Origin of the sequence: Rhodococcus kronopolitis, from assembly GCF_042654025.1 — a bacterium.
Lineage (GTDB): Bacteria > Actinomycetota > Actinomycetes > Mycobacteriales > Mycobacteriaceae > Rhodococcus_G > Rhodococcus_G kronopolitis.
Map to the genome: position 1 here is coordinate 225,099 of NZ_JBHSFO010000009.1, position 55,163 is coordinate 280,261.

58 protein-coding genes (1 of these 58 only partly in view) are annotated in these 55,163 nt (G+C 71.4%); 24 read left to right on the plus strand and 34 right to left on the minus strand.

The genetic code is table 11. The annotated features are described in order from the left end of the window. Positions 1–193 precede the first annotated feature (193 nt). The 4 genes from ACFO6S_RS15715 (at position 194) to ACFO6S_RS15730 (ending at position 3,517) form a co-directional block, all read left to right on the plus strand. Positions 194–547: a carboxymuconolactone decarboxylase family protein gene (locus ACFO6S_RS15715; RefSeq protein WP_378418716.1), complete on the plus strand. Its 354-nt coding sequence runs from the start codon at positions 194–196 to the stop codon at positions 545–547. A gap of 116 nt (positions 548–663) precedes the next feature. Further along, positions 664–2,097, plus strand: a complete 1,434-nt coding sequence (locus ACFO6S_RS15720) for an MFS transporter (RefSeq protein WP_378418510.1) — start codon at positions 664–666, stop codon at positions 2,095–2,097. Then, positions 2,094–2,870 (plus strand): CoA transferase subunit A, encoded by a 777-nt coding sequence (locus ACFO6S_RS15725; protein WP_378418512.1) that lies wholly within the window; start codon positions 2,094–2,096, stop codon positions 2,868–2,870. Before ACFO6S_RS15720 ends, ACFO6S_RS15725 begins: the two co-directional genes overlap by 4 nt. Beyond that, positions 2,867–3,517, plus strand: coding sequence for a CoA transferase subunit B (locus ACFO6S_RS15730; RefSeq protein WP_378418513.1), 651 nt, complete (start codon positions 2,867–2,869; stop codon positions 3,515–3,517). The genes ACFO6S_RS15725 and ACFO6S_RS15730 overlap by 4 nt, the downstream gene beginning before the upstream one ends. 92 nt (positions 3,518–3,609) lie before the next feature. Here the strand turns inward: ACFO6S_RS15730 and ACFO6S_RS15735 are convergent, their stop codons facing one another. Further along, the gene (locus ACFO6S_RS15735) at positions 3,610–4,524 is read right to left on the minus strand and encodes a LysR family transcriptional regulator (protein WP_378418515.1); all 915 of its coding nucleotides are present in this window, start codon (positions 4,522–4,524) and stop codon (positions 3,610–3,612) included. A gap of 101 nt (positions 4,525–4,625) precedes the next feature. Here ACFO6S_RS15735 and ACFO6S_RS15740 point away from each other — a divergent pair, with 101 nt between their 5' ends. After that, on the plus strand, positions 4,626–5,705 hold the full coding sequence (locus ACFO6S_RS15740; RefSeq protein ID WP_378418516.1) for a YeiH family protein: 1,080 nt from the start codon (positions 4,626–4,628) through the stop codon (positions 5,703–5,705). Between the two features lie 52 nt (positions 5,706–5,757). Here the strand turns inward: ACFO6S_RS15740 and ACFO6S_RS15745 are convergent, their stop codons facing one another. The 11 genes from ACFO6S_RS15745 to ACFO6S_RS15795 all read right to left on the minus strand — a co-directional run bounded on the left by ACFO6S_RS15745 (position 5,758) and on the right by ACFO6S_RS15795 (position 14,130). After that, positions 5,758–5,961, minus strand: coding sequence for a heavy-metal-associated domain-containing protein (locus ACFO6S_RS15745; RefSeq protein ID WP_378418518.1), 204 nt, complete (start codon positions 5,959–5,961; stop codon positions 5,758–5,760). A 40-nt stretch (positions 5,962–6,001) separates the two neighbouring features. Next, complete coding sequence (locus ACFO6S_RS15750) at positions 6,002–6,283, minus strand: metal-sensitive transcriptional regulator (RefSeq protein WP_072842629.1); 282 nt, start codon at positions 6,281–6,283, stop codon at positions 6,002–6,004. Positions 6,284–6,334: 51 nt separating this feature from the next. Further along, entirely contained in the window at positions 6,335–6,562 is a 228-nt protein-coding gene (locus tag ACFO6S_RS15755) for a hypothetical protein (protein WP_378418520.1), read from the minus strand. Then, a complete protein-coding gene (locus ACFO6S_RS15760) occupies positions 6,559–7,071 on the minus strand; it encodes a hypothetical protein (protein ID WP_378418521.1) in 513 nt (170 codons plus the stop codon). Before ACFO6S_RS15760 ends, ACFO6S_RS15755 begins: the two co-directional genes overlap by 4 nt. Before the next feature lie 55 nt (positions 7,072–7,126). Further along, a complete protein-coding gene (locus ACFO6S_RS15765; protein WP_378418523.1) occupies positions 7,127–7,792 on the minus strand; it encodes a hypothetical protein in 666 nt (221 codons plus the stop codon). After that, a complete protein-coding gene (hemB, locus tag ACFO6S_RS15770) occupies positions 7,789–8,763 on the minus strand; it encodes a porphobilinogen synthase (RefSeq protein WP_378418525.1) in 975 nt (324 codons plus the stop codon). Before hemB ends, ACFO6S_RS15765 begins: the two co-directional genes overlap by 4 nt. 79 nt (positions 8,764–8,842) lie before the next feature. After that, positions 8,843–10,414 carry a bifunctional uroporphyrinogen-III C-methyltransferase/uroporphyrinogen-III synthase gene (locus tag ACFO6S_RS15775; protein ID WP_378418527.1) on the minus strand — a complete coding sequence of 524 codons (1,572 nt, stop codon included), beginning with the start codon at positions 10,412–10,414 and terminating at the stop codon, positions 8,843–8,845. A gap of 120 nt (positions 10,415–10,534) precedes the next feature. Further along, complete coding sequence (gene hemC / locus ACFO6S_RS15780) at positions 10,535–11,506, minus strand: hydroxymethylbilane synthase (RefSeq protein ID WP_378418529.1); 972 nt, start codon at positions 11,504–11,506, stop codon at positions 10,535–10,537. Further along, complete coding sequence (locus ACFO6S_RS15785) at positions 11,503–12,933, minus strand: glutamyl-tRNA reductase (RefSeq protein ID WP_378418531.1); 1,431 nt, start codon at positions 12,931–12,933, stop codon at positions 11,503–11,505. The genes hemC and ACFO6S_RS15785 overlap by 4 nt, the downstream gene beginning before the upstream one ends. Beyond that, positions 12,930–13,724, minus strand: coding sequence for a redox-sensing transcriptional repressor Rex (locus tag ACFO6S_RS15790; RefSeq protein ID WP_378418533.1), 795 nt, complete (start codon positions 13,722–13,724; stop codon positions 12,930–12,932). Before ACFO6S_RS15790 ends, ACFO6S_RS15785 begins: the two co-directional genes overlap by 4 nt. A 145-nt stretch (positions 13,725–13,869) precedes the next feature. Next, a complete protein-coding gene (locus ACFO6S_RS15795) occupies positions 13,870–14,130 on the minus strand; it encodes a glutaredoxin family protein (protein WP_378418535.1) in 261 nt (86 codons plus the stop codon). 149 nt (positions 14,131–14,279) lie between these two features. Between ACFO6S_RS15795 and ACFO6S_RS15800 the strand changes: the two genes are divergently transcribed. Then, positions 14,280–15,281 carry an HAD family hydrolase gene (locus ACFO6S_RS15800; protein WP_378418537.1) on the plus strand — a complete coding sequence of 334 codons (1,002 nt, stop codon included), beginning with the start codon at positions 14,280–14,282 and terminating at the stop codon, positions 15,279–15,281. 66 nt (positions 15,282–15,347) lie between these two features. Here the strand turns inward: ACFO6S_RS15800 and ACFO6S_RS15805 are convergent, their stop codons facing one another. The 7 genes from ACFO6S_RS15805 to ACFO6S_RS15835 all read right to left on the minus strand — a co-directional run bounded on the left by ACFO6S_RS15805 (position 15,348) and on the right by ACFO6S_RS15835 (position 21,065). Then, on the minus strand, positions 15,348–16,409 hold the full coding sequence (locus ACFO6S_RS15805) for a lysophospholipid acyltransferase family protein (RefSeq protein WP_378418538.1): 1,062 nt from the start codon (positions 16,407–16,409) through the stop codon (positions 15,348–15,350). Beyond that, positions 16,406–17,437, minus strand: coding sequence for an NAD-dependent epimerase/dehydratase family protein (locus ACFO6S_RS15810; protein WP_378418718.1), 1,032 nt, complete (start codon positions 17,435–17,437; stop codon positions 16,406–16,408). Before ACFO6S_RS15810 ends, ACFO6S_RS15805 begins: the two co-directional genes overlap by 4 nt. Positions 17,438–17,852: 415 nt before the next feature. Beyond that, a complete protein-coding gene (locus ACFO6S_RS15815; RefSeq protein ID WP_003402602.1) occupies positions 17,853–17,954 on the minus strand; it encodes a 30S ribosomal protein bS22 in 102 nt (33 codons plus the stop codon). Between the two features lie 185 nt (positions 17,955–18,139). Beyond that, entirely contained in the window at positions 18,140–18,373 is a 234-nt protein-coding gene (locus ACFO6S_RS15820) for a helix-turn-helix domain-containing protein (protein ID WP_378418720.1), read from the minus strand. 215 nt (positions 18,374–18,588) lie between these two features. Next, positions 18,589–19,428: a pyrroline-5-carboxylate reductase gene (gene proC / locus ACFO6S_RS15825; RefSeq protein ID WP_378418540.1), complete on the minus strand. Its 840-nt coding sequence runs from the start codon at positions 19,426–19,428 to the stop codon at positions 18,589–18,591. A 52-nt stretch (positions 19,429–19,480) separates the two neighbouring features. After that, the gene (locus ACFO6S_RS15830) at positions 19,481–20,341 is read right to left on the minus strand and encodes a thioesterase family protein (protein WP_378418541.1); all 861 of its coding nucleotides are present in this window, start codon (positions 20,339–20,341) and stop codon (positions 19,481–19,483) included. 79 nt (positions 20,342–20,420) lie between these two features. Next, positions 20,421–21,065, minus strand: a complete 645-nt coding sequence (locus ACFO6S_RS15835) for a MerR family transcriptional regulator (protein ID WP_378418543.1) — start codon at positions 21,063–21,065, stop codon at positions 20,421–20,423. 141 nt (positions 21,066–21,206) lie between these two features. Between ACFO6S_RS15835 and ACFO6S_RS15840 the strand changes: the two genes are divergently transcribed. After that, the gene (locus ACFO6S_RS15840; RefSeq protein ID WP_378418545.1) at positions 21,207–21,623 is read left to right on the plus strand and encodes a hypothetical protein; all 417 of its coding nucleotides are present in this window, start codon (positions 21,207–21,209) and stop codon (positions 21,621–21,623) included. A gap of 29 nt (positions 21,624–21,652) precedes the next feature. Here ACFO6S_RS15840 and ACFO6S_RS15845 read toward each other — a convergent pair whose 3' ends face one another. From ACFO6S_RS15845 to ACFO6S_RS15855, 3 genes are read right to left on the minus strand one after another with little or no spacing between them, the layout of a single operon-like run. After that, the gene (locus ACFO6S_RS15845) at positions 21,653–22,531 is read right to left on the minus strand and encodes a sugar phosphate isomerase/epimerase family protein (protein ID WP_378418547.1); all 879 of its coding nucleotides are present in this window, start codon (positions 22,529–22,531) and stop codon (positions 21,653–21,655) included. 12 nt (positions 22,532–22,543) lie between these two features. After that, a complete protein-coding gene (locus ACFO6S_RS15850) occupies positions 22,544–23,782 on the minus strand; it encodes a hypothetical protein (RefSeq protein WP_378418549.1) in 1,239 nt (412 codons plus the stop codon). After that, complete coding sequence (locus ACFO6S_RS15855; protein ID WP_378418551.1) at positions 23,779–24,729, minus strand: Ppx/GppA family phosphatase; 951 nt, start codon at positions 24,727–24,729, stop codon at positions 23,779–23,781. Before ACFO6S_RS15855 ends, ACFO6S_RS15850 begins: the two co-directional genes overlap by 4 nt. 66 nt (positions 24,730–24,795) lie before the next feature. Between ACFO6S_RS15855 and ACFO6S_RS15860 the strand changes: the two genes are divergently transcribed. After that, positions 24,796–25,581 carry a DUF3109 family protein gene (locus ACFO6S_RS15860; RefSeq protein WP_378418722.1) on the plus strand — a complete coding sequence of 262 codons (786 nt, stop codon included), beginning with the start codon at positions 24,796–24,798 and terminating at the stop codon, positions 25,579–25,581. An 81-nt stretch (positions 25,582–25,662) separates the two neighbouring features. Here the strand turns inward: ACFO6S_RS15860 and ACFO6S_RS15865 are convergent, their stop codons facing one another. From ACFO6S_RS15865 to ACFO6S_RS15875, 3 genes are all read right to left on the minus strand, one after another. Next, a complete protein-coding gene (locus ACFO6S_RS15865) occupies positions 25,663–26,352 on the minus strand; it encodes a response regulator (RefSeq protein ID WP_378418553.1) in 690 nt (229 codons plus the stop codon). Continuing rightward, positions 26,349–27,626 (minus strand): sensor histidine kinase, encoded by a 1,278-nt coding sequence (locus ACFO6S_RS15870; RefSeq protein WP_378418555.1) that lies wholly within the window; start codon positions 27,624–27,626, stop codon positions 26,349–26,351. The genes ACFO6S_RS15865 and ACFO6S_RS15870 overlap by 4 nt, the downstream gene beginning before the upstream one ends. Positions 27,627–27,785: 159 nt before the next feature. After that, positions 27,786–28,541, minus strand: coding sequence for a phosphoglyceromutase (locus ACFO6S_RS15875; RefSeq protein WP_378418724.1), 756 nt, complete (start codon positions 28,539–28,541; stop codon positions 27,786–27,788). Between the two features lie 212 nt (positions 28,542–28,753). Here ACFO6S_RS15875 and ACFO6S_RS15880 point away from each other — a divergent pair, with 212 nt between their 5' ends. The 3 genes from ACFO6S_RS15880 (at position 28,754) to ACFO6S_RS15890 (ending at position 32,243) form a co-directional block, all read left to right on the plus strand. Next, positions 28,754–29,368, plus strand: coding sequence for a TetR/AcrR family transcriptional regulator (locus ACFO6S_RS15880; protein ID WP_378418557.1), 615 nt, complete (start codon positions 28,754–28,756; stop codon positions 29,366–29,368). A 51-nt stretch (positions 29,369–29,419) separates the two neighbouring features. Then, the gene (gene kstD / locus ACFO6S_RS15885) at positions 29,420–31,102 is read left to right on the plus strand and encodes a 3-oxosteroid 1-dehydrogenase (protein ID WP_378418559.1); all 1,683 of its coding nucleotides are present in this window, start codon (positions 29,420–29,422) and stop codon (positions 31,100–31,102) included. 76 nt (positions 31,103–31,178) lie between these two features. Next, the gene (locus ACFO6S_RS15890; RefSeq protein ID WP_378418561.1) at positions 31,179–32,243 is read left to right on the plus strand and encodes a DNA polymerase IV; all 1,065 of its coding nucleotides are present in this window, start codon (positions 31,179–31,181) and stop codon (positions 32,241–32,243) included. 35 nt (positions 32,244–32,278) lie between these two features. Here the strand turns inward: ACFO6S_RS15890 and ACFO6S_RS15895 are convergent, their stop codons facing one another. Beyond that, complete coding sequence (locus ACFO6S_RS15895) at positions 32,279–32,848, minus strand: type III secretion system chaperone family protein (RefSeq protein WP_378418562.1); 570 nt, start codon at positions 32,846–32,848, stop codon at positions 32,279–32,281. Beyond that, a complete protein-coding gene (gene mshA, locus ACFO6S_RS15900; RefSeq protein WP_378418565.1) occupies positions 32,845–34,170 on the minus strand; it encodes a D-inositol-3-phosphate glycosyltransferase in 1,326 nt (441 codons plus the stop codon). The genes ACFO6S_RS15895 and mshA overlap by 4 nt, the downstream gene beginning before the upstream one ends. A gap of 176 nt (positions 34,171–34,346) precedes the next feature. On the opposite strand from mshA, the gene ACFO6S_RS15905 reads away from it, so the two are divergent. Next, the gene (locus ACFO6S_RS15905; protein ID WP_378418566.1) at positions 34,347–35,558 is read left to right on the plus strand and encodes an NAD(P)/FAD-dependent oxidoreductase; all 1,212 of its coding nucleotides are present in this window, start codon (positions 34,347–34,349) and stop codon (positions 35,556–35,558) included. Continuing rightward, positions 35,555–36,430 (plus strand): RNA polymerase sigma-70 factor, encoded by an 876-nt coding sequence (locus ACFO6S_RS15910; RefSeq protein ID WP_378418567.1) that lies wholly within the window; start codon positions 35,555–35,557, stop codon positions 36,428–36,430. The genes ACFO6S_RS15905 and ACFO6S_RS15910 overlap by 4 nt, the downstream gene beginning before the upstream one ends. A gap of 73 nt (positions 36,431–36,503) precedes the next feature. Here the strand turns inward: ACFO6S_RS15910 and ACFO6S_RS15915 are convergent, their stop codons facing one another. From ACFO6S_RS15915 to ACFO6S_RS15925, 3 genes are all read right to left on the minus strand, one after another. After that, entirely contained in the window at positions 36,504–37,331 is an 828-nt protein-coding gene (locus ACFO6S_RS15915; protein WP_378418569.1) for an alpha/beta fold hydrolase, read from the minus strand. Between the two features lie 140 nt (positions 37,332–37,471). Continuing rightward, positions 37,472–37,846, minus strand: a complete 375-nt coding sequence (locus ACFO6S_RS15920; RefSeq protein ID WP_378418570.1) for a VOC family protein — start codon at positions 37,844–37,846, stop codon at positions 37,472–37,474. Between the two features lie 226 nt (positions 37,847–38,072). Beyond that, the gene (locus tag ACFO6S_RS15925; RefSeq protein WP_378418725.1) at positions 38,073–38,705 is read right to left on the minus strand and encodes a cysteine hydrolase family protein; all 633 of its coding nucleotides are present in this window, start codon (positions 38,703–38,705) and stop codon (positions 38,073–38,075) included. A 61-nt stretch (positions 38,706–38,766) separates the two neighbouring features. Between ACFO6S_RS15925 and ACFO6S_RS15930 the strand changes: the two genes are divergently transcribed. From ACFO6S_RS15930 to ACFO6S_RS15955, 6 genes are all read left to right on the plus strand, one after another. Next, entirely contained in the window at positions 38,767–39,168 is a 402-nt protein-coding gene (locus ACFO6S_RS15930) for a PaaI family thioesterase (RefSeq protein WP_378418571.1), read from the plus strand. 69 nt (positions 39,169–39,237) lie between these two features. After that, positions 39,238–39,639 (plus strand): PaaI family thioesterase, encoded by a 402-nt coding sequence (locus tag ACFO6S_RS15935; RefSeq protein ID WP_378418573.1) that lies wholly within the window; start codon positions 39,238–39,240, stop codon positions 39,637–39,639. A gap of 133 nt (positions 39,640–39,772) precedes the next feature. Next, entirely contained in the window at positions 39,773–40,807 is a 1,035-nt protein-coding gene (locus ACFO6S_RS15940; RefSeq protein WP_378418574.1) for a tocopherol cyclase family protein, read from the plus strand. An 84-nt stretch (positions 40,808–40,891) separates the two neighbouring features. Continuing rightward, a complete protein-coding gene (locus tag ACFO6S_RS15945) occupies positions 40,892–41,851 on the plus strand; it encodes a LysR family transcriptional regulator (protein WP_378418576.1) in 960 nt (319 codons plus the stop codon). A 973-nt stretch (positions 41,852–42,824) separates the two neighbouring features. Then, entirely contained in the window at positions 42,825–43,547 is a 723-nt protein-coding gene (locus ACFO6S_RS15950) for a hypothetical protein (RefSeq protein ID WP_378418578.1), read from the plus strand. A gap of 109 nt (positions 43,548–43,656) precedes the next feature. Continuing rightward, the gene (locus ACFO6S_RS15955; protein WP_378418580.1) at positions 43,657–45,108 is read left to right on the plus strand and encodes an Ig-like domain-containing protein; all 1,452 of its coding nucleotides are present in this window, start codon (positions 43,657–43,659) and stop codon (positions 45,106–45,108) included. A gap of 167 nt (positions 45,109–45,275) precedes the next feature. On the opposite strand, the gene ACFO6S_RS15960 is transcribed toward ACFO6S_RS15955, so the two are convergent. Continuing rightward, positions 45,276–46,499, minus strand: a complete 1,224-nt coding sequence (locus tag ACFO6S_RS15960) for an ROK family transcriptional regulator (protein WP_378418727.1) — start codon at positions 46,497–46,499, stop codon at positions 45,276–45,278. Positions 46,500–47,028: 529 nt separating this feature from the next. Between ACFO6S_RS15960 and ACFO6S_RS15965 the strand changes: the two genes are divergently transcribed. The 5 genes from ACFO6S_RS15965 to ACFO6S_RS15985 all read left to right on the plus strand — a co-directional run bounded on the left by ACFO6S_RS15965 (position 47,029) and on the right by ACFO6S_RS15985 (position 52,162). Then, positions 47,029–47,997: a TauD/TfdA dioxygenase family protein gene (locus ACFO6S_RS15965; protein WP_378418582.1), complete on the plus strand. Its 969-nt coding sequence runs from the start codon at positions 47,029–47,031 to the stop codon at positions 47,995–47,997. A 650-nt stretch (positions 47,998–48,647) separates the two neighbouring features. Then, positions 48,648–49,808: an Ig-like domain-containing protein gene (locus ACFO6S_RS15970; protein ID WP_378418583.1), complete on the plus strand. Its 1,161-nt coding sequence runs from the start codon at positions 48,648–48,650 to the stop codon at positions 49,806–49,808. A 110-nt stretch (positions 49,809–49,918) separates the two neighbouring features. Then, a complete protein-coding gene (locus ACFO6S_RS15975) occupies positions 49,919–50,668 on the plus strand; it encodes an SDR family NAD(P)-dependent oxidoreductase (RefSeq protein WP_378418585.1) in 750 nt (249 codons plus the stop codon). Continuing rightward, positions 50,668–51,711: a DUF2804 domain-containing protein gene (locus tag ACFO6S_RS15980; RefSeq protein WP_378418586.1), complete on the plus strand. Its 1,044-nt coding sequence runs from the start codon at positions 50,668–50,670 to the stop codon at positions 51,709–51,711. The genes ACFO6S_RS15975 and ACFO6S_RS15980 overlap by 1 nt, the downstream gene beginning before the upstream one ends. A gap of 58 nt (positions 51,712–51,769) precedes the next feature. Continuing rightward, complete coding sequence (locus ACFO6S_RS15985; RefSeq protein WP_378418588.1) at positions 51,770–52,162, plus strand: VOC family protein; 393 nt, start codon at positions 51,770–51,772, stop codon at positions 52,160–52,162. 27 nt (positions 52,163–52,189) lie between these two features. Here ACFO6S_RS15985 and ACFO6S_RS15990 read toward each other — a convergent pair whose 3' ends face one another. The 3 genes in view from ACFO6S_RS15990 to ACFO6S_RS16000 are tightly spaced (at most 5 nt apart) and all read right to left on the minus strand, a layout consistent with a single transcriptional unit that may run on beyond the window. After that, entirely contained in the window at positions 52,190–52,870 is a 681-nt protein-coding gene (locus tag ACFO6S_RS15990) for a helix-turn-helix domain-containing protein (RefSeq protein ID WP_378418590.1), read from the minus strand. Positions 52,871–52,875: 5 nt separating this feature from the next. Continuing rightward, on the minus strand, positions 52,876–53,634 hold the full coding sequence (locus tag ACFO6S_RS15995; RefSeq protein WP_378418591.1) for an ESX secretion-associated protein EspG: 759 nt from the start codon (positions 53,632–53,634) through the stop codon (positions 52,876–52,878). Further along, positions 53,631–55,163: the 3' portion of a WXG100 family type VII secretion target gene (locus tag ACFO6S_RS16000; protein WP_378418593.1), read on the minus strand. The gene runs 60 nt beyond the window's last position; 1,533 of the gene's 1,593 nt are visible here — the last part of the coding sequence; its start codon lies off the right edge, out of view; the stop codon is at positions 53,631–53,633. The genes ACFO6S_RS15995 and ACFO6S_RS16000 overlap by 4 nt, the downstream gene beginning before the upstream one ends.

Consider the following 55,163-nt stretch of genomic DNA (forward strand, 5'->3'; position numbering starts at 1 on the left):
AAATGCTAATAATTCGGTCCCCTGGGGGTAACTACTGGCCCAAATTTCGGTCTAGCGTGATCCAGGACACAGCACCGGAAACCGGGTGCGTGTGCCACACCCATCGCCTGGACTTCCCGAAATGAGGGCCGCCGTGGACACGGGATTCAACCCTGCCGACGCCACCACCAGTCAGACCCCGACGATCGATCGCATGCGCCAACTCGGAACATGGAACCCACTGTGGGACAAGCTGTCTCATTGGGATCCCGAATGGACCGAGCAGTTCATGGAGATGGCCGCCCTCCCCATCCGCCGCGAGGTCTTCCCGCCCGCCTTCGTCGAACTCCTCAGCATTGCCATCGACGCCTCGGCAACCCACATGTACGCACCCGGCGTGCGCAGGCACATCCGGCTGGCGCTCGACCTCGGCGTCACCCGGGACGAGATCCTGACCGTGCTCGAAATGGTGAGCGTGCTGGGCATCCATGCCTGCAACCTCGGGGTACCGATCCTCGAGGAAGAGCTCGACGCGCACGCCGCACGCACCGCAGCCGCCGCGCCCTAGTCGACCGGCAGCGCTACCCGCGACGCCCCGGCCGGGCGTCGCGGGTCCTCCACCCCGCGAGAGACGGCTCATCGGCGCCGCTCCGCCTCCCCACCGAGCCACCCACAGGAGCACTGATGGGACTTCCCTCCCCGTCCACCGATGTCCTGGCGGACACCACGGACCTCGACGCGCACCCGGCCGCCGTCGACCACCCGGCCCCCACCCGCCGGCGGTCGAAGCTCTACCCCTGGGCCGTCTTCGCCGTCACCTTCGGCCTGCTGCTCTCGGACTACATGTCCCGCCAGGTGCTCAGCGCCGTCTTCCCGTACCTGAAGTCCGAGTGGGTGGTGTCCGACTCGCAGCTCGCCTCGCTCACCAGCGTGGTCGCGCTGATGGTCGGTCTGCTCACCTTCCCGCTCTCGCTGCTGGCCGACCGGTGGGGCCGGGTCAAGAGCCTGATCCTGATGGCGATCCTGTGGAGCGTCGCGACGCTGCTGTGCGCGGTGGCCGGCACCTTCGAGCACATGCTCGGCGCCCGGTTCCTCGTCGGCGTCGGCGAGGCGGCCTACGGCAGCGTCGGCATCGCCGTGGTCCTGACCGTCTTCGCGCCCCGCGTGCACGCCTCGTTGAGCGGCGCATTCATGGCCGGGGGGTCGTTCGGCTCCGTGATCGGCGTCTCGCTCGGCGGCTACATCGCGGTGCACCTGAGTTGGCGCTGGTCGTTCGCCGCCATGGCGGTGTTCGGCCTGATCCTGGTGGCCCTGTTCTGGGTGCTGGTGACCGAACGCAGGCTTGCCGAGTACGCCGTGGAGGACCGGCCCGGCGACGAGACCGCACTCAACCCCGTTCTGCGCGTGCCGATTTCGACCTTGTTCACCAATCCAGCGGTACTGTGCGCCTACGTGGGCGGCGGACTGCAGCTGTTCACCGCGGCCGTACTGCTGGCCTGGCTGCCGAGCTTCTTCAACCGGTACTACGACATGGCTCCGGACCGGGCCGGCGCCACGGCATCGGCATTCGTGCTGCTGGTCGCCATCGGGATGGTCGTGTGTGGCGTCATCACCGACCGAGTGGGACTGGCCGACGCCAGCCGGCGATGGATCACCGCGGTCGTCTACTGCGCCATCTCCCTGGTGACACTCGCCGCCGGATTCCGGTTGGAGAACGGCGTCGCGCAGTTGGTGCTGATCGCGATCGGCTCCTTCTTCGCCGGTGGTTCGTCCGGCCCCACCGCGGCCATGGTCGCCAGCCTGACCCACCCGTCTGTTCGGGCGACAGCGCTGGGCACCCTCACCGTCGCCAACAACCTGCTCGGCCTCGCCCTGGGCCCCTTCGTGGTCGGGATGCTCGCCGACCGCCTCGGCCTGGTCGAGGCCATGGCACTGGCCCCGCTCGCCTACGTCGGCGCCGTCGCGGCACTGCTGCTCGGGCGGCGCCTCTACCCGTCGAGCCTGCGCAAGCTGGCGACGCTGACCCAGACCGCCCCGAACTCCCCCAGCCGAGAATTCCGGCCCGACCGGACGGACGACGCGCCCGGTGCGCGCACGAGCACGGAGAACAACCGATGAGCAAACTCTTCCCGTCGGCGGCCGCGGCCGTTGCCGACATCGAGTCCGGGGCCTCGCTGGCGGTCGGCGGATTCGGATTGTGCGGCATCCCGGACGCCCTGATCGCCGCGCTCGCCGCCGGCACTGCCACCGACCTCGAGGTGTACACCAACAACTGCGGCACCGACGGTCACGGACTCGGAATCCTGCTCGAGGACAAGCGAATCCGTCGGGTGACCGCGTCGTACGTGGGCGAGAACAAGGAGTTCGCCCGGCAGTACCTCGCCGGCGAACTCGAGGTGGAACTGACCCCGCAGGGAACGCTCGCCGAGAAGCTGCGGGCCGGCGGTTCGGGCATTCCGGCCTTCTTCACCCCAGCCGGGGTGGGCACGAGTGTCTCGGAGGGCGGGCTGCCGTGGCGGTACGCGCCGGACGGGTCCGTCGCGCTGGCCTCGCCGCCGAAGGAGGTCCGGGAGTTCGGCGGCGCCTGGGGAGCCCGTCGGTACGTCCTCGAGGAGTCCATCGTGGCGGACTATGCCCTGGTGCACGCCCTGGTCGCCGACACCGAGGGCAACCTGGTGTTCAACAAGGCCGCGATGAACTTCAACCCGCTGGCCGCGATGGCCGGACGGGTCTGCGTCGTCCAGGCCGAACGCGTCGTCGCAGCGGGCGAACTCGACCCGGGACAGGTGCACCTGCCGGGGATCTTCGTCGACCGGATCGTGCAGACCGGCATGCAGGACAAGCGGATCGAGAAGCGGACAGTCTCCGCGACGAAGGAGTGCGCACGATGACCACCACGACTGTCGAGACCCTCGGCTGGACGCGGGAGCAGATGGCCGCGCGGGCGGCGCAGGAGTTGTCGCCGGGCGAGTACGTCAACCTCGGCATCGGGCTGCCCACGTTGATCCCGAACTTCCTGCCCGACGGCGTCGACGTCACGCTGCACAGCGAGAACGGCATCCTCGGAACCGGCCCCTACCCCACCGAGGACGCGGTGGACGCGGACCTGATCAATGCGGGCAAGGAGACCGTCACGGTGAGTCCCGGTGCGGCATTCTTCGATTCGGCCCTCTCGTTCGGAATGATCCGCGGCGGCCACATCGACACCGCGGTGCTCGGCGGCATGCAGGTCTCGGCAACCGGCGACCTGGCCAACTGGATGGTGCCCGGGAAGATGGTCAAGGGCATGGGCGGCGCCATGGACCTCGTCCACGGGGCCCGCAGGGTCATCGTCGTCATGGAGCACACCGACAGGAACGGCTGCGCCAAGATCGTCGAGCGGTGCTCGCTGCCGCTGACCGGGCAGGCTGTGGTGCACCGGATCATCACCGACCTCGCCGTGATCGACGTGACCGAGACCGGCCTGGTGCTGCGCGAGTGCGCACCCGGGGTGACCGAGGAGCACGTCCGGGCCGCGACCGACGCGGCGCTGGCCTGAATCGCCTGCCGGTGCCGCGGGACCGGACCGGGGCCGGGTGCCCCGAGCGGGGACCGGCCCCGGTCCTGCTCGGGTACCGCTCGCGTGGTCCGCTACCGGTCGGCCCGTTCGAGGCCCTCCCGCCGGACCAGCCGAACCAGTTCGCCCGCGGGACCGTCGAGTTGGCGGGGCGGGCGCCACACCGCGCGAAGCACGCGCTCGAGTGAGAGTCCGTCCACGTCGATCACCTTGAGCTCGCCGGCCGCCACCTGATCCCTGACCGCGAGGGTGCTGAGCACCGCCGGGCCGACGCCGCTCATCACGCTGGTGCGGATGGCCGCGGCGCTGCCCAGCTCCAGCAGCGGGGCGGCCCGGTCGTACTCCTGCAGGGCGAGGTCCAGGGTGGTGCGGGTGCCCGAACCCGGCTCCCGGACCAGCAGCTGGGTGCCTGCCAGTTCGGCGACGGTCAGCGCCCGGCGGCGGCGAGCCCAGGGGTGGGTGGGCGCCACCACCACGACCAGGCGGTCGTGCGCCACCTTCACGCTGTTCAGCGTCCGCGGCACCGTGGGCGACTCGACGAAGCCGACGTCACACGTACCGTCCTGAACCCGGGCGAACACCGCGGCCGAGTTGTGGACCTGGAGGTGAATCGACACGTCGGCATGCAGCCCACGGAATCGCCCCAGCCACGCGGGCATCAGGTGTTCTGCGACCGTCATGCTGGCACCCACCGTCAGCTCGGCGGACCGCTCGGCGCGCAGACCCTCCGCCACGTCGAGCAGCAGGTTCGCATCCTCGAGCACCCGACGCGCCCAGTGCGCGATGACGGTGCCCTCCGCGGTCAGGGTGGAGCCGGTCGGACTGCGATGGATTAGCGCCATGCCGAACTGACGCTCCACCTGCTTGACTGCGCGACTCGCGTTCGGTTGCGCGATTCCCACGTGCCTGCTTGCCGCGCTGAGGCTTCCGTGGTCGTCCACGCCGACCAGCAACTCGAGAACCGTGAGGTCGGGCCATCTCCGCGCCATGCACTGATCATATGACCATCCACCCAGATATATCAGAATCATATGCAGTGATGCCCAGATGACGGCTAGCGCCGGGACGCCGAGTCACGGACCGTAGAAGGATGAGTAGTCAGCTGGGCACAACGCAGGTCCACGGACCGCAGACCGGGTCCGCAGCCGGTGCCGAATCCGCCGGGACGTGGTCGCGGCTGCGACCGGCCACCGGCGCCGTCCTGCCCGGCCTTGCACTGTGCGCCGTGGCCACGGCGGTCGCACTGGGCATCGGGAGCCTCTTCCCCACGGTGAGCCCACTGCTGATCGCCATCGTCCTCGGCGCACTCGCCGCAAACCTCGTCCACCTCCCCGAACGGGTACGGCCGGGGCTGACCTTCTCGGCCAAGAAGCTGCTGCGGGTCGGCATTGCACTGCTCGGGCTGCAGCTGATGTTCAGCGACATCCTCGGCCTCGGCGGGGGCGTCATCGTGATGGTCGTCGCCATCGTCGGTCTGGGCATCGCCGGCACGATGTTCGTCGGCAGACTGCTGGGACTGTCGTGGACACAGCGGGTGCTCATCGCGTGCGGGTTCTCGATCTGCGGGGCCGCGGCGGTCGCGGCGGTCGACGGGGTCGTCGACGCCGAGGAGGAAGAGGTGCTCACGGCCGTCGCCTTGGTCGTCGTCTTCGGCACGCTGATGATCCCCGCGATCCCGCTGCTCGCGACCCTGCTCGGGCTGGACGAGTCGGCCGCAGGCATGTGGGCGGGCGGCTCGATCCACGAGGTCGCACAGGTGATTGCGGCCGGCGGCGCGATCGGCGGCGGCGCGCTGGCGGTCGCGGCGACCGTGAAGCTGGCGCGGGTGCTGATGCTCGCCCCGGTGATGGCCGTCCTGAGCATGCGCCAGCGCAGCCGCTCGGCCGGCGGCCCGGCCGTCGACGCCAAGCACCCCCCGCTGGTACCGCTGTTCGTGCTCGCGTTCCTCGTGTGCGCGGGGCTGCGCTCGACCGGCCTGCTGCCCGAGGCCCTGCTCGACGGCGCGAAGTTCACCCAGACCGCGCTGCTGACCGCGGCAATGTTCGCACTGGGTGCGGGGGTGCACGTCGCGACGATCAGGAAGGTCGGCGCGCGGCCGTTCGTGCTGGCGGCAGTCTCGACCGTCTGGGTCACCTCGATCGCGCTGGTCGGCGTCCTGCTGCTGGGATAGGCACACCGCCGGGGGCGCTCTCCCGGACCAGGCCGGTGAGGCGACCCGCCGATCAGGGCGCCAGTTCGTACCCCGCCTCGTCGACGGCCGCGGCGATCGCGTGCGCCGACACGGGCGCCTCACTGGTCACGTCGAGCCTGCCCGAGTCGAGGTCCACCCGGACCGCGGTGACGCCGGGCACGGCGCCGACCTCTTCGGTGACCGAGGCGACGCAGTGCTGGCAGGTCATGCCGGTGACGGTGTACGTGGTGTTCATCGAATACCCCTCGGGCGTGCGTGATCCGGGTGTGGCGCGGTCAGGACCTGACTAGCCGGGCGATGGCGTCGGACGCCTCCTTCACCTTCGCGTCGGCCTCCGGCCCGCCCTTCTTGGCGGCCTCGACGACACAGCCGGCCAGGTGCGCGTCCATCAGCTTCAGCGAGACCGACTGCAGCGCCTTGGTTGCCGCCGACACCTGGGTGAGGATGTCGATGCAGTACCGGTCGTCGTCGACCATGCGCGAGATCCCGGCGACCTGCCCCTCGATGCGACGCAGTCGCTTGAGGAGGTCGTCCTTCTCGGGGGAGTAACCGTTCATGACCCCAGGGTACCCCCCAAGGGTATTGTGCGCTACCCGTCGCGGACGATGCTACCGGCGACGGACCACGTCGAGCACCAACAGTCCCGCGGCCGTCACCAGCGCCGTCGCGCCGCCGATCCACGACCCCGAGTAGTGAGTGCCGGTGAAGGCGGGCGTCCCCTCGATCAGCGGCTCGAACTCTGTGGTGCTCACCCCCTGCCGCCAGCACCACACCGCCAGCGCCAGCGCCAGCACGGCCAGGCACAGCTCCGAGATCCGCAGCACACGTCCGGTCATCGCCCGTCCCCCTCGTCCACGGCCCCGTCGGGAACCGCCTGCTCGAGCGCGGTCCGCAGCGCGTCACCGTCCCTGGCCCAGGCCCGGACGATCCCGCCGCCGCGCAACCGCAGTCCGATTCCGGTGCGCCGCTTCGGCACTCCGGACAACTCACCGAGCGCCCGAGCCGTCTCCCAGGGCAGCAGGTCGCGGGCGAACGGATCCGCCGCCGGCAGCACCGCTGCGATCTCGGCCAACGCCAACGCCTCCGTCCCGCAGCGCAGTTCGGTGTCGGTCAGGCAGACGCTCGCGTGCCGCCGGGCCGCGGCGACCTGCAGCGCGACGAAGCCGGCCAGCAGCACCGCACACATCGTCAGCGCCACCCAGTGCACACCCGTCCCGACGACGAAGTCGCCGATCAGCACCACCAGGCACAGCATCGGTCCCGCGGCCACCACGCGCCAGTTCCCGCCCGACTCGGCGAAGACCGGCGCGGCCTCCGCGACCTCCGCGTTCTCCGGATCGGTCACGGGTGCACCGCCGAGCCGTCCAGGACGGGCGCCCAGCGCATCTCGCCCACCGTCGTTACTTCGCCTGCAGTCCGGGCAGGAAGTACCGGTTGGAGTCCGCGCGGTGCATCAGGATCACCGCTCCGACCGCCAACACGGCCTGCAGGATGCCGGCACCACCCGCGACGACCGCGGCCGCACCGCCCGCCGCGCCGAGCCCGAACACCGTCGGGATCGCCACGAAGACCATCATCACGGCGATCATGGTGACGACCATCCGGGCCCAGTTCCGACCGGCGCGCATCTTGAAGGCGAACAACAGGTACACCCCGATCAGGACCAGCCCGAGTACCGCGGTCAGCCCGAAGCCGATCAGCAGCAGGCCCTCCGCGGTCGAGCGGGTGATCTCCACCGCCTCGTCCTGGGCCCGGATGTCGCGGACCAACTGGTCGGCAAAACTCGCCCGGTCACCGATCGCCACCGCGAGGGTCGCGATGAGGTTCACCACGGCCAGACCCGCGACGCCGCACAGCAACTGGAACGCGGTGACCACGTCGACGGGCGGCTGCGGCTTCGGCGGCACCGGCGGCGCCTGGGGGTACGGCTGCTGCGCCGGGTACTGCGGCTGCGGGTACTGCGGCTGCGCCGGGTACTGCAGCTGCGGATCCTGCTGCTGCGCCGAATCCTGCGATGTCGGCTGCTGCTGCTGATCCTGCGGGTCCTGCGGCGAGGGCGTCGTCACAGCCGACCCGCCACTTCGGACGCCCAGTAGGTGAGCACGATGTCCGCGCCGGCCCTGCGGATGCACAGCAACGACTCGTCGATCGCGGCATCCCGGTCGATCCAGCCGTGCTGCGCGGCCGCGGTGATCATCGAGTACTCCCCCGAGATCTGGTACGCGGCAACGGGAACCGACGACCGGTCGGCGGTCTCGCGGAGCACGTCCAGGTAGGCCATGGCGGGCTTGACCATCACCATGTCCGCGCCCTCCGCCAGGTCCAGGTCCACCTCGCGCAGCGACTCGCGGCGGTTCGCGGCGTCCTGCTGGTAGGTGCGGCGGTCACCGCTCAGCGAGGATCCGACGGCCTCCCGGAACGGGCCGTAGAAGGCGGACGCGTACTTCGCGGCGTAGGCCAGCAGGCCGATGTCCAGGTGCCCGGCCGCGTCGAGACCCGCACGCAGAGCGGCGATCTGGCCGTCCATCATGCCGCTCGGGCCGAGCAGGTGGGCGCCGGCCTCTGCCTGCGCCAGCCCCATCTCCACGTACCGGACCAGCGTCGCGTCGTTGTCGACGCTGCCGTCCGCGGCCATCACCCCGCAATGCCCGTGCGCGGTGAACTCGTCGAGGCAGGTGTCGGCCATGATGACCGTGTCGTCGCCGAGGTCGCTGCGCAGTGCCCGCAGACCGCGGTTGAGGATGCCGTCCGGATCGATGCCGCCCGAACCCACGTCGTCCTTGTCCTCGGGCCGCGGCACGCCGAACAGCATCAGCCCGCCGACGCCGTTGGCCACCGCCTCGGTGGCCGCGGCGCGCAGCGAGTCGAGGGTGTGCTGGAAGACGCCCGGCATCGAGCTGATCTCACGCGGCTCGGCGATGCCGTCCGCGACGAACATCGGCAGCACCAGGTGCCGAGGCTCCAGCGAGGTCTCGGCCACCAGGCGTCGCATCGCCGGCGTGCTGCGCAGCCGCCGGGGTCGTTCGACGGGAAACACGGACGTGCCCTCCTTCGTCGGGCTCGTGCGTGGTTGACGGGTCTCGAGGACCCGTCAACCACGCGCGAGCGCGTAGCGCCTAGCGCCTGCGGGACTTCTTGCGCGGGGGCGGCAGTGCGCCCTCGGCGCGGAGCCGGGCCGCATGCTCGGCCAGTGCCTCGACCAGCGGTCCGGCCTGTGCCGTCTCCGGCTGCACGTCGACCCGCAGGCCGAACTCGATGGCCGTCTCCGCGGTCTTCGGACCGATGCAGGCGACCAGGGTGCGGGCGTGCGGCTTGCCGGCGATGCCGACCAGGTTCCGCACGGTGGACGACGAGGTGAAGCACACCGCGTCGAACCCGCCGGTCTTGATCATCTCGCGGGTCTCGGCGGCGGGCGGCGCCGCCCGGACAGTGCGGTACGCCGTGACGTCGTCGATCTCCCAGCCACGCTGACGCAGGCCCTCGGCGAGCGTCTCCGTGGCGATGTCCGCGCGGGGCAGCAGCACCCGGTTGACCGGGTCGAAGACGTCGTCGTACGGGGCGAACTCGGCCAGCAGGCCCTCGCTGGACTGCTCACCGGACGGCACCAGCTCGGGGTTGATGCCGAAGCTGCGCACCTTGTCCGCGGTGGCCTGACCCACGCAGGCGATCTTGACGCCCGAGAAGGCGCGGGCGTCGAGCCCGAACTCCTCGAACTTCTCCCACACCGCGCGCACCGCGTTGGTGGAGGTGAACACCACCCACTGGTAACGGCCGTCGACCAGGCCCTTGACCGAGCGCTCCATCTGCGCCGGGCTCCGCGGCGGCTCGACGGCGATGGTCGGGACCTCGATCGGGATGGCACCGTGGGTGACCAGCCGGTCGCTCATCTCGCCTGCCTGGTCCTTGGTGCGCGGCACCAGCACGGTCCAGCCGTACAGGGCCCGCGACTCCCACCAGGACATCTTGTTGCGGTGGCCGACGACCTTGCCGACCGTGACGATCAGCGAACCGACCAGCTCGGAGCCGGCCTCGTTCAGCGTCGCGAGGGTGGCCTCGACCGTGCGCTGCTGGCGGGTGGTGCCGCGGACGGTGATCGCGGCCGGAGTCTGCGGGGCCAGTCCGTGCTCGACCAGCGCGCTCGCGGTCTCGGCCAGGTGTGCGGCACCCGCATGCAGCACCAGCGGTCCCGGGGCGGCGGCCAGGGCCGCCCAGTCGACCTCGCCACGGACGTCGGCCTCGGTGTGACCGGAGCCCAACGCCATGCCGGCGTAGCTGGGCACCGCGGACGCGGCGGGCAGTCCGGGCAGCACCTCGAAGACGACCTGGGTGCGCGCCACGGCGGTGACCTCGGCGATCACCGAGTCGGTGGTCAGCGGGTCGCCGGAGACCAGGCGGACCACGTCGTGGCCGTTCTTGGCCTCCGCGACCAGGGTCTTCGCGACCTCCGACGGCTCGCCGAGCGCGGGCCGGACCTCGGAGAGCGGGTGCTCCGGATCGGCCTCAACACCCTTGACCAGCAGCGCCGTGCCGACCAGCGCGGTGACGCCCTTGTCGACGTCGGGATCGGTGAACGCGAGCGTCGCGTTTGCCAGCACGTCCCGGGCGCGGACGGTGAGCAGCGCGGGATCGCCGGGCCCCGAGCCCACGAACAGGATCCGTCCGGGAGTGTTCTTTCGGACTCGGCTCATCGGTTGTTCTCCAGTGCGTTCAGGTGTCCAGAATTGCAGGGTCGGGCGGTGCTGCTCTCCACAGCTGATCCGGGGCGATGCGGACCGGGGTGATACCTGGTCCGAGCCGGTTTCGACGATCTACACATCGGTGACCCCCATCAGTTCGCGGGCGCCGAGGTCGAGCAGTTCCCGGGCCACGGCCCGACCCAGTTCCTCGGCGCGGTCGATCGGGCCGACCGCCGACGCGCGGATCGAGTCCGACCCGTCCAGCGCGGCCGCGCAACCGCGCACCGACAGCTCGTCGATGACATTGCCGTCGTCGTCCAGGGACTCGACGACCTCGGCGATGGCACCGACCGGCGCGGTGCAGCCGGCCTCGAGCTCGGCGAGCAGTCCACGCTCGGCGACGACCGCCGCACGGGCATGGGCGTCGTCGAGCCCGGACAGGATCGCGATCAGTTCCGGGTTGTCGGCACGGCACTCGACGGCCAGTGCGCCCTGCGACGGCGCCGGCAGCATCTGCACCGGGTCGAGCGTCTCGGTGATCGCGTCGAGTCGACCGATCCGGGACAGGCCGGCGCGGGCGATCACGATGGCGTCGAGTTCGCCGGACGCGACCTTGCCGATCCGGGTGTCGATGTTGCCGCGCAGCTCCTGGATGTCGAGTCCCAGTCCGAGCGCGCGCAGCTGGGCCCGGCGACGCGGGGCCGAGGTCCCGACCTTCGAACCGGCGGGCAGCTCGCCGAGCACCAGCCCGTCGCGGGCCACCAGGGCGTCGCGCGGGTCCTCGCGGCCGGGCACCGCGGCGATGACCAGCCGCGCGTCGGGGGCGGTCGGCAGGTCCTTGTAGGAGTGCACGGCCACGTCCACCCGACCGGCGGCGAGCTCCTCGCGCAGTTCCGCGGTGAACACGCCGACGCCGATGCGCTGCACCGGGCCCGGCGTGACGTCGCCCTTGGTCGTGACGATCACCAGTTCGGCGGGATGCCCGGCGGCAATGAGCGCGTCCCGGATGGTGCCCGCCTGGGTGGTCGCGAGCAGGCTGCCCCGGGTGCCGATGCGGAGCGTGCGTACCGCCGTCGTACCGGTCGGCTGTGCGGTCGCGGTCATGCCTGCATCCCCTTGCCCCAGATCTGTGTGTCGCCGGCCGGCAGGCCGGCCGTGAAACCGTCGGCCGCGTGACCCGCGGTCAGGTCGTCCGCGAGCTCGACGGCCCGGATCTCCATCGGCGTCGCGACGGCCTCGGTCGACCCCGGCGCCAGCTCGAAGAGCTCGCGCAGCGCGGCCGCGTACCGGTCGCCGCCGGGCGAGGCCGCCAACTGCTTGACCCGCACGGTGGGGGCATGCAGCAGCTTGTCGACGACCCGGCGCACGGTGCGCGCCACCTCGTCGCGCTGCGGGTCCTCGAGGCCGGGCAGCCGCGAGTCCAGCCGGAGCAGCTCCGCCTCGACCACGTCTGCCGCGCGCTGGCGCAGGGCCGTCACCGTCGGGGTGACCTCCGCGAGCCGCTGACCGGCCAGGTAGGTGGCGAGCTCGCCCGCGACGATCTCGCGCGCCGCCTCGGCGTCGGACGCCGCGGCCCCGGCGGCCGGGTCCCGCTGCAGGGACTCCATGTCGAGCACGCTCACGCCGGGCAACCCGGCGACGGCGGGTTCGACGTCCCGCGGCAGGCCGAGGTCGCAGATCACCAGGGGCCGGTCCAGGCCGCGGTCGGGCTCGGCCAGTGCCAGGTGGGCGTCCGCGAGGGTCACCACCGCGCCGACGGCGCCGGTACAGGTCACCAGCACGTCCGCCTGGGCCAGCGCCGACGCCAGGTCGGCGAGGGCCGCCGTGTCCGCCTCCACGCCCCGGCTCCGGGCGGTCTCGGCGAGGTTCTCGGCCCGGTCCCGGGTGCGGTTGACCACGACGATCCGACCGATGCCTGCCCTGGTCAGGTGCGCGACGGACAGCCCGCCCATCGACCCGGCACCGAGCACCACGGCGGTGCGCCCGGTCAGGGCGCCGCCCAGCAGCCCGGCGGCCCGGTCCAGCGCCACCGACACCACGGAGGCACCGGCCCGGTCGATGCCGGTCTCGGAGTGCACCCGCTTGCCGACGCGCAGCGCCTGCTGGGCCAGCTCGTGCAGCATCCGGCCGGCGGCCTGCTGGCTGTCGGAGGTGGCGTAGGCGGTGCGGATCTGGCCGAGGATCTGCTGCTCGCCGACCACCATCGAGTCCAGCCCCGAGGCCACCGCGAACAGGTGCTCGGCGGCGGCCTCGCTGTAGCGGACGTAGGCGTGCTTGGTCAGGTCCGTCAGGTTCAGGCCCGAATGGTCGGAGAGCAGTTCGCTGACGTCCTCGAGGGCGCCGTGGAAGGCGTCGACCACCGCGTAGACCTCGACCCGGTTGCAGGTCGAGACGATCATCGCCTCGGAGATGTGCGGCGAGGCCAGCATCTTGTCGATCAGCTTGGGCCGATCCGTGTCGCCGACGGCGACCCGCTCGAGGACGGACACGGGAGCGCTTCTGTGCGAAATCCCGACCAGGAGAACACTCACGGAGCAGCCACCGATCCATTCGTTGTCGAAGTCGAGCCTGTCGCGTCCGGATCGGACTCGGCATTGCGGGCACTGTGGAACGAGAGGACCTGCATCTCGACGGCCAGGTCGACGCGCCGGATCTCGACGTGCCTGGGCACCTCGAGCGGCGCGGACGCAAAGCTCAGGATGCAGCGCAGACCGGCCTTCACCAGCTCGTCGCACACCTCCTGCGCGGAGTGGTCCGGGGTCGCCACGACGCCGATGGTCGCGCCCAGCTCACGGCAGGCGGACCCGAGCTCGGCCACGTCGCGGACGACGAGGTCATCCACCGCGCCGCCGATCCGCTCCGGGTCCCGGTCGAACAGCCCGACCATGGTGAAGCCCCGACGCCCGAACCCGCCGTAGCGGGCCAGCGCCTGACCGAGGCTGCCGACACCGACCAGGACCACCCGGTGGCCGAGGTCGAGACCGAGCGCGGCCTCGATGCGGGCACGCAACCGGGACACGTCGTAGCCGACGCCGCGCACCCCGTTGGGCCCGAGGAAGGAGAGGTCCTTGCGCAGCATCGCCGAGCCGACGCCTGCGGCGGTCGCGAGTTCCTCGCTGGAGACGATCAGGGCGCCGTCGTCGGCCATCAGACCGAGCACGCGGAGATAGGTGGCAAGCCGGGTGACGGTGGCCTGCGGCAGGTCCCGGACGGGCGTGTCGGCCCCGAGTCGAGCGCCGCGATCAGCTCCGGTGACGCCACGGGCCGACAACCCATGCGCCTGGTGCTGTTCGGTCACTTCGATGGCTCCTCGTCCGGCCATGCACACGGCCGGTCATCACGTTGATCCGGGGGGACTGTTGCCACCACGGTAACCGCTTGTGAAGCTCTGCACAAAGTCGCGACGATTCCGGCAACACCCGCTGCGACCTGCGCAGCGACGCTCCTCAGTGGGCCGCAGGTCGGTCTCAGATTGTCAAATCCGCCCGCAGCCGTACCTCGTCGACCTCCCAGTAACTGTGCTCCCGGCCGTCGAGCAGCACCACCGGCAAGCGGTCGCCGTACTCGGCCCGCAGCTCGGGATCCGAAGCTGCCGCCACGTCGACGTCGAGTGATTCGAGGACAATGCCGAATTCCGCACACAGCGGCAGCAGTTGGTCCCGGGCCGTCTCGCAGGAGCCGCAGCCGGCCCGGGTGAGGAGGGTGATGGTGTGCGCCGAGACGGTCATGGGTCCACTGTGCCACCGGCGCACGGGTGGTCCGGAACCGATCCACGGAGACGGATCTCACAGCTGCCGGTGTCGGTGCGCGCCAACCGGTGCGCCCTCCTCGCTGGAGATAGGGTTACCGGGGGGATCTGCGATCACTGGAGGTGCGAGTGCCTGAGCTATCACGCCCGTCGGGTTCGGGAGTCGGCGTGGGCTGGCTCAGCGGAGTCCCGCCGTTCCACCGGCGCGGCCGGTTCCCGCTGGGCCTGAGCGACGCCCAACGCCGCGCCAACCTGGCCGGCGAGGCGAGTGCGGACGCCGCCATCGCCCTGCACGCCGCCGCGACCGAGGCCGTCGCCGCGGAGTCCGGCGAGGACACCGGCGACACCGCGCCCGCGGCACCGCTCGACCTGACCGCCGCCGCGTTCTTCGACGTCGACAACACCATGGTCCAGGGCGCGTCGATCATCCACTTCGCCCGCGGACTGGCCGCCCGCAAGTACATCTCCTACGGCGACATGGCCCGGTTCGGCTGGCAGCAGGTCAAGTTCCGGGTCACCGGCAAGGAGAACAGCAGCGACGTCGCCAGCGGCAAGGAGAAGGCGCTGGCGTTCATCGCCGGACGCGAGACCGCCGAGTTCACCCGTCTCGGCGAGGACATCTACGACGAACTGATCGCCGACAAGATCTGGTCCGGCACCCGGGCACTGGCCCAGATGCACCTCGACGCCGGCCAGCAGGTGTGGCTGGTGACCGCGACACCGGTCGAGTTGGCGCAGGTGATCGCGCAGCGGCTCGGGCTGACCGGCGCGCTGGGCACCGTCGTCGAGAGCGAGGACGGCAAGTTCACCGGCCGGCTGGTCGGCGACATCCTGCACGGTTCCGGCAAGGCGCACGCCGTGCGCACCCTGGCCGTGCGCGAGGGCCTGAACCTCAAGCGCTGCACCGCGTACTCCGACAGCCACAACGACGTGCCGATGCTCTCGCTGGTGGGCACCGCGGTCGCCATCAACCCGGACCAGGACCTCAAGGAACTGGCCAAGACCCGGGGCTGGGAGGTCCGGGACTATCGCACCGGACGCAAGGCCGCCCGGATCGGCGTGCCGACGGCGCTCGCGCTGGGCGCACTCGGCGGCGCGCTGGCCGCGGTGCTCGGCCGCCGCAAGCACTGACCCCTCGCGCGCGGGCGGTCCCGGGGCACGGCGGTGCACCGGGACCGGGCCCGCGCGGGACCCGGCTCAGCCCATGAAGACGTTGCGACGCTTCGCGAGCAGCCGGTACAGCGTCTGCTGGATGGTCTCGCGGACGTGGTCGGTGAGCTCGAAGAGCACCATCGGGTCCTCCGCGCACGCGGCGTCGTAGGTGTCCGTGGGGATCGGCTCGCCGAACTCGATGTACCACTTCGACGGCAGCGGGATCAGCCCCACGGGACCGAGGGCCGGGAAGAACGGCGTCACCGGGAAGTACGGCAGCCCCAGCAGCCGGGCCAGCGACTTCAGGTCGCCGATCTTCGGGTAGATCTCCTCGGACCCGACGATCGAGCAGGGGATGATCGGCGCGCCGGTGTTGATTGCGGCGCAGACGAACCCGCCGCGACCGAAGCGCTGCAGCTTGTACCGCTCGCTGAACGGCTTGCCGATGCCCTTGAAGCCCTCCGGGAACACCGCCGCGACCTCGCCGCCGCGGAGCAGTCGTTCGGCGTCCGGGTTGCAGGCCAGGGTGTGGCCTGCCTTGCGGGCGATGTTGCCCACCACAGGCGTCTCGAATGCCATGTCCGCGGCCAGCATTCGCAGCGGACGGTGCGCCGGGTGGTGATCGAACATCGCCACCGAGGTCATCAGGCCGTCGATCGGCAGCACGCCGGCATGGTTCGCGACCACCAGCGCGCCGCCCTCGGCCGGCACGTTCTCGATGCCGCGCACCTCGACCCGGAACCACGAGTCGAAGAGCGGCCGCAGCAACGGCAGCCACACGTTCTCGGTGAAATGCGGGTCGAAACCGAACTCGTCGACCTGGTAGTCGCCGGTCAACCGCCGCCGGACGAACTCCGCCGTCGCGACCACCTGGTCGGCGACCCTCTCGCGCACCGCGTCCAGCAGCGCACCTGCCAGGTCCGGCGACTCCCCCGCCGCAGGCGGCGGACCGCCGAACAGTTCGGTCGGCGGCGACGGGGTCACCGGCCCGACGGTCCGACGGGGACGCAGGCGACGCGGCCCGGACTCGCCGTGCAGCGGGATCACCTTCGCCCCCTCGCCCGACCCGACCGTCTGGTTGACCGACTCGTTCATCGACTCGTTCATCGTCCCGCCCCCGACGCCCCGACCAGCCTGCTCACGCCGGATTCCACCGCGCGCAGCCAGTCCCTGCTGATGACCGGGCTGAAGCCCGCGCCCCTGATGGTGTCGTCGAGTGCCTGCATCGACGTCCAGCGCGGTTCGAAACCCAGTTCGGTGCGCATCCGGTGGGTGTCGAGGCCGCAGCCGAAGTGGTAGTAGTCGAGCTGCTCGCTGGTGAACTCCCGCATCGCCGAACCCATCAGCGCCCCGCCCAGGGTTCGGAAGAGCGGGTACGGCACCGGGACCGGAACGCCCCCGGCCCGCCGGATCGCCTGGGAGAGCATCACCACTCCGTCCGCGGCGACGTTGAAGGTGCCTGCCGGACCGGCCACCGTCGCGCGTTCGAGAGCGGCGAGGGCGTCCTCCTCGTGCAGCAGCTGCATCCGGGCGTCCCGGCCCACCACGGTCGGCACGACGGGCGAGTTGAGGTACCGGGAGACCGCGCCGTGCAGCCGCGGTCCGACCAGCGGCGCCATCCGCAGCAGCGACACCGCGATGTCCGGGCGCCTGCGCGCAAGTCCGCGGGCGTAGCCCTCGATCTCGATGCTGTCCCGCGCGAAGTCGCCGCGCGGCGGCGTGCGGGCGCTCATCTCCTCGGTGAACTTCGCGGGGTCCTTCGCGCTGCAGCCGTAGACCGCGCTCGAGGACCGCACCACCACCCGGCGGACGTCCGGCGACTTCTGGCAGACCGCGAACAGCTGCATGGCGCCGAGCACGTTCATGTCCTTCATGGCGGTGCGGCTGCCCGACTTGGGTGCCCGGTCGATCGTGGCCGCGTGCACCACGGTGTCCACCCGGGCGCCACGGATCACCTTGCCGATCAGCGGGTTGCGGATGTCCGCGCGGACGAACTCGGCGCGGCCCATCCGGCGGAGCATGTCCTTGCTCGGGGAGACCGCGTCGACCGCGATGACCCGCTCGATGCTCGGGTCCTGCGCAAGCCGGGCCACCAGGTAGCCGCCGAAGAACCTGCTCGCCCCGGTCACCAGCACCACCCCGGGGGGCTGCACACGCCGATCGCCGTCTGTCACCGTTCCCCACACCCCGTCCGTGATCGAAACGCCCGTAACCCGACTCCCCTGCGAGCCTAACCCCCGCCGCGCCGGGTCCGAGAAAGATTAACGCCACCGAAACACGCCGTCCACCAGCAGTTTTACTGCATCGAGCCACCCGTTCACCGGGCCGGCGCGCCGCGAAGTCCAGTGAATACGGCGATTGCGGACGATTGCGACAATCGTGGCGCCCGGCGACGGACCGCGAGCGACCCGGCCGGCACCTGCATCCTCGACGGCGGCGCCTCCCGACACCGTGCCACGGATACAGCGATGCCCGCCACCTGTCGGTGACGGGCATCGTCGGGGCGCGAGGCCCACACGCCTGTGGCGTGCCTGCAGCTCGTTTCGGAGCTTACTTACCGAGCTTCCTACGCTGCACGCGCGTCCTACGAAGCAGCTTGCGGTGCTTCTTCTTCGACATACGCTTGCGTCGCTTCTTGATAACTGAACCCATGGCGGGTGTCCCTCACGTTCTTCTCTAGCGTTCCTGCGCACGCCGGTTACGTACGCGTGCGTTACGAATCTGGCGCTGTAGCCACTATCCACTAGCCCAGCGCCTGACGACACCGGCTGGCACGACGATTACTCATCGTACCGGTGCCGCCTGCTCCGCCGAAACCGAGCGTGGTTGTCGAGACTTCAGCCCGCGTCGAAGTACGACGTTTGCAGGTAGTCGTGCACTGCCTTCGCATGTACTCGAAACGAGCGACCGACCCGAACCGCAGGCAGTTCGCCGCTGTGCACCAACCTATACACCGTCATTTTCGAAACCCGCATCAGGGTCGCCACCTCTGCGACCGTGAGAAACTGCGTTCCTCCGAGCACCGGCTGAATCTCGCCGTCCGATCCCTTCGACTTACTTGTAGACACCATCGAGTTGTATACCTCCGGCACGTACCGCGCCGCCGGCTTCCCCTCCGGCGGTACAGACACGCACGTGCTACCTGGAGTTTACCGGGACGGATGGTGTTAATGCGACGGGTGTGAGCGAAACGGGGCACAATTCCCGGACTCGACGCACCCGGACCTGCCGTTTCCCGGCCCGCCACACTCCGACCCGCCGGGGGCACAATTCCCGGCGCCGCGGCCTACTCGGCCGAGATGCCGAGGGTCTTCTCGGCCGGGGCGCCCATCGTCGCGGACCTCGCCTTCGCCGCCGAGAGCGCGTCGTAGAACGCGGTCCTCAGGCCTCCGCGCTCGAGTTCACGCACCGCGGCGGCGGTGGTGCCGCCGGGCGAGGTGACGGCCGCCCGCAGCTCGGTCGCGGACTCGCCGGACTCCGCCAGCATGGCCGCGGAGCCGATCATGGTCTGCACGACCAGGTCGGCGGCCGTCGTGCGGGCGAGTCCGAGGCTCACGCCCGCGTCGATCATCGCCTCCGCGACCAGGAAGAAGTACGCCGGACCGGAGCCCGAGACCGCGGTGACCGCGTCGAGCTGCGACTCCGTCACGGTGACCACCTTGCCCACCGCGCCCAGCAGCTCGTGCACCGTCTCGAGATGCTCGGCCTTCGCGAACCGGCCGGCGGCGATCGCGCTGACGCCCTCGCCCACCAGCATCGGGGTGTTCGGCATGACCCGGACCACCGGGAACCCCGCGGGCAGCTTGTTCTCGTAGCGCGTGGTCGGCAGCCCGGCCGCCAGCGTCACCAGCAGCTGCTCACGGTCGCCGTCGAGGTCGACGGCGGCCAGCTCGGCCACCACGCCGTCCACGTCACCGGGCTTGACCGCGATGACCACCACGTCGGCGCCCTCGCACGCGTCCGCGACCGTCGTCACCCGAATGCCGAACCGCTCCGAGAGCTCCTCGGCGCGGGCCGGGAACGACTCCGCGATCACCAGGTCCCGAGCCGCGCGTCCCGACTTCAACAGCCCCGAGATCAGCGCCTCGCCGATCCGGCCGCCACCGATCACTGCAATTCTCGTCATGGCTCTCAGCCTGCCAGCCCGACCCCGCACCCCCGAACGCAGGTCCGTCCGTTCAGCCCTTCGGGATCATCGCGAGCTGGCGGCTCTGCACGACGACCTCGCCGGACTCGTCCAGCACCACGTGGTCCTCCTCGAACCAGGTGTCGCCGAGGACGGTCGCGCTGGCCATCACCCGCAGCCACCCGGGCGCCGGGCGCCGACGCACGTAAGTGGTGAGCTGGACCGTCGGCGCCCACCCGAACATGCCGCGGTTCATCGTGACCGGCGCGCTGAGGTCGCCGGTCATCAGCGCGAAGAGCAGCGCGACGTCGGGATCGGCCTCGTCCTCGGCGAACGGCCTGACCCACATCCGGTTGACGGGGTCGCCCTGCTCACCGGCGAGGAATCGCGCGGCGGTCGGGTCCACCCTCAGGTCGCAACCCTTGGCGACGTGCACGATCTGGCCCATCGGGTGATCGGGGGTGATGAGCACCGCGTCGGCGGGCGGCGTCGCGGGCAGCGCGGCGAGCGCCAGCGGCTCCTGGTGCCGCGGCGCGCCGATGTCCGGAACGCCGAGGGTCACGGCGGTCGAGACCGCGAGCCTGCCCCCCTGGAAGAGGTCGACGTCGACCAGGCAGACCTGCCGGCCCCGCTTGCGGACGGTGGTCACCAGCCGGACCTCGCCCGGGTCGGGGGCACTGACGTAGCTGGCGCTGACCGAGACCGGCGCCATGGCACCGGCGTCGCCGCCCGATCCGAGGATCGCGTCGCGGGCCGCGGCCGCGCACACGGCCATCAGGGTGCCGCCGTGCACCTTCGGACCGATGGTCCAGATCGGATCGATCGTGGCGGCGAAGCTGCCGTCACCGAGGTCGGTGAGCTCGGCCAGATCCGCGAACGGTCGGGTCGAGGTGAGGGAAGGGGGCGTGCTCATGGTGTGTCCTCTCGGAGGGGCGGCGTGCTCGCCGGGGGTGCTGGGTGTGCGACGGCGGCCGCGGGATCGGGTGGCGCGGTCAGGCGTCCGGTGCCGGCCGGTCACCCGGCTCGGGCAGCGTCCGGGACGCGATGTCCTGGTGGGCGAGGCGGCGCAGCGCGGCGAGCACAGGCTCGTAGACCGCGGTGCCGAGCACCGCGTACTCGACGGCCGCCTCCGTGGACCCGACCGGCAGGTGCGCGATGTCGAACTCCGCGATCGCCTGGATGTGCCTGCCGTAGGTGTCGAGCCGGTCGACGGTCATCGGGAGGCCGATGTCCTCCACCGCCTTCAGCGCCCGCTCGAGCTGGCCGACCGCCGGAAAGGCGGGCTCGTAGACCTGCCCCAGCCGTTCGAGCACCCGGCGCGCGCGCGGATGGTCGGCTTCCGGGCAGTCGTCGCGGCCGTCCAGGTAGGGCGGCAGGTTGGCCACCGCGCGCCCCAGCGTGTCGTAGAGCCGGTCGACGGGCTCGTCGGTCAGGCGGACGATCGCGCGGATCCTGGGGATCGGCAGCCCCGCCCCCGCCAGCGCCTTGATCAGCGCCAGACGACGCAGGTGTTGCGGACCGTAGCTGGACTGGGTCGCGCTGGTGGGCTCGCCCGGCATCAGGATGCCCTCGCGCAGGTAGTACTTGATGGTCGCCAGCGGAAGCCCCGACCGCTCGACGAGCTCGGAGACGCGCATCGGCCCTCCCTGGTTGACGGATCGACTCGACTGACGGATCGGCCCCGTTGACGAGAAGACTGGATACTTCTACTATCCAATCAATTGGATAGTAGGACTATCCATCCGGTTCCGAGAATACCCGAACCCCAGGAGACCGCTGTGGACCCCATCCTCACGATCGTTGTCGGCGTCACCCTCCTCACCGTCGTCGGCATCGCGTTCGGGGGCACGTTCATGCTCCGGATCGTCGGCGGGAAGCAGGGCGCCAACGCCCTGCAGAAGACGATGTTCCGCGCCGGGCACGCGCACGCCGGGGTCCTGGTGACCCTCGGACTGGTGGTCGCGCTCCTCACCGAGTCCGCGGGCGTCTCGCCGGGATGGTCGGCCGCCGGTTCTATCCTCGTGCTCTCGTCGGCGATCTTCGTGCCGCTCGGGTTCTTCGTGTCCGTGCTCGGCGCGGATCCGCAACGCCCGAACGCCTGGATCCGATCGGTGTGGATCGGGTTCGGGGCACTCGTCGCCGGGTTGGTCGTGGCCGGGATCGCAGTGATCAGCGCGGGCGTCGGCGCGCTCTGACCGCCGCCGTCAGGACCGCGTGACGGCCGTCAGGACCGCGTGCCTGCCGTCAGGTGCTCGCGGGCGAAGGCCAGCGACTGCGCGAGCATCGACGACCGCTCCGCGCGGGTCCGCGCGTTCTGGGTGTTGACCTCGAGCACCGCCTGCCCGTCGAAGCCGCTCTCGGCCAGGTGCCGGCAGACCTGCGCGCACGGCTGGCTGCCGTGGCCGGGGATCAGGTGCTCGTCCGCCGACGCACCACGCCCGTCCGCCAGGTGCAGGTGCTTGAGACCGCCGCCCATCCGTCGCGCCAGTTCCAGCGCGTCCATTCCCGCGGTGGCGGTGTGCGAGAGGTCCAGCGTGTAGTGGGCGTGACCGACGTCGGTCGGGTCGTAGGACGGGGCGAACACCGAGACCCCGCGCCCCGGGCCGCCGCGCTTCTCGAGGCGCTGGGCCGATGCGGCCTTGGTGCCCCAGAAGCTGTCGGCCCGCATCGGGAACATGTTCTCAACCGCGACGACCACGTCGCTGCGTTCCTCGAGGTCGGCCACCTGGTCCGCGAAGCCGTCCGCGTAGCGCCGCTGCCAGCGGAACGGCGGGTGCACCACCACCGTCCGGGCGCCGAGCGACTCCGCCGCCCGCACCGACCGCTCCAGCTTGACGACCGGGTCCGCGCCCCACACCCGCTGCGAGATCAGCAGGCACGGCGCGTGGATCGCCTGGACCGGAACCGCGTACTCACGGACCAGCCGCTTGACCGCGTTCATGTCCTGGCTGACGGACTCCGCCCACACCATCAACTCGACGCCGTCGTAGCCGAGTTCGGCGGCGAACTCGAACGCCGCCTCGGTGTTCTGCGGGTAGACAGACGCCGTCGACAGTCCCACCAGGATCCGGCTGCCACCGGACCGCGCACCGTCTGTCGCCATGTCTACCCCCGCTCAACTAGTGCTGAGTACGAATGCCAACGGTCCGATCGTCACGAACACCCCGACGACGATCGCGATCAACAGGCTCACCATGTCGTCGGTCTGACGCAGGATCCGGACCACCGCGACGAGGCCGGCGATCACCAGCACCGCGAGCACCAGCGCCACCCACGGCAGCATCTCCCACAGCGTCTCGAAGCCCTTGAACAGCAGGCCGCCTGCCACGATCGCCACCACGGCCTGCCCGATCAGCACCGCCCACTGTCGAGCCGGGCTGCCCGCCGCGCCGTCGTCGGTCGTCGCGTCCTCCGCCGCCGAACTGTCGGCCGCGTCGCTGTCGGCGTCGGACCTGCGTCGCCGCGACCGCGGCGGGGTGTCGGTGACCCGGGGCACCTCGCCCGTCGTGTGGACCTGTGCGCGCGCCTCGTCGAGCGACTCCTCGCGGACACTGCGCACGACCTGGGTCTGTCCGGTCGAGTCGTCCTGGGGCGCGGCCCCGGACAGCAGCGCGGGCTCGGAACCCGAGTACGGCCGGAAGGCACCGGCCGAACGCGCCGTGTCCGGGTCCGACTTGCCCGCCGCCGCAGACGCCCGCGCCTTGGTCGACCGGGGCTTGCCGATGCTGGACTTGCGCGCGTCGGCCTGGGCCAGGATCGCCTTGTCGATCGCCGGGATCATCTGGGTGTGCTCTTCGCCCGCAGGCGCCGCGGCCGCAGCCGGTTCGGCCGCGGCGGGGGCGGACACGGTCCGCATCTGTGGGGCGGACGCGGGATCCGCCTCCGCCTTCGCGGTCGTCACCGACACCGCGACCGACGGGGTCACCGACGAGGGCACCTCCGGAATCGTCACCGACGGCGCGAGGACCGGGGTTGCCGGAGTCACCGACGGCACCTCCGGAATCGTCAACGACGACGGCACCTCCGGGATCGTCACCGACGGCGCGACCGACGGGGTCACCTCCGGGATCGTCAACGACGGCGCGACCGACGGGGTCACCGACGAGGGCACCTCCGGGATGGTCATGAACGCCGGCAGCTCCGGACTCGGGTCCGGCGCCTCGACCTTCGGGGCAGGCTCGGGTTCCGGGGCTCGGTCGCGGACCACCGGGATCTCGCCGGTCAGTTCGGCGACGCTGATGCCGCCCGGCACCCCGCGTCGGCGTCGACCGCCCCGGGACTCGACCTGCTGACCGTTGCGGGCCAGCAGTTCCGCGACGGAAACCTGCCCCGTGTTCGCGCCACCCTCGCTCATCGTGTCACCACCAGTTCGCCGCCCATCTCAGTGTCAAGTTTGCGCAGAATCAGTCCCTCGCGCAGCGCCCACGGACAAATCTCCAACTCGTCCACCGACAGAGCTCGCATGCTCGCCTCCGCAATCAGCGCGCCGGCCACGATCTGTTGGGACCGGTCGGCGCTCACACCCTCGAGTTCCGCGCGGTCCGCCGTCGTCATCCTCGAGATGAACGCAATCAGCTGACGAAGACCGCTCGCAGTCAGTGTCCTACGTGCACGCGGGCCCGCGGCGGAAGGCGCGGCACCGGTGAGTCGGGCGAGCGACCGGAAGGTCTTCGAGGTGCCGACGATGCGATCCGGTGCCCCCGCGGCGCGCAGCGCCTTGGCCGGCTCGGCCAACTCCGCGTCCAGCCAGTCCCGCAGCACGGCGATCCGACGCTTGCCGGGCGGGTCGGCCTGCAGCCAGTCCCTGGTCAACCTGCCCGCGCCCAACTGCAACGAGTACGCCACGTCCGGGTCCTCGTCGTTGCCCGCGGTGAGCTCGAGCGAACCGCCGCCGATGTCCAGGTTCAGGATGCGGCCGGCGCTCCAGCCGTACCAGCGGCGGACCGCGAGGAAGGTGAGCCGGGCCTCGTCGACGCCGGAGAGCACCTCCAGCCCCACACCCGTCTCTTCCCGGACCCGGGCCAGCACGGCCTCCGAGTTGTTGGCGTCCCGCACCGCCGAGGTGGCGAACGCCATCAGCTCGCCGCACCCGGAGGTGGCGGCGATGCTGGCGAAGTCGCCGACCGCGGCGACCAGCCGATCCGCACCGGCGACGGTGATGTCGCCGTGCTCGTCGGTGTTCTCCGCGAGCCGCAGCGTGGACTTTGTTGAGCTCATCGGTGTGGGATGGGCGCCCCTGTGGGCATCCACCACGAGCAGATGAACTGTGTTGCTTCCGACGTCGAGCACCCCTAAACGCACGTCACCACGGTACTGGGTCTACCGTCGGGCACTGTGACAGCAGGCAATACCGGGCCCACGGACAAGATGGTGCCGACCCCCGAAGTGGACCTCGACTTCCCCCGCGAGTGGATCGAATTTGTCGACCCCTCGAACCCCGAGCACGTCGTCGTCGCCGACCTGACCTGGCTGCTTTCCCGTTGGACCTGCGTGTTCGGCACTCCCGCCTGCCAGGGCACGGTGGCCGACCGCCCGGACGACGGCTGCTGCTCGCACGGCGCCTTCCTCTCCGACGCCGAGGATCGGGACAAGCTCGACGAGTCGGTGAAATTGCTCACCGCGCAGGACTGGCAGTTCATGGACAAGGGGCTCGGCAAGAAGGGCTACGTCGAGGAGGACGACCTCGAGGACGAGCCCGCCCTGCGGACCCGGCGGTACAAGGGCGCCTGCATCTTCCTCAACCGGCCCGGTTTCGAGGGCGGCATCGGCTGCGCGCTGCACTCGATGGCGCTGCGCAAGGGCATCGAGCCGCTCGAGGTCAAGCCCGACGTGTGCTGGCAGCTGCCGATCCGGCGCACCCAGGAGTGGGTGGACCGGCCGAACGGCGAGCAGGTCCTCAAGACCACGATCACCGAGTACGACCGTCGCGGCTGGGGCGAGGGCGGCGAGGAGCTGAGCTGGTACTGCTCCGGTTCGCCGGACGCCCACGTCGGCGCGAAGCCGGTGTGGCAGTCCTACGCCCCGGAACTGACCGAACTGCTGGGCGCCGAGGCGTACCAGGAACTGGCGACCCACTGCCGCCGCCGGGCCGGGCTCGGGCTGATCGCGGTGCACCCCGCGACCACCGCGGCCCGCGAGGCCCGCGGCCGCTAGTCGGCGACGCGCCGGGCCCGTCCCGGACTCCGCCGACCGGAGTTCGGGACGGGCCCGGCGCCGCGTCTGTACCGGTCGCGCTCAGCCCTCGAGCTTGTACCCCAGGCCTCGGACGGTGACCAGGTGCGCGGGCTTCGCCGGGTCGGCCTCGATCTTCGAGCGAAGCCTCTTGACGTGCACGTCGAGGGTCTTGGTGTCCCCGACGTAGTCCGCACCCCAGACCCGGTCGATCAGCTGACCGCGGGTGAGCACCCGACCGGAGTTGCGCAGCAGGTACTCGAGCAGGTCGAACTCCTTGAGCGGCAACTGGACCACATCGCCGTTGACCAGCACGGTGTGCCGGTCCACGTCCATCCGCACCGGCCCGGCCGCGAGCACGTCGTCGGCCGAGTCCCCGTCGACCTCGCTGTCGACGCCGCGGCGCAGGACCGCGCGGATCCGGGCGATCAGCTCACGCGCCGAGTACGGCTTGGTGACGTAGTCGTCGGCCCCCAGTTCCAGCCCGACCACCTTGTCGATCTCGCTGTCTCGGGCGGTCACCATGATCACCGGCACCCCCGACCGGGCCCGCAACTGCTTGCACACGTCGGTGCCGCTCATCCCCGGCAGCATCACGTCGAGCAGCACGATGTCGGCGCCGGCCCGGTCGAACTCGGCCAGCGCGGACGGGCCGTCGCCTGCGATCGTCACCTCAAAGCCTTCCTTGCGGAGCAGGAACGCCAGGGGGTCGGCCAGCGACTCCTCGTCCTCCACGATCAGCACATTCGTCATCGGTTGGCCTCCAGGTTCGTCGCGGCTCGCGGCCGCGTTGCGTGGTCAGTCGATTCGGTCTTGTCCGGTGCAGCGGTGGGTTCGGGGGTGACGGTCCGGGCCGGGGCCTCGCCGTCGACGAGCAGCTCGTCGTCGACGTCGGCCTCCTGGTGCCCGGGCACGAACAGGGTGAAGGTGGAACCGGTGCCCGGCTTGCTCCACAGCGTGATCGAGCCGTTGTGGTTGGCCGCGACGTGCTTGGCGATCGCCAGCCCCAGCCCGGTGCCGCCCGTCGCGCGGGCCCGCGCCTTGTCCACCCGGAAGAAGCGTTCGAAGACCCGCTCCTGGTCGGCCTTGTCGATGCCGATGCCGCGGTCGGTGACGGCGATGGCCACCTGATCGCCGCGGCGGCTGCGGCTGACCGAGACCGGCGAACCCGCCGGCGAGTACGCGATCGCGTTCTCCACGAGGTTCGACAGCGCGGTGACCAGAAGGGTGCGGTCGCCGAGCATCTCGAGCCCGCTCGGCCGATCCGCGGTCACCGTGATGCCGGCCGCCTCCGCCGTCACCCGCGAGCGGCGCAGCGCCTCCTCGATCAGCTCGTCGACGTCGACGACCTCGAGGTCGGGCAGCTTCTCCGCACCCTGCAGGCGGGAGAGCGCGATCAGCTCGCTGACCATGTTGCCGAGGCGCTTCGACTCACCCAGCACCCGCTCGCCGAAGTGCCGGACCGACTCCGGGTCGTCGGCGGACTCGAGCAGCGCCTCGGCCAACAGGCCCATCGCACCGACCGGGGTCTTGAGTTCGTGGCTGACGTTGGCGACGAAGTCGCGGCGGGTGGCCTCCATCCGGACCTGCTCGGAGTCGTCGTCGGCGAACAGCACGACGAAGCGGCGGTCCTCCTCGCTGAGCAGTCGCGCCACCCCCCGGACCGCGATCCGGTTGCGTCCCCGGCCCGGGCTGTTCAGGCTCAGGTCGATCTCGACGGTCTCGCCGGTGTCGAGGACCCGCGCGGCGGCCACCCAGGCCCGCTGGTCGACCATCCGGTTGCGGACCAGTCCGAGCTCCTCGGCGCGGGGATTGAACAGGACCACGTCCTGGAAACTGTCGACGACCGCGATCCCGGAGTGCGAGGCGAGCACGATCAGGTCGAGCACCTGGGACATGGTCAGGCCGGCCCGCTGCGCCTCGCGTCGGGCGTAGCGGCGTCGCAGCCGCGGGATCAGCACCGCGCCCACGAGGTAGCCGGCCAGCGCGGCGACCACGGCCAACGACACGGCCTGAACGATGTTCACAATTGAATCGTACGGTTCGACGAACCCCTACCGAAGGCGGGTTCGGGCATTTCTCTGCACGTCACGGGGGCGCCGAACCCCGTTTCCCTGTCGTTCACCCGACGTTCGCCCGGGCCCCGCGCGGTGTCTGCGAGGGCCCGGGACCGGAACATCGTGTTGCTACTTCGCGCCCTGGTTGGCGACGGCCGCGGCACCGGCGGCGGCGGCCGCGGGGTCGAGGTAGGTGCCGCCCCTGTTGATCGGCTTCAGGTTCTCGTCGAGGTCGTAGCGCAGCGGGATCCCGGTGGGGATGTTCACGCCGGCGATGTCCTCGTCGGAGATGCCGTCGAGGTGCTTGACCAGCGCGCGCAGCGAGTTGCCGTGTGCGGTGACGAGGACGGTCTTGCCTGCCTTCAGGTCCTGGGAGATGGTGTCCTCCCAGTACGGGATGAGCCGCTTGACCACGTCGAGCAGGCACTCGGTCAGCGGGACCTCGCCGATGTCGGCGTACTGCGGGTCGGTGTCCTGGCTGTACTCGCTGCCCGCCTCGATGGCAGGCGGCGGGGTGTCGTAGCTGCGACGCCAGAGCATGAACTGGTCGTCGCCGTACTCGGCCTTGGTCTGGGCCTTGTTCTTGCCTTGCAGGGCGCCGTAGTGCCGCTCGTTCAGACGCCAGTCGCGCACGACCGGGATCCAGTGCCGGTCGGCGGCGTCGAGGGCCAGGTTGGCGGTGTTGATCGCGCGGCGCAGCAGCGAGGTGTACAGCACGTCGGGCAGCAGGTCGTGCTCCTTGAGGAGCTCGCCCGCCCGCTTGCCCTCCCCGATGCCCTTGTCGGTGAGGTGGACGTCCACCCAGCCGGTGAACAGGTTCAGCGCATTCCATTCGCTCTCGCCGTGGCGGAGCAGCACAAGGGTTCCGGTACTCATGCGGTCAATCCTGACACGCCCGCCGACGCCCCTGCGACGAGCGTCGGCCAGAGCCGACCTGACGCACTGTCCGAACCGCCGACCAGAGTCTGCGGACCGAAGGTGACATTAACTCGAATATTGACAGTGACTATCAAGCATGGAGATACTCTCACTAAATCGTGTGGAGAGATCGCGGCGCATCCGTCGTCGCAGACCCACACCATCGGGAGGAGCCCGGGATGTCCCTTCGCGAACGGCAACGACGTCAGGTCCGCGCGGACATTCAGCGCGCCGCCTTCACCCTGTTCGCCCGCGACGGCTACGACGCGGTGACGACGGAGCAGATCGCGGACGCCGCGGGCATCTCGCCGAGCACGTACTTCCGGCACGTGCGCAGCAAGGACGACCTGCTGCTGGATCCGGTGCGCGAGGGCGGCGCGGGCATCGTCGCGCTGGTCGAGGAGCGGCCGGTGTCGGAACCGGCCGACGTGGCGCTCGCGCGGGCGATCCTCGAGCGTTCCACCACGCTCGCGGCCACCGAGACCGAGCAGTGGCGCACCGCGTTCTGCACCGCGCCGCACCTGATGGACCGCGTCGCGCTGATCACGCCGGAACACCGGTCCAGGCTGATCGAACTCGTCGCGCTACGCATGGCGTGTGATCCCGACACCGACAGCAACCCGGGGCTGCTGGTGCACCTGATGCTCGCCGCCGCCGAGTTCGGCTACCGGCAGTGGCTGCGCGGCTCGCAGAACCGGGGTGGCTCGCTCCCCGTCTGCGTCGAAGGCGCCGTCAGCGCGGTCCTCCACGACCGCTGGCGCGCCCACACGGCCGAGCCGAAATACCGAGACTGACCGACCGCACGACACCAGTCGACGACCGAGAACAACACGGAGGTTCGAGAAGTGACACAGCACCCCAGCGGATCCGACGAGACCGTCGATCTGGTCGTGGTCGGATCCGGCGCCGCCGGGATGGCAGCCGCCATCACCGCCGCCAGGAACGGCCTGACCGCCGTCATCGTCGAGAAGTCGCAGTACTGGGGCGGGTCGTCCGCCCGCTCCGGCGGAGGGGTGTGGATCCCCGGGAACTCGGTGCTGCGGCGGCAAGCGCCCGCTGACGACATCGAGGCCGCGAGAACCTATCTCACCAGCATCGTCGGCGAGGACGCCGATGCCGAACGGATCGACGCCTACATCGACCGCGGCCCCGAGGCCCTGGACTTCCTGATCGAGAACTCGCCGTTGAAGCTGGAGTGGGTGAAGGGTTACTCGGACTACTTCCCGGAGGCTCCCGGGGGGCGGGCGACCGGACGATCGGTCGAGCCGCTGCCGTTCGACGCCCGCGCGCTGGGAGACGACCTCTCGACCCTGCACCCGTCCTACACGAAGGCCCCGCTCGGCGTGGTCGTCAAGCAGTCCGACTACCGGTGGCTGAGCACCGGTCTGCGGACCTGGCGCGGCCCGGTCCGAATGCTGCGGGTCGGCGCACGGACCATGGCCGGCAAGGTCCGCGGCAAGAAGCTGATCGGACTGGGCTCCGCGCTGATGGCCGAGCTGATGCTCGGCGTGCGCGCCGCCGGGGTCCCGGTCCGGCTGGGCACCGCGATGACCGACCTGGTCACCGAGGGCGACCGGGTGGTCGGTGTGGTCCTCGAAAGTGGCGGAACCCGAACCACCCTCCGCGCCCGCCGCGGCGTGGTGCTGGCCTGCGGCGGATTCGAGAGCAACCCCGAGATGCGGCAGAAGTACCAGCGCGAGCCGGTCTCGGCGTCGTGGACCCTCGGCGCCCCGACCAACACCGGCGACGGGATCACCGCAGCACAGCGCGTCGGGGCCACCGTCTCCTACATGGACGACGCCTGGTGGGCTCCGTCCATCCCCCTGCCCAAGGGCCCGTGGTTCGCCCTCGCCGAACGCTCGCTGCCCCGCAGCGTGATGGTCAACGACCGCGGGGTCCGCTTCATGAACGAGTCGCTCCCGTACGTCGAGGCGACCCACCGCATGCTCGGCGGCCCGCACGGGCAGGGCGAGGGCCCTGCCGAGAACGTCCCCGCGTGGCTGATCTTCGACCAGACCTACCGCGACCGCTACCTGTTCGCCGGTGTCACCGCCCGCCGGCCGCTCCCCCGTTCCTGGATGCGATCCGGGGCCATCACGTCCGCCGGGACAGTCGCCGAACTCGCCGAGCGGATCGGCGTTCCGGCCGACTCCCTCACCGCCACCGTCGAACGGTTCAACGCGCACGCGCGCGCCGGCACCGACCCCGACTTTCACCGTGGCGAGAGCAGGTACGAGCACTACTACGGGGACATCTCGAACAAGCCCAACCCCAGCCTCGGCGAACTCACCAAGGCGCCGTTCTATGCCGCGCAGATGGTTCCCGGCGACCTCGGCACCAAGGGCGGAGTCGACACCGACAGCACGGGTCGGGCGTTGCGTGCGGACGGCACCGTCATCGCCGGTCTGTACGCCGCGGGCAACACCAGCTCACCGGTCATGGGCCACACCTACGCCGGCCCCGGAGCGACCATCGGTCCCGCGATCGTCTACGGATATCTCGCCGCCCTCGACGCCGCGGCGCACTAGACGCCGGGCGGGCTGCCGGCAGGCGGGGAGAGTCGCCCTGCTGGCCGGCGACCATCCCGCACCGCACACTGGGTGGATGGGTGCCTCGCCGCGCGACCGCTGGGTGCTGCACGTCGACCTCGACCAGTTCGTCGCCGCGGTCGAGGTGCTGCGCCGCCCCGAACTGCGCGGCCGCCCGGTGATCGTCGGCGGCCGCGGCGACCCCACCGAACGCGGCGTGGTCTCGACGGCGTCCTACGAGGCACGCGAGTTCGGGATCAGGTCGGGGATGCCGCTGCGGGTCGCCGCCCGCAGGCTCGCCACCCGCGGCATCACCGATGCGGTGTTCCTACCCGTCGACGGCGAGGCCTACACCGCCGCCTCGGGGTCGGTGATGGCGACGCTGCGCGGACTCGACGCTGTGGTCGAGGTGCTGGGCTGGGACGAGGCCTTCCTCGGCGTGCGGACCGGCGACCCGGAGACCTTCGCGCGGCGGGCACAGGCCGCGGTGCTCGCGGCCACCGCGCTGCACTGCTCGGTGGGGATCGGCGACAACACGCTGCGGGCGAAGATCGCGACGGGATTCGGGAAGCCGCGCGGGGTGTTCCGGTTGACCGCCGAGAACTGGTTCGAGGTGATGGGCGCACGGGACACCGCGGCGCTCTGGGGCGTCGGCGCCAAGACCGCGAAGAAGCTTGCCGCGCTGGGCATCCGCACCGTCCGGGACCTGGCCGACGCCACCGACGGCGCGCTGGCCGACGCACTCGGCCCCACCATCGGGCCGTGGCTGCACCGGCTCGGCCGCGGGATCGGCGAGACCGAGGTGAGCGACGCGGCGTGGGTGGCGCGCGGCCACGGCCGGGAGACCACCTTTCAGCACAACCTCACCGACCCCGGCCGGGTGACGGCCGAGGTGCGCTCGCTGGCCCGGCGGGTCACCGAGGACCTGCTGGCCGAGGGACGGGCGGCGGTGCGGGTGACGCTGAAGGTCCGGTACGCGCCGTTCGAGACGCACACCACCGGCCGCCCGTTGGCGGAGCCGACGCTGGACCCGACGGTGATCGCGGACGCCGCCGCCGCACTGACCGAGCGGCTCGACCACGACCGCGAGGTCCGGCTGCTGGGCGTGCGACTCGACATGACGCCGCCCGACGCCGGTTGACCGGGCGTCCGGCCGCGGCGTGGCGAGGTAGGCAGTCAGTCGAGGCCGGGAACGGCCCCGGGCACGCGGTCGGGCGCGCCGTCGGGCGCGCCGTCGGCTGCGGGTGCGCCGTCGGGCCGGGCTCCCTCGTCGATCAGGTGCTCGAAGGCCTCGAGGTTCGCCAACGACTCCCCGCGGGAGACCCGCCACGCCCACTCGCGCCGGATCGAACCGGCGAAACCGAGCTCGAGCAGCAGGTTGAAGTCGCCGTCCGCGGCCTCGAGCACCTGACCGAGCACCCGGTCCAGCTCGTCGCCGGTGACGGCGTGCGTGGAGATCCGGCCGACCAGGTAGATGTCGCCGGCCCGGTCGATCGTGTAGTGCACGCCGTAGAGCCGACGGTTGCGGCGCAGCAGGTAGCGGTAGACGCCCTCGAAGTTCTCGTCGGGGTTGCGGCAGACGAACGCCTCGACCCGCACCCCGTGGTTGCCGACGCTGAGCAGGCAGGAGGTCTTGAGCTTGCGCTCCCCCGGCAGCTCGACGACGAACTGGTGCTCGTCCGGCCTGGAGTAGTCCAGGCCCCGTTCGGCCAATGCGGCGTCGATCAGCGTGACGGTCTCGTTCACGTGCGCACTCCCAGTCGTCGCAGCTTCCACAGTCCGCGGCCGCGGCGCTGCGCGAGGTCCGCCTGCGGGCGGTAGCCCGCGACGGCCCGTCGGTAGCTCTGCAGCAGCCCGTCCGCGGTGTGCTCCCAGGAGAAGTTCGCGGCGTGCAGCGGCGCCCGGCGCGCCATCTCCGCCAGCCGACCGCGGTCGTTGAGCAGTGCCTGCAGCGCATCGGCCCAGTCGTCGGTGCGGTGTCCGTCCACCAACAGGCCGGTCTCCCCGCCGCGGACCGCGACCCCGAGCCCGCCGACGTCGGCCGCGACCACCGGGGTGCCGCAGGCCTGGGCCTCTAGCGCCACCAGTCCGAAGGACTCCGAGTAGCTGGGCACCGCGACGAGGTCCGAGGCCCGGTAGACCTGCGCGAGCCGGTCGGGCGGCTGCGGCGGCAGGAAGGTCACCCGGTCCGCGATGCCGAGGGCGGCGGCGAGTTCGATCAGCGAGTCGGGCCGGTCGAGCCCGGTGCCCGACGGCCCGCCGACCACCACCACCCGCACCGGCAGCCCGGGCTGGCGGGCCATCAGTTCGGCGGCGGCGCGCAGCAGCACGTCGGGGGCCTTGAGCGGCTGGATGCGACCGACGAAGGTGACGATCAACTCGTCCGGGTCCAGGCCGATCTCGGCGCGGGCGGCGGCGCGGTCGCCCGGGCGGTAGCGCGAGAGGTCGGCGCCGGGCGCCACCACGTCGATCCGGCCGGGGTCGGCGCCGTAGACCTCGACCAGCTTGCCTGCCTCGTCCGCGGTGTTGGTGATCAGCCGGTCGGCCTCCGCGACCACCTGCTGCTCGCCGATCTGCCGGGCGGCCGGTTCCGGGGTGTCACCCTCGGCGAGCGCCGCGTTCTTGACCGCGGCCAGGGTGTGCGCGGTGTGCACCAACGGCACTCCCCACCGGTCGCGGGCCAGCCAGCCCACCTGCCCGGAGAGCCAGTAGTGCGAGTGCACCAGGTCGTAGTAGCCCGGCGGGTGGTGCGCCTCCTCGCGCAGCACCCCGGCCGTGAACGCGCACAGCTGCGTGGGCAGGTCGTGCTTGTCGAGGCCCTCGAACGGTCCGGCGACCACGTTGCGGACCAGGACGCCGGGCGCGGCCTCGACCACCGGGGCGTCCGCGGAGGAGGTGGCCCGGGTGAAGATTTCCACCTCGACGCCGCGCTCGGCGAGTCGCAGGGCGCTCTGCAGGACGTAGACGTTCATCCCGCCCGCGTCCCCGGTCCCCGGTTGAGCCAATGGGGAGGTGTGGACCGACAGAACGGCCACCCTCCGCAACCGATGGTTATGCGCTGGCGTCACGACCCCATCTTGCCCCCTGCGGGCGGGGCCGCCACACCCAGCACCGCACGGCCGCGCGCGGGGGTGCGGTGCTACCGGGCGAACGACTGTGACCCAGCTCTCCCCCGGGGCTGTCACATTCCAGGTCGCCGCGGTGTCTAGATGGTGAAGACCCACTCGTCGAGGGAGGAAGCGCCATGACTGCGTCACACGGAAATCGATCCAGTTCACACGGAACCCGATCCAGCGAAGTCTCGTCCAGGCAGGTCGTGGTGGTCGGTGCGGGCTACGCGGGGGTGATCGCGGCGAACCGGATCCAGGCCGCGCGCCGCCCCGGCGTCACCGTCACCGTGGTCAACCCGCGGTCCGAGTTCGTCGAGCGCGTCCGGCTGCACCAGCACGCGACGGACGGGACGGGCGCCACCCATGCGCTGTCCGGAATCCTGGACCCCGCCGTGCGTCTCCGGATCGCGAGCGTCGAGGAGATCACCGACGCCGCGGTGGTCCTCGACGACGGCGGATCCCTCGACTTCGACGTCCTCGTCTACGCGGTGGGCAGCCGGTCCGTCCGCGGGGTCGGCGCCGAGCACACGCACACGGTCGGCGACCTCGAGGACGCCAACCGGCTCCGGTCCCGGCTGCGGGAGCTGACCGCCGGCTCGAGCGTGGTGGTCGTGGGCGGCGGGCTGACCGGCGTCGAGACCTCCGCCGAGATCGCCGAACGGTTCCCGGGCCTGACGGTGCGACTGGTGTCCTCCGGTCCGGTGGCCGAGGGCCTGTCCGACCGCGGCCGCCGCGGCGTCACCCGCACGCTCGCCCGCCTCGGCGTCGAGGTGCACGCGGGCAGTCGGATGCTCCGCGCCGAGCCCGGTCGCGTCGTGCTGGCGGACGGCACCGACCTGGCCAGCGACTGCACGATCTGGGCGGGCGCCTTCGGGGTGCCGGACCTGGCCCGGCGCAGCAGCCTGCCGGTCGACGATGCCGGCCGGTTGCGGACCGACGAGAACCTGGTGTGCCTCGGGCACCCGAACGTGATCGGCGTCGGCGACGCCGTCGCGCCGCCCGCGCGGGTCGCCGGGCACATCCGGATGAGCTGCCAGGCCGCGATCCCGCTCGGCGCGCACGGCGCCGACACGGCGCTCGCCCTGCTCGGCGGGCAGGCGCCGCGGCCGCTGTCGATGGGTTTCGCGTCGCAGTGCATCAGCCTGGGCCGGCGGGCGGGCGTGGTCCAGCTCGTCCACGCCGACGACAGCCCCCGCAGCGTCGCGCTCGGCGGCCGCACCGCGGCGGTGGTCAAGGAACTGATCTGCCGGTCCGCCCGCTGGGGAGTGGGCACCCGCGGGTCCGCCGTCCGGTGGCCGGTCTCCGGTCCCACGCCGGCCGGGCAGCCTCAGGGCACGTCGGCGTGAGCCCCGCAGAGGTGTTCACCGAGTACCGGCCGCTGCTGTTCACCATCGCCTACGAGATCCTCGGCAGCGCCGCGGACGCGGAGGATGCGCTGCAGGACAGCTACCTCCGGTGGTCGGAGGCGGATCCGGCCTGCATCGACAATCCCCGCGCCTACCTGGCGCAGGTCGTCACCCGGCAGGCCCTGAACCAGCTGCGGTCGGCCGGACGCAGGCGCGAGGACTACGTGGGGAGCTGGCTGCCCGAACCGATCCGCACCGGGCCCGACGCCTCCGAGGACGCGCTCCTCGCCGAGTCGGTGTCGATGGCGATGCTGCTGGTGCTCGAGACGCTCAGCCCCGACGAACGCGCGGTGTTCGTGCTGCGGGAGGTGTTCGGGTTCAGTCATCGCGAGGTGGCCGAGGCGGTCGGCAAGTCGGAGGCGGCGGTGCGGCAGACCTCGCACCGCGCCCGGTCGCACGTCCTTTCCAGGCGCAGGCGATTCGAGCCGAGTTCCGCGGCGGCGCAGGAGCTGGCCGGCCAGTTCCTCTCCGCCGCGGTCACCGGCGACATCCAGGCCCTGATGGACCTGATGGCGCCCGACGTCGTCGAGATCTCGGACGGCGGCGGCAAGGTCAACGCCGCACGCAGGCCCGTCGTGGGCCGGGAGCGGGTGGCCCGCTTCATGGCCGGACTCGCCCGGACCGGGCCTGCCGACCTGAGGTTCGAGGTGGGGCTGTTCAACTCCCTGCCGTCGGTGCTGATCTACTCGGGCGAGCACCTGGACACCGTGGCCATGTTCGAGGTCACCGACGCCCTGGTCTCGGGGATCTACCTGGTGCGCAACCCCGACAAGCTGACCGGGGTGGCGCAGTCACGACCACTGACCCGCTGAGGGCGCCCGCCACACCCGGGTTGCCCGCGTCGCACCGGCGGCTGCGGGTGCGACGCGGTACCCGGGGTGCGGATCAGCCCAGCGCGTCGACGAACTCGCTCACCTCGGCGACGAACCGCTCGGGGTCCTCGACGAACGGGCCGTGGTTGCAGCCTTCCCAGTACGAGGCGGTGGCATTGGGCAACAGGTCCACCGCGTGGCGGGCGGCGGACACGTCGACCACCGTGTCCGAGGTGCCGTGCAGCACCAGGACGGGGAGGTCGAGACCGGCCAGCAGGTCGTCGTGGCCGATCGCCCGCGCGAACAGCGCGGCGCGCACCCGGGGCCGGGTGGACAGGCTCTCGCCGAACAACGCCTGCGCCTGCGCGCCCTTGCCGTCGGCCTGACCGGTGAGCGCGCTGCCGAAGCCGCCCAGCGCGCGGATCGCCTCGCCTGCGTCCTCCGACATCGCCGCCGGGATCGCCTCCCGCATCGCGGACCCGACGCGGCCACCCTTCTGACCGGGACCGATGCTGGTGATGGCGCCGACCAGGACCACCGCGGCCACGGCGTCGACCCCGCACTCGGCGAGGTAGTCGCACACCACCAGGCCGCCGTACGACCAGCCGAGCAGCACCGCACCGGACTCGATCGACTCGGACTCCAGCACGGCGGCGACGTCGCCGGCCCACACCTTCGAGTCGTCGTACCCGGTTGCCGGTGCACCCGAGTAGCCGTGACCGCGGAGGTCGACGGCGATCACCCGGTACCGCTCGGCGAGCGCGTCGAGGACCGACTCGCCCCAGCAGTCCAGTGACTGCGCCCAGCCGTGCAGCAGGACGAGCGGCCGGGCCCCCGGCGCGCCCGTGACCCGGTAGACGATGGACGTGCCGTCGATGCTCACTGCCTCACGGATGCTCATGCGTTGCACCCTACGAGGGTCGGTTGGTCAACTTCGCCTGCGGCACGCACGCCGGGCAGATTCGTCGCACATCGGACACCGGGGGCCCCGGCCGATCACCGATGCGAGACCCGCCGGTGCGGCGTCCCGCGGAAGGACCGTCACAGGTAGGGCTCGGTGAGCAGCTCCAGGAAATGGCCGGCGGGATCGAGCGTGTAGAGCCGCTGGCCGCCGTCCTCGTCGCTGATCTCGTTGACCCTGGTGCGCTGGGGGTCCGCCCAGTAGTCCCGATCGGCGTCCACGAGCCGCTGCCGCGCCTCGGCGAAATGGCGGCCCGTCACGAGGAACGCGTAGTGCTGCGGCGGGAAGTCGATCGGCGGTTCGGCGAACTGAAGCAGCACGCCGTCGGCGATGGTCAGGTTCGTGAACACTCCCCAGGAGGGCGCGTCGGCGGCCTCGAGCAGGTCCTTGTAGTAGGCGGCCGACTCGGATGCGTTCTTGGCCGCGATGATCGTGTGGTTGAAACGTGCAGGCATGGGGTCTCCAAAGATGGTGAGCAGTGGACGGAGGGAAATCCACGCGCTTCGGAGGTGCCCGGGGCCGGCGGTGCCGCGCCGATGGCGCAGTCAGGGATCGACCGGTTCGCCCGTCTGTGTGCGGCTCGAGGCCTGACCGGTCATCACGAGTGCACGATAGCCCGGCGCAGGCTCGGCGGGAAGGGCTGGCGGGCGCGATGATCGGGGCGCGCCTACGGCGTGGATCTCAGCCGAGCGCGGCGACGATCTCGTCCACGTCGGCGTGCACCGCCCCGATCCGCCCGGCCTCCTCGAGGTGCCGGTCGTCGATGCCGGAGACGGCGTCGGCCGCGATCAACACCCGCAGGTCACGCTCGCTCGCCCCGAAGATCGTCGCCCGCGGACAGTTCGGGTAGTTGCAGCCTGCGACCACCACCGTGTCGACCCCGAGTCCGGCGAGGTGCCCCTCGAGCCGGGTCCGGTGGAAGGCACTCCACCGAGGCTTGAACAGCACCGACTCGGTCGGCGAGACCACTTGCCGGCCACCGGCGAGGAGCAGGTCGGGATCCAGGTCCGGCACCGTCAACGCCGGCACCACCTGCGACCCCGCTGCACCGGGTCGGGCGATCCCGGCACCCGCCGCCAGCGCGGTACGCCGGACCAGGTCCACGTCCTCGCCCGCGTACAGGCGCACCACGTGGACGATCGGCCGCGACGCGGCGCGGTAGGCCGACACCAACCGGGCGATCGCGGGCAGGACCGCGCTGGTCCCGGCGATCGGACTCGCCCCGCCGTCGGCGAAGTCACGCTGGGTGTCGATCACCAGCAGCGCCGACCGGTCGAGGTGCGGGACGATCCAACGGTCTGTCTCCTGCGACATACGACTCACGGCGACAAGCCTATTGCCGGGGGTCCGGCGCGAGCCGGACTAGCATCGATTCATGGACCTGCACGAGATGTTGGCCACCATGCCGTTCGCCGTGAAATCCGGCATCAAACTTCTCTCTGCAAACACCGCCGAGGTCGTCGGCAACCTCGCCTGGAGCGAGGACGTCACCACGACGGGCCAGATCATGCACGGCGGCGCCCTGACCACCCTGGCCGACACCGTCGGCGCGGTCTCGGCGTACCTCAACATCCCGTCGGGCGCGTCCCGGGTGACGACGGCGTCCAACGCCGTCTTCGCCCGCCAGGTGCGCCGCGGGGCAGTCACCGCCACCGCGCGCCCGCTCCATGTCGGCCGCAAGACGGTGCTGGTCTCGATCGACATCACCGACGACGAAGGCCGGCTGGTCTCGCAGGTGACGCAGTCCCATGCCGTACTCGGCGAACTCGGACCCTGAGCCGAAGCCCCTCGGAACCTCCGGGCGTAAGCAACTGTGCTGCACCGCCATCCGACGTAGCCTGCACGCATGACACCCGACGAGTTGCTTGCCACGATGCCGTTCGCCGTGCACACCGGAATCCGGTTGACCGCGGCCACTCCCGCCGCGACCGTCGGCCACCTGGACTGGAGTCAGCAGCGCACCACCGCCGGGCCCGCCATGCACGGCGGCGCGCTGATGACCCTCGCGGACACCGTCGGCGCGGTCTGCGCCTTCCTCAACATCCCGGCGGGATCGGCAACGTCCACCACGAGCTCGAACACCGTCTTCACCCGCGGCATCCGCAAGGGCACCGCCACCGCGACCGCCAGGCCGTTGCACGTCGGTCGCAGCACCGTCGCGATCCTCGTCGAGGTACGCGACGACGAGGATCGCCTGGTAGCCCAGGTCACCCAGTCGCAGGCCGTGCTCGCCGCATCGCCCCTGTGACATCAGGAATCGCGTGACGTCGGGAATCGCTGCGACACCGGGAGACTGACGGGGACGTCGGGAACCCGCCGGGCCGGATCGTTCGGCGCACACTCGCCCTGCCGAACCGGGCGCCGCGGGCTACCGTGAGTCGATGTCGCGTCTGCTCGACCGCTACCGCGCCACCGGCGCCGACCTGCCGTTCGGAGACCTGCTGCCCGCCCACGGCGTCGCCATGGAGGGCTACTTCTGGCGGTTCACCCTCCCCGAGACCGGCCGGGTGGTGATCGCGCTGTGCGGGGTCAACCGCGCGGCCGACGGGCACTGGGCGACGCTCGGACTGGCCGGTCACCCGAACGGCTTCCTGCGCACCGCCGCCCACCCGACCGGCCGGGCCGATCCGCACCGTCTCGGCGCGCACGCCGGCGATGCGTTCCGCGGCGATCGAGACAGCCTCCGGGTGGACCTCGGGCCCGATGCCCGACTCGACGTGCGGATCACGAATCCGACGCCCTGGCCGCGTCGAGGGTTCGGCGGTTCCGGTGTCTTCCAGTCGGTTCCCGGGCTCAACCAGTACTGGCATCCCTGGCTGCTCGGCGGCCTGGCCGAGGGTCACGCCGTGCTGGGTGGCCAGGAGTGGGACCTGGACGGCGCGCGGGTGTACGCCGAGAAGAACTGGGGCCGAGGCGGATTCCCGGACTCGTGGTGGTGGGGCCAGGCGCAGGACTTCGCCGAACCCGGCGCCTGCGTGGCGTTCGCTGGCGGGCAGGTCAGCGCCGGACCGCTGCGCACCGAGGCCACCGCCGTGGTGGTGCGCCTGCCGGACGGCCGGCTGCTGCGGCTCGTCCACCCGGTGCTCTCCCCGGTCCGCGCCGACGTCACCGACGAGCACTGGATCCTGCACGGGCGCAGCCCGAACTGGAGCGTGGACATCGAGGGCCACGGCCCCCTCGACGATGCGCACGTGCTGCCGGTGCCGCTGCCCGCCGAGCGCCGCAACGTCGCGGGCGCGATCGAGCACCTCGGTGCCCGGATGCGCGTCACGGTGCGCCGACGCGGCCGAGAGGTCTGGTCGGGACAGTCCACGCTCGCCGCGCTCGAGCACGGCGGGCTGGAGCGATCCCGCGCCGAGGCCGTCCGGCGTGGGGCACCGGCCGATGCCACCGACGCCCCGCCCGTACCGCGCTGACCGGGTCTCCCTTCGGCCGGGCGGCCCGGACCGGCAACCCGCCGACCCCGCCCCGCGACCGTCGATTCTGCATACACTCGCGCCATGGAGCTCCAGACACGTCAGCTTCGCTACTTCGTCGCCGTCGCCGAGGAGTTGAGCTTCACCCGCGCCGCACAGCGACTGCACATCGCGCAGCAGGCCCTGAGCGCGCAGGTCAAGCAACTCGAGCAGACCCTCGGCGTGGTACTGCTGACCCGAACCACGCGCAGCGTGACCCTGACCGCTGCCGGTGCCGCATTCCTCGAGGACATCGGCGCGCTACTGGTGGCTCTCGACGACGCCGCCGAGCGCGCCCGGTCGATGCAACGCAGCGAACACGAGCGACTGGTGCTGGGATTCCTCGAGGGCGCGGCCCTGATGCTGACCGAGCCGATCCTGTCCGCCTTCCGCGATCACCATCCCGGCGTGACGGTGGAGATGCGCCAGTTCAACTACGACGATCCGTCCGCCGGAATGACCGACCGCTCGGTGGACGTGGCGTTCCTGCGTCGTCCGCTCACGACCGACGGAGTCGATTTCGCGCCGCTGTTCGCCGAGCCCCGCGTGGTGATGCTGCGCGCCGACCATCCGCTCGCCGACCGCGCCTCCGTCGACGTGGCCGAGCTGATCGAGGAGCCGATTCTCGGGGCGGCGTGCACCGACCCGGTGTGGAATGCGTACTGGGAGCTCGACGCCCATCGCGGCGGAGGGCCGCCGGTGCAGGTGGCGTCCCGCTCGACCACGGTGCTCGAGGAGTACCAGAAGGTGGCGGCGGGCGTGGGCATCGTGGTGACGGCCGCGTGCGCCCGCTGGATCCCCTATCCGGGAGTGACGCTGGTGCCGATTGTCGGCGACGCACCGAACGAGGTCGCGGTGGCCTGGCACCGCGACAACGACTCGGCGTTGGTGCGCTCGTTCGTCGACGTCGCCCGGCGCGTGCGCGACGCGCAGCCGGAGCTGGTGAAGAAGCTGCAGGAACCGGACTTCGGCGACCGTCGGATACCCCCGTTGATCCCCTACTGACAACGGAATCTTGTCAATCCGTGTGGAACAAGTGTTTCTGTTCCGAGGCGCCCCACCATAGGGTCTGACTCAAGGAATACCCGGGTCCGGAACCGACGACCCGGGTCGATGAATGCGCCGGTCCACCCGACCGAGCGCCGAGCGTCGCGCGCTGACCCGCACGAGTCTCTGCAAGCGGCCGCCCGTGGCAACGCATGTGCCGGCGCACGAAGCGCCGACCCGCCCGCGCGACCGGCACCGAGTTCGGCGACCGACAACGGGAATGCTCACCGAATACGACATCGAGTCGACCGACGGCCATTCCTTCCCGGCCGAATTGACCCACAAACCTGACCGAAGAACTGTTCACGCCGCCCGGCACGGCACGCAATTCAACCCGAAATGCGAATTCCGGCGGACGACCCCTCGCCGGCGACGCTCACCCGCATCCACCGAGGCCGGATTGACCCCGAGAGCGGGCAACCAGTCGGAAAAGCGGCCCTGCCCGCGGGGCGATTCTGAATTCCAGATGAACGCGATCCGAATTCAATTTCATCCATTACATTACGATCCGCAACGATCCCTCTGGGCCGCGTTCCAGGTTTCGAATTTCGCGTCCACGGAGCCCAGTTTCCGTGATATTAATTACCCGCCCAACCGAACCTCCGATCCCTGCGGACCAATTTCCCCCGAGAAGGATTCAAGGAGAAACAATGGCCACGCCGTCGACCCCAACTTCGGTCCTCGGGACCTGCCGGGGAGGTCCGCTCCGCGGCGAAGTTGCCGCACCCCTCAGCGGACGGGTCCGGGCCGGTGCGCAGCGGGGCCCACACCGGCTCGGCGCCGTTCGGCAAACGGTTTGTCGCCCATCGATGTCACCGCCCAGAAGAGGCGGGCGACAGGTTGAACGCGGGCAGGCGATCCGACCCTGTCACGTGACGAGTACGCGGTCAGCACTTCGGCGTGACCGCACCAGCGAGAAGTTAGGGAACACATGTCTTCGAACACAGTCCGCCGTATCGCCGCTCTCGCGGCGGTAGCTGCTCTTCCTGCCGGCCTGCTCGTCGCCGGGGTCGGAGCCGGCGTCGCGAACGCCGCCGACCCGGCGTGCGTCCAGTCCAGCCACGACACCAAGAACGACTGGAGCACGGTGTGGGTGACCCACACCTACGACAAGACCGTCTCGGTGGCCGAGGCCGCAGGCGGAACCAATGTCACCTACAAGATCGTCGTCGGCACCACCGGCATCGGAAACCCGTACGTCAACACCATCCGCGACTACGCCCCCGCAGGGTTCGGCGCCCCCGTCTCGGCAACGGTCACCGCCTACCACTTGGCTCAGGGGCAGGTCACCGACGACGTCACCCCGGTCCCGAACGGGGACGGCGGCTGGCGCGTGAGCAGCACCGGGTGGTTCGTCAACTCCGGCAACCCGGTGACCGCCGAGTTCACCTACCGGGTGCCCGGCAACATCGCGCCCGGCACGCGCGTCACCAGCGGTGGCATCGACGTCAGCGGCACCGTCGGCGTCGGGACCAACATGTCCGGCCTCACCTCGTGCTTCACCGCGCGGGCCAAGAGCGCGGGCGAGGCCGCGCTCGGCAGCCTCGACGGCGCCGGACTCGGGTCCGCCGAAGGCCAGCTGAGCTCCACCGGCTCGGTCAGCGATGTCCTCGGCGACACCATCACCCGAGTCCTCGAGAACTACGGCAGCTAGACGCCCGGCCCCGGAGCTCGGCGCCGCGACCACCGCGGCGCCGAGCCCCGGTCCTGCACACCCCAACGCTGCGACCTCGATGTCGCACACCAGCGACCTAAGGAAGACGATGACCTCACGAGCGATGACCCGCGGGATCGCCGCCGGCGCGGCGACGACACTGACCCTCGGCGTACTTGCCGCCTTCGGCGCAGGCGTCGCCGGCGCCGCGCCCGGATCGATCACCTGGGACGACGGCAGCTCCCGCTTCACCCGGACCGTCAGCAACACCACGCCCTCGGTCGGCGACACCGTCACCGTGACAACGAAGTTCGACCGGACCAGCTGGGTCGACGAGTTCATCTACAACGTCAAGGACCGCCACCCGTCCTGCCTGACCTACGTCCCTGGCTCGGCCAAGATGGGCGGCTCCCCGACCAACACCGACGAGGTCAAGGCCGACGAGGGCAACGGGACCGGCTACGTCCGCGCCTCCTGGGGCGTCACCTCCTGGGTGGTCCAGAATCGCCCGGGCTTCCATGCCTCGCCCACGTTCAGCGTCGACTACAAGGTCGGCCCGAGCTGCGCGCGCGGCACCGCGCTGGCCACCGGCATGGACTACGGCGGGTCCCTCGGCAGTGGCAACTACGGCACCAAGGGCCCGTCGATCACGATGGCCAAGACCGGCACCACGACCACACTCGCTCCCGTCACCGACGCCCGCGTCGGCGTGCCGAGCACCCTGACCGCCACCGTGACCGGCGGCGCACCGGGCGACACCATCGAGTTCCGCGACGCCGCAACCACTATCGGCCACGCACCCCTCGACGCCGGCGGCACCGCGACCCTCGCCTGGACACCCACCATCCGGGGCAGCCACGCCCTCGCCGCGTACTTCGCCGACACCGCGTTCGCCACCGCGTCCCAGTCGACGCCGGTGACCGTGCAGGTCGCCGAGCAGAACATCACCTCGACGATCGCGCTCACGCCGGTCACCGGCGCACAGGTCGGCCGCGCCTCCACGGTCACCGCCACGGTCAGCCCGACCGCGGCAGGCGGCACCGTCGAACTCCGCGACGGCACCACCGCACTGGCGACGCTGCCGGTCGGCGCCGACGGGAAGGTCGCCTACCAGTGGGTGCCCGCCGCGGCAGGCGCGCACACCCTCACCGCCACCTTCTCCGGCCGGGACGGCGTCACCGGATCGACCACCACCGGACAGATCACCGTCGCCGAGGCGCCCGCCTCCAGCACCGACTCGACCACCACCCTCAACCCCGTCGGCGGCGCCACCGTCGGCAAGGCCACCCCCCTGACGGCGAAGGTCGACCCCGCCGACGCAGGCGGGACCGTCACCTTCAAGAACGGCGGCACCGTCATCGGCACCGCACCCGTCGGAGCCGACGGCACCGCCACCACCGAGTGGACCCCGGCAACCGCGGGCCAGAGCACCGTCACCGCCGAGTACTCGGGCAACGGCACCGTCAACGCGTCCTCCGACCAGGAATCGGTGATCGTCGCACCCGCCGACGGCGGCACCGGCGGCACCGGCAGCCTCGACGGATTCGGTTCCAGCAGCTGACAGCCGACACAGTGTGGGGGTCTGTCGCCGACCGCAGCGGCCGGCGACAGACCCCCAGCACCCCGGATTTCCGAGGTCGCGCCGCCGGGTCCCGGAGGACCAGCGCGACGGTCAGACCCGCACCCCGGTAGGACGTCAGGCGGTCGAGGCCGACGACAGCGGAGGGCTCATCGGAGGGTTGCCCTGCGGATGGAGGCGAGCGGGTCGGAGTAGAGGGCACTGAGCGAGACCACCGCGGCGGCGTGCTCCTGGACCCTGTTGCCGAACCCGGTGATCCGGATGTCCTTGCGCGCGAGCGCCGAGGCCTGGGCAAAGGCGTCCGCGACGTGCGGGATGCCGGCCGGGTACTCGGTGAACGCCTGGCCGCCCAGGATCACCCGGTCCGGGTTGAACAGGTCCCGGAGCACGGCCACGGTCCGGCCGAGAATCCGCGCGCGCTCGACCAGGATCTCGTGTGCCGGAATTGATCCCGCCTGCGCGGCCCGATACACGTCGGCGACGGTGGGCCGGGTCCCGGCCCCGGTGAGGATGCCCGCCGCCACGGCGGCAGCGACCACCGCGCGATCGCTGACGGTGGCCTCGAGGCATCCGGTCGCGCCGCAGGAGCAGCGCGCCGACGAGCCGGTGGGCAGGTGCACGATCGAGCCGGGTCCCCCCGACGGGGTGTGCACCCGGCCGTCGATGGTGACCGCGACGCCGGCTGTCTCCCTGGCGTAGAAGTACAGGCTGGACCCGGCGGTGCCTGCGGCGCCGGGGCGCTGCGAGGCGAGCAGCAACTCGGAGGCCGCCATGGCCTCGACGTGGTCGGCGACCGAGACCGGGAGCCCGAGTCCCGCCCCGACGATCTCGGCGACCGGCGCCTCGTGCCACCCGAGTCGCGGGTGGTCCGCGCGACCGGTTGCGGCGTCGACCCGTCCGCCGAGGGCCACACCGACCCACAGCGCCTGCCGGCCGCGCCAGCGCGCAGCGAACTGCCGAGCACTCCGCGCGATCTGCGTCAGGGCCTCGTCCTGACCGGACGTCGGGGTCGGGATCTCCACCGCGCCAAGCACCCTGCCGCGGAGGTCGACGGCGACGATCCCGGTGACCAGCGCACCGATGTGGATGCCGACGGTGAGGTACGGCTCGTGGTTGACCTCGAATGGGATCCGGGGTCGGCCCACCGCGCCGGACGAGGTCAGGTCGGCACGCTCGCGCAGCAGGCCCTCGCCAAGCAGCGCGGTGACCTGTCGGTTCACCGTGGCGACGCTCAGACCGGTGGCCTTCGCGGCCTCGTCCCGGGCGAGCGGCCCGCGCTCGCAGGCGACGCGGAGCACGGCGGCGACCGGGGTGTCGGCTATTCGCAGGTCGGGGGGTACTGCCCGGACGTGGGAGCGGGGTACCGGTCGGATCGGCGTCCCGCCTCGGCCGAGGGCGCCGGGACGGTTTGCCGGACTGGGACGGTGCGCCGGACTCAGGGATGACCTGGTCCGGCCGGCCGGGATCGGCGGAGCTGAGGTGAGCACGTGGATTCCTTGCACTTCGTCCCTGGCGGGACACGCCGTTGCGGCGAGTGGAAGCGCGCTCGCCTGCACAGACGTCGATCCGTCAGCCAACGACACGGGCATGGAGCCCGGTCGGAGCGAGGTTGGACGTGCAGGAGGGAGCGGCGCGGGTCAGTGAGAGATACCGCGAGGCGAACAACAGAGTTCGCGCGCCAGGGGCAGCCGGGATCCCAGTGCGACGGTCACGTAGGTGACCCGCAGTGCGGGGATCCGGCCGGAAGACATGGCCAGAAAGCTAGCACCTCCCGAGCATTTGTCCAATCGAACCCGTTCCGCCGGCCCTTGCGATCACGGTGACGGAAACCCTTGGCCGGCCACACCGCCGGTGGGAATCTCAGTCGCATCAGATCGGCACGAAACCGACGAAAGGCCCGCCATGTCCATCGATTTCGCCTCCGCACCCGTCGCCGCGACGGCCGCCACGACACCCGCAGTCGTCCGGCTCGGTTCGCACATCGGCGCCCGGATCGACGGCGTCGCCCTCGGCGGGGACCTCGCCCCGGCGACCGTCAGCCTGATCCGCCGGGCCCTGCTCGAGCACAAGGTGATCTTCTTCCGCGACCAGCAACACCTCGACGAGGCCGCCCAGTTCGCGTTCGCCCAGTTGCTGGGCGAACCCACGACCGCGCACCCGACCGTCACCTCCCGCGGGGAACACATCCTGCCGATCGACTCCGAGTTCGGCCGGGCGAACAGCTGGCACACCGACGTCAGCTTCGTCGACCGGATCCCCAAGGCGTCGATCCTGCGCGCCGAGGTGCTGCCCAGCTACGGCGGCTCCACCGCCTGGGCGTCGACGGTCGCCGCCTACGACTCGCTGCCCACTCCACTGAAGTCACTGGTGGAGAACCTGTGGGCCACCCACACCAACCTCTACGACTACGCGGCGAACAGCACTTCGCACCTCGACGCCAACGCCGTCGACGCCGGCGCGGCGGACTACCGGAGGGAGTTCCAGTCCACGCACTACGAGACCGAGCACCCCGTCGTGAGGGTGCATCCCGAGACCGGGGAACGCGCACTGCTGCTCGGCCACTTCGTCAAGGGCTTCGTGGGCCTGAGCACCAGCGAGTCGCACGCACTGCTGAACCTGCTGCAGGCGCGGGTGACGAAGCTCGAGCACACCACCCGGTGGAACTGGGCCGACGGCGACGTCGCCATCTGGGACAACCGCGCCACCCAGCACTACGGCGTCGACGACTACGACGGTCAGCGCCGCCGCCTGACCCGGGTGACGCTGGCCGGCGACGTCCCCGTCGGCGTCCACGGCGAGCACAGCCGCATCGTGACGGGCGACGCCTCGCACTACTCGCCCATCGACGAGCCCGGCCGGGTCGCGAGCTGACGACTCCGACGCCGCACGGCCGGGCCACCAGGGTCTCGCAGTCCGAAATGCCTCACCCGGGGCCATGGAGCCATCGAGTTTGCCAATGTGCACGTAATCACATGCGACACATCAGGATCCGACACGTGACGGGAGGGCGAGAGACGACGAGCACACGAACGCGGTGACGTGCAGCCGAACCGGGGCGGCCGACGGCCGAATACATGGTCATGGAAATGGCTCGCAAGCCGCCCCGATCGCCGGGCGCTCACAATTCGAATATCCTTTTCGTCATACACAATTCAGCTCCCGACCGTGCCACTGGAGCTGGCCGCCGGGTTTTCGAATTTTGCGTCCACGGTGCCGGGTCTGCGTGATAGTAATTACCCACAACGGAACCTCTCAGTTCAGCAGACCCTTTCTCCCGCAATGAATACCGGAAGAACGGCGTTGCACTGTCCGCCGACGAGTGGCCGTCCCTCGACCCCATCGAGGGACGGCCACTCGTCGGCGAAGGCGATGTTGCTGCAGTCGAACACTATCCGCGTATCGCCACGACCGGCTCGCGAGCAGCACCCGTTGGTTCGTCAACTCCGGTGACTGAAGTGGCCGTCGGGCTCACCCTGCGGCCTCGACGTCGAGAGGTCGCACCACAGCGAACAAGGAGCACCATGACACGAAATGCGATGGCACGCGGCATCGCCGCAGGCGCGGCCACCACCCTCGCCGTCGGCGCGCTCGCCCTCCTCGGCGGCGGTATCGCCGGCGCGGCCCCGGGCACGGTCACCTGGGACGAAGGCGCCGCCCGTTTCACCCGGATCGTCAGCAACACCACTCCAGCGGTCGGCGAAACAGTCACCGTGACAACGAAGTTCGACCGGACCAGCTGGATCGACGAGTTCGTCTACAACGTCAAGGACCGGCATCCGTCCTGCCTGACCTACATCCCCGGCTCGGCGAAGATGACCGGCAACGGCGGCGACCGGCCCGTCGCCAGCCCCGAGGTCGTCGTCGACGAGGGCAACGGGCGAGGCTACGTCCGCGCCGCCTGGGGCGTCACCGACTGGGTCGTCCAGAATCGCCCCGGCTTCGTCCAGACCCCCGTGTTCAGCGTCAGCTACCGGGCGGGCAAGAACTGTGCCCGCGACACCGCCCTGCTCACCGGCATGGAGTACGGCGGATCACTCGGCGGCACCAACTCCCTCCGCGGCCCGTCCATCACCATGAGCAAGACCGGCACCGCCACCTCCATCGCCGCCGTCACCGGCGCCCGCGTCGGCGTGCCGAGCACCCTGACCGCCTACGTCACCGGCGCCGAGCCAGGCAACACCGTCGAGTTCCGTGACTCCGGAACCAGGGTCGGCGAGGCCGCGCTCGACGCCGCAGGCAAGGCGACCCTCGCCTGGATCCCCACCGTCGCAGGCAACCGCACCGTCACCGCGCACTTCCTCGGCACCGGATTTGCCGCGGCCTCCCAGTCGTCGACGATCCCGGTGCAGGTCGCCGAGCGGATCGTCCCGTCCACGATCGCGCTGGCCCCGGTCACCGATGCCCAGGTCGGCAAGGCAGGCGCCATCACGGCCACGGTGAGCCCGGCAGGCGCAGGCGGCACCGTGACCTTCAAGGACGGCGACGTCGTCATCGGCACCTCGCCGGTCGGGGCCGACGGCACCGCCACGACCGAGTGGACCCCGGCGACCGAGGGACAGCGCACCGTCACCGCCGAGTACTCGGGCAACGGCACCGTCACCGCGTCCTCCGTGCAGGAGTCGGTGACCGTCGCAGCGGCCGCAGGTGGAAACGGCAGCCTCGGATCGCTCTTCGGCTCCTGACAACCGACCCGCCATGACGGGTCCGCCCCCGGCCGCTGCGGCCGGGGGCGGACCCATTCCTCGCCTCCAACACCGCCGCCTCCCAGACCGCTGCGCCTAGGCTGATAGCCATGACCATCTCGCCTGATGAACACATTGCCGTCGTCACCGGAGCAAGCTCCGGCATCGGCGAGGCCACCGCACGGACGCTCGCCGCGCAGGGCTTCCACGTGGTGGTCGGTGCCCGTCGACTGGACCGGCTCGAGCAGTTGGCCCGCGACATCGGCGGCACCGCCCTGGAGCTCGACGTGACCGACGAGGACTCGGTGGACGCCTTCGCCGCGGTGTTGCCACGGGTCGACGTGCTGGTGAACAACGCCGGCGGGGCCAAGGGCCTGGCACCGGTGCTGGAGGCCGACCTGGACGACTGGCGCTGGATGTGGGAGACGAACGTCCTCGGCACGCTGCGGGTGACCAAGGCCCTGCTGCCCAAGCTGATCGCATCGGGCAACGGCCTGATCGTCACGATCACCTCGGTGGCCGCGTTCGAGGCCTACGACAACGGCTCGGGCTACACCAGCGCCAAGCACGCGCAGGCCGTGCTGCACCGGACCCTGCGCGGCGAACTGCTCGGGCTGCCCGTCCGGCTCACCGAGATCGCACCGGGCGCGGTGGAGACCGAGTTCTCCCTGGTGCGCTTCGACGGCGACGAGGAGCGCGCAGCCAAGGTGTACGAGGGCATCAGCCCGCTGGTGGCCGCCGACGTCGCGGAGGTGATCGGTTTCGTCGCGTCCCGGCCCTCGCACGTGAACCTCGACCAGATCATCATCAAGCCCCGCGACCAGGCGGGCCCGGGCCGGTTCTCCCGCAAGCAGGACTGATGCGGCACCGCCTCACCCCCGGCGACCTGCTCGACGGGCGCGGTCGCCTGGCCGAGTCCGGCTGGGCCACAGCGGAACTGCGACGCTACGACCGCCCCGCCGTCGCCGCGTCGAAGCTGCGGGTCAAGGAGTGGGACTACTACTGCGTGCTCACCGCGGAGGTCGGGATCGCGCTGACCGTGGCCGACAACGGGTACATGGGCCTGCTCGGGGTGTCCTGGCTGGATCTCACCGCCCGCACCGAGGTGACCGAGAACGTGATGCTGCCGTTCCCGCTGGGTTCGATGGGACTGCCCGCCAGCGCGGATGCCGGCGACGTGGTGGTCGCCCGACGGACCGGCCGGGGACGCGAGCTGCGGATCGAGTTCCGGCACACCGACGGCGGCCGGCTGCTCACCGTCGACCACCCGGGATTCGACGGTGGCCGCGGCCTGCGCGGCGAACTGCTGCTCGACCAGCCCGAGATGGACCGGATGGTCGTCGCCACGCCGTTCCCCAACGCCCCCAAGGCGTTCTACTACAACCAGAAGATCAACTGTCTGCCCGCGAGCGGCGAGGTGGTGGTCGGCGGCACCTCGTTCGCCTTCGATCCGGCGAGCGCCTTCGGCGTCCTCGACTGGGGTCGCGGCGTGTGGACCTACGACAACACCTGGTACTGGGGTTCGGCGTCGGGCCTGCTCGACGGCAGGCCGTTCGGCTTCAACATCGGCCACGGCTTCGGCGACACCTCGGCGGGCACCGAGAACATGGTGTTCGTCGACGGCCGCGCGCACAAGCTGGACGAGGTCACCTTCCACCTGCCCGACGGCGCCCCGGCCTCGTACGACAGCGCACCGTGGACCTTCACCAGCAACGACGGCCGGTTCGAGATGACCTTCGAGCCGGTCCTCGACCGGGCCGCCCGCACCGACCTCGTGGTGCTCGGCTCCGTCCAGCACCAGGTGTTCGGGCGCTACACCGGCCACGTCGTGCTCGACGACGGCACCCGGCGCGAGGTCCGGGACCTGCTGGGGTTCGCCGAGCAGGTCCGCAACCGCTGGTAGCGGCGGAGGCGTCCGATTTGTTCAAGACGGCGCGGGCCGGGGTTCGTAGGGTTGTCCCATGACACCTCGCCTGGATCTCGTGGGAATCGTCGTCGCCGACATGGCCCGCTCGCTGGCCTTCTACCGGCGGCTGGGTTTCGACCTGCCCGCCGCCGCGGACACCGAACCCCACGTGGAGGCCGTGCTGGGGCAGGGCCTGCGGGTGGCCTGGGACACCGAGGCCACCATCCGGTCCTTCGACCCGGACTGGACGCCGGGGTCCGGCGGCCAGCGGCTGAGCCTGGCGTTCGCCTGCGCGGACCCCGCCGAGGTCGACTCCTGCTACGCCGAACTGGTCGCCGCGGGATACGAGGGGAAGCTGGCGCCCTGGGATGCGTTCTGGGGACAGCGGTACGCGACGATCCACGATCCCGACGGCAATTCGGTGGACCTGTTCGCCGCGCTCTCCTGACGCCTCGCGGCGGCCGATCCGGCCCGTTCAGCCGAGTGCGCCCAGCGGGACGCCTGCCAGTTGCCGCACCTCGCGGGCGAGGTGGGCCTGGTCGGCGTACTCCAGCCGGGCGGCCACCACCGCCGGGGGCGTACCCGCGCGCACCAGCTCCACCGCCCGAGTGAACCGCAGGATCCGGCTCAGGGTCTTGGGTCCGTAGCCGTAGGCCCGCACGGACCGGCGGCGCAGCTGCCGTTCGCTCAGTCCCACCCGGGCACCGACGGCCGCGACGGGCACGCCCGCCCGCAGCAGCCCGGTCGCTGTCGCGAGCAGCCGGAGGTCCGGGTCGGCCTCGTCGAGCCGCTCCCCGCCCAACTGCTCGAGCAGCAGGCCGGGTGCGGACGCCCCCGACAGCCGCGACTCCCACCGCCGGACCAGCGCGGGGTTCCACAGCTCGGCGAGCGGGACCCGCGTGTCCACCAGCCCGTCGGCGGGCACACCCAGCGCGGCGGGCCCCTGGCCGGGGGCGAACCGCAGCCCCACGATGCGCGTGGTCTCCGCCGACGTCGACACGTGCGCGGCGGTGTCGGGCCCGGCCACCACCAACCGGCCCGCGAGCCAGATCAGGTCCATGCTGCCGTCGGGCAGGATCCGGTGTGCCGCGTCCGCCACGGGTTCGCTCGTCCACAGCACGGCGCCGGGAATCGTCGCCGCCCGCTCTCGATACACGCCGTTCAGTGTGACAGCCGCGCCGCCTCGGCCGCGGCGACGAGCGGAAGCAGCTGCGCCGCGAGGTCCGCGTGGCCCGCGGGCCGGGCGTGGACGGTCTCGGCGCCGTGCACCAGGTAGCGGCCGTCCTCGGCGAGGTCGATCCAGTGGAAGCCGTCGCCGTCACCGCCCGGACGGTTGTCGTAGGCCGGCCCCGCGAAGACGGTCACCTCGCCGAGTCCGGTTCGCGGACGGGTGAAGAACTCTTCCCGCCGGTCACCGCCCGGTCGACGCGCGGCGGGCGACATGACGGTGCCGCGGCGCGCAAGCGACGGCACGCGCGGCACCGACACCGCGGGATGCCGACCGGGCGACACCGGCGGGACGGCCCGGACCACCGCCGTACCGACGTCGCAGGCAGGCACCACCGTCAGCCGGACGTCGGCGCCCGCGTGCGGGTCGGATCCGGGCTGCTGGACCGCGACGGTGGCCCACCCGCACCGGATTCCGGCGTGCACCCTGACCATCGACTCGAACCGGTCGCCGTGCAGGCCGCACAGTTCGATCCGCACGGCGGGCTCGGCCAGTGCGGTGAGCGCCTCGTACATCGGCTCGTCGATCCGGGCCAGCACCCGCCGGGCGGCCTCGGCGCGCTGGGCCTGGAACTGGGCCAGGGTCCCGGCGGTGCCACGAAACCGGAACGGGTACGGCAACCGGTCCCGGCCGAGGCGCTCCCACAGCACGGCGAACTCGAGCGCACTCAGCTGCCAGCTGCCGCGGCTCATCCGCCGATCACCGACGGCGCGACCAGCGGGAGCCTGCCCACCAGGGTGTTGCCGTTGTCGACGTTGACGAGGTAGCCGGGTGTCGGGTGTTCCCGGTCGTCCTCGCCTGCCGCGCGGGCACCACCGGGCATCATCCCCGCACCCGCCGCGCCCGGCCGTCCCGTCGCACCCGCGCCGGCGGCTCCCCCGGTTCCGGGAGCCGAACCGATCCCGCCGCCGGTCGGCGACCCGAGCGGTCCGGGCCCCCGGGGTGCGCGGTTCGCGACCGCGTCCGCGCCGGCCGACCCGCCGATTCCCGCGCCGACCGGCCCGCCACCGCCGGCGACCCCGTTCCCGCCGGCGCCGGTCGCGTACGAGCCGCCCGCAGCCGGCCCCGGACCGGGACCGCCCCGCTCGCCGACCGGGCCCGGGCCCCCGGTGCCGACGCTCGTCCCAGTGCCGACGCTCGTCCCGGCGCCGCTGCCTGCGCCCACCCCGCCGGCACCGTCGGCCGATGCCGGCGCGGTCCACGCATCTGACGATGCCTCCGGCACCGATGGTGAATTCGTCACAGGCGCATCCACCAAGGCTCCCGGATCCGCCACACCGGGCCGCGGGAGATCGAGACCCGGGGCCTCGACACCGCCCGGCCTGCCCGACGGATCGGCACCGCCCGGACCGGTCGGCGCGACGGCTCCCGGCGACGGAGGTGCGCCCGCACCCGCGCCCGCCGCCAGGTCGGCACCCGATGCGCCGGCGACCGCCGAGCCGAATCCGTCCGCGCCGCCTGCGATCTCGGTTCCCGCGGGAGGCGTGAACGGGCCGGACCCACCGGGCGGGCCTGCGACGTCGCGCGGGCGGGGCAGGACCGGGACGAAGGTGTCGGCGCGCCGCATCACCGGCAGGTAGACGGACTTCATGATCCCGATCGCCTGCTGGTGCGCCTCGTCCGCGCCGTGCACCCACCCCTTGACCAACCCGACCCCGGGCAGTGCGGTGTTGAAGACCCACTCGAGCGGCTCGGTGCCCTCGACGGCCGGCACGGTTGCCTTCACCTGGCTGACCCCGATTGCGGCCTCGTCGATCTTGGTCCCGACGAGTCGTCCGGCCGCTGCCAGCCGTTCGGAGGCGGCGACGTATTCCGTGGTGGCCGAACGTGCCCGGTCCGCGGCGACGCCCTCCCAGCCTTCGCCGATCTCCGTGGCGAGCGCGGCGCTGAATCCGGAGAGGCCCTCGGCGAGCGCGGAGCCGATCCTCGCCCAGCCCTCCGCACTGGCCCGGATGGGCTCGGCGTCCATCGCGTCCACGGCGGACTTGATGTCCTCGTGGGACATCGCATCGAAGCACTCGTCACTGCCGAGCGACGGCGCGTCGTACTCGCCACCGAACCGGCCGCGGAGACGGTCCTGCTCTCCGTACAGGTCCGAGCGCGCCGAGTTGCCCGCGTCCAGTTCGTCGCGCACCCGACCCCGTTCGGCGAAGTCGAACGCGGACACGACGTCGATGACCTTGTTGGCGGGGTCCCTCGCCAGCTCGACGTAGTCGTCGAG

Bases quoted from the DNA above. Each gene is read 5' to 3' on its own strand.
- ACFO6S_RS15745 (WP_378418518.1), bottom strand. From the start codon at position 5,961: ATGAACACCACGTACACCGTCACCGGCATGACCTGCCAGCACTGCGTC.
- ACFO6S_RS15790 (WP_378418533.1), bottom strand. From the start codon at position 13,724: ATGGCCGGACGAGGAGCCATCGAAGTGACCGAACAGCACCAGGCGCAT.
- ACFO6S_RS15880 (WP_378418557.1), top strand. From the start codon at position 28,754: ATGTCCCTTCGCGAACGGCAACGACGTCAGGTCCGCGCGGACATTCAG.
- ACFO6S_RS15720 (WP_378418510.1), top strand. From the start codon at position 664: ATGGGACTTCCCTCCCCGTCCACCGATGTCCTGGCGGACACCACGGAC.
- ACFO6S_RS15905 (WP_378418566.1), top strand. From the start codon at position 34,347: ATGACTGCGTCACACGGAAATCGATCCAGTTCACACGGAACCCGATCC.
- ACFO6S_RS15830 (WP_378418541.1), bottom strand. From the start codon at position 20,341: ATGAGCACGCCCCCTTCCCTCACCTCGACCCGACCGTTCGCGGATCTG.
- ACFO6S_RS15715 (WP_378418716.1), top strand. From the start codon at position 194: ATGCGCCAACTCGGAACATGGAACCCACTGTGGGACAAGCTGTCTCAT.
- ACFO6S_RS15945 (WP_378418576.1), top strand. From the start codon at position 40,892: ATGGAGCTCCAGACACGTCAGCTTCGCTACTTCGTCGCCGTCGCCGAG.
- ACFO6S_RS15935 (WP_378418573.1), top strand. From the start codon at position 39,238: ATGACACCCGACGAGTTGCTTGCCACGATGCCGTTCGCCGTGCACACC.
- ACFO6S_RS15995 (WP_378418591.1), bottom strand. From the start codon at position 53,634: ATGAGCCGCGGCAGCTGGCAGCTGAGTGCGCTCGAGTTCGCCGTGCTG.
- hemC (WP_378418529.1), bottom strand. From the start codon at position 11,506: ATGACCGCGACCGCACAGCCGACCGGTACGACGGCGGTACGCACGCTC.
- ACFO6S_RS15815 (WP_003402602.1), bottom strand. From the start codon at position 17,954: ATGGGTTCAGTTATCAAGAAGCGACGCAAGCGTATGTCGAAGAAGAAG.
- ACFO6S_RS15755 (WP_378418520.1), bottom strand. From the start codon at position 6,562: ATGACCGGACGTGTGCTGCGGATCTCGGAGCTGTGCCTGGCCGTGCTG.
- ACFO6S_RS15940 (WP_378418574.1), top strand. From the start codon at position 39,773: ATGTCGCGTCTGCTCGACCGCTACCGCGCCACCGGCGCCGACCTGCCG.
- ACFO6S_RS15975 (WP_378418585.1), top strand. From the start codon at position 49,919: ATGACCATCTCGCCTGATGAACACATTGCCGTCGTCACCGGAGCAAGC.
- ACFO6S_RS15980 (WP_378418586.1), top strand. From the start codon at position 50,668: ATGCGGCACCGCCTCACCCCCGGCGACCTGCTCGACGGGCGCGGTCGC.
- ACFO6S_RS15850 (WP_378418549.1), bottom strand. From the start codon at position 23,782: ATGAGCGAGGGTGGCGCGAACACGGGGCAGGTTTCCGTCGCGGAACTG.
- ACFO6S_RS15860 (WP_378418722.1), top strand. From the start codon at position 24,796: ATGGTGCCGACCCCCGAAGTGGACCTCGACTTCCCCCGCGAGTGGATC.
- ACFO6S_RS15820 (WP_378418720.1), bottom strand. From the start codon at position 18,373: ATGGTGTCTACAAGTAAGTCGAAGGGATCGGACGGCGAGATTCAGCCG.
- ACFO6S_RS15730 (WP_378418513.1), top strand. From the start codon at position 2,867: ATGACCACCACGACTGTCGAGACCCTCGGCTGGACGCGGGAGCAGATG.
- ACFO6S_RS15835 (WP_378418543.1), bottom strand. From the start codon at position 21,065: ATGCGCGTCTCCGAGCTCGTCGAGCGGTCGGGGCTTCCGCTGGCGACC.
- ACFO6S_RS15750 (WP_072842629.1), bottom strand. From the start codon at position 6,283: ATGAACGGTTACTCCCCCGAGAAGGACGACCTCCTCAAGCGACTGCGT.
- ACFO6S_RS15985 (WP_378418588.1), top strand. From the start codon at position 51,770: ATGACACCTCGCCTGGATCTCGTGGGAATCGTCGTCGCCGACATGGCC.
- ACFO6S_RS15955 (WP_378418580.1), top strand. From the start codon at position 43,657: ATGACCTCACGAGCGATGACCCGCGGGATCGCCGCCGGCGCGGCGACG.
- ACFO6S_RS15915 (WP_378418569.1), bottom strand. From the start codon at position 37,331: ATGAGCATCCGTGAGGCAGTGAGCATCGACGGCACGTCCATCGTCTAC.
- ACFO6S_RS15865 (WP_378418553.1), bottom strand. From the start codon at position 26,352: ATGACGAATGTGCTGATCGTGGAGGACGAGGAGTCGCTGGCCGACCCC.
- ACFO6S_RS15970 (WP_378418583.1), top strand. From the start codon at position 48,648: ATGACACGAAATGCGATGGCACGCGGCATCGCCGCAGGCGCGGCCACC.
- ACFO6S_RS15795 (WP_378418535.1), bottom strand. From the start codon at position 14,130: ATGACCGTCTCGGCGCACACCATCACCCTCCTCACCCGGGCCGGCTGC.
- ACFO6S_RS15735 (WP_378418515.1), bottom strand. From the start codon at position 4,524: ATGGCGCGGAGATGGCCCGACCTCACGGTTCTCGAGTTGCTGGTCGGC.
- ACFO6S_RS15925 (WP_378418725.1), bottom strand. From the start codon at position 38,705: ATGTCGCAGGAGACAGACCGTTGGATCGTCCCGCACCTCGACCGGTCG.
- ACFO6S_RS15930 (WP_378418571.1), top strand. From the start codon at position 38,767: ATGGACCTGCACGAGATGTTGGCCACCATGCCGTTCGCCGTGAAATCC.
- ACFO6S_RS15775 (WP_378418527.1), bottom strand. From the start codon at position 10,414: ATGAGCCGAGTCCGAAAGAACACTCCCGGACGGATCCTGTTCGTGGGC.
- ACFO6S_RS15890 (WP_378418561.1), top strand. From the start codon at position 31,179: ATGGGTGCCTCGCCGCGCGACCGCTGGGTGCTGCACGTCGACCTCGAC.
- ACFO6S_RS15845 (WP_378418547.1), bottom strand. From the start codon at position 22,531: ATGGCGACAGACGGTGCGCGGTCCGGTGGCAGCCGGATCCTGGTGGGA.
- ACFO6S_RS15740 (WP_378418516.1), top strand. From the start codon at position 4,626: ATGAGTAGTCAGCTGGGCACAACGCAGGTCCACGGACCGCAGACCGGG.
- proC (WP_378418540.1), bottom strand. From the start codon at position 19,428: ATGACGAGAATTGCAGTGATCGGTGGCGGCCGGATCGGCGAGGCGCTG.
- ACFO6S_RS15950 (WP_378418578.1), top strand. From the start codon at position 42,825: ATGTCTTCGAACACAGTCCGCCGTATCGCCGCTCTCGCGGCGGTAGCT.
- ACFO6S_RS15805 (WP_378418538.1), bottom strand. From the start codon at position 16,409: ATGAACGAGTCGATGAACGAGTCGGTCAACCAGACGGTCGGGTCGGGC.
- ACFO6S_RS15920 (WP_378418570.1), bottom strand. From the start codon at position 37,846: ATGCCTGCACGTTTCAACCACACGATCATCGCGGCCAAGAACGCATCC.
- ACFO6S_RS15965 (WP_378418582.1), top strand. From the start codon at position 47,029: ATGTCCATCGATTTCGCCTCCGCACCCGTCGCCGCGACGGCCGCCACG.
- ACFO6S_RS15725 (WP_378418512.1), top strand. From the start codon at position 2,094: ATGAGCAAACTCTTCCCGTCGGCGGCCGCGGCCGTTGCCGACATCGAG.